This is a genomic window from Nocardia sp. CWNU-33 (assembly GCF_046764895.1).
GTDB lineage: Bacteria > Actinomycetota > Actinomycetes > Mycobacteriales > Mycobacteriaceae > Nocardia.
Genome location: NZ_JBKOQN010000032.1, coordinates 1 through 55,600, shown reverse-complemented (window position 1 = coordinate 55,600; position 55,600 = coordinate 1). Strand labels below are relative to the sequence as shown.

Genomic DNA, 55,600 nt, shown 5'->3' with positions numbered 1-55,600 from the left:
AATCCGGACGCGGGGCCGTGGCTGTACTTCGTCACCGTCGACAAGCAGGGTACGACCGTGTTCACCGACGACTATCAGGAGCATCTGCGCCTGATCGCACGGGCGCAGCGCAGCGGCATTCTCGACAGTTCCAAGGACAATGGTGGCCGATAGTCGCAAGGCGGCGGTGCTCGGCAAGCCGATCGCACACTCGCGATCGCCACAGCTGCACCTGGCCGCGTATCGTGCGCTCGGGCTGAACTGGAGCTACGAGCGCATCGAATGTACGGCCGAGCAGCTGCCCGGGTTGGTCGACGGGCTCGGACCGGAATGGGTCGGGCTCTCGGTGACCATGCCGGGTAAGGAGGCCGCGCTCGCTTACGCCGCCGAGCGCACCGAGCGGGCGGTACTGGTCGGCTCGGCCAACACCCTTGTCCGCACCGACGCAGGCTGGCTGGCTGACTGCACCGACGTGGAAGGCGTGCTCGGCGCGCTACGCGGCGGTGGAGTCACCGATGTGGCCGAGGCGGTAGTGCTCGGTGCGGGTGGCACCGCGCGGCCCGCGTTGCTCGCGCTCGCCGAACTCGGCGCGAAGACGGTGACCGTCATCGCCAGGGACGCCGGGCGGGCAAGCGGCATGATCGATCTCGCCGAGCGGCTCGGCATCAACGCGGCGGTGACCAGTTTCGACTCCACCGCACTCGCCGGGCTGTGCGAGCGAGCCGGTGCTGTGGTCAGCACGATCCCGGCTGCGGCGGCCGTGGAGGTCGCAGACGCGGTTGCGCTGGCCCCGGTGGTCCTCGACGCGATCTATAACCCCTGGCCGACCCCCTTGGCCGAGGCGGTGGCGCGCGCAGGACACACGGTGGTCAGCGGTTTGCAGATGCTGCTCAACCAGGCATACGGACAGGTCGAGCTGTTCACCGGCCGTCCGGCACCGCGTGCGGACATGGCGGCGGCATTGGCGAGTGCCGGCTACGAAAACTGATACGGGTTCTAGTTTCACCCTGGTCGGGGTTATGGTGGTCGGCATGAATGCTTGGGTTTTGCGCGCCATCGCGCTCGGTGCGCTGGTTGTTTTCCTGCGTACGGTGCTCGGGTTCGCGATGGTGAATTGGCCGACCTGGGGGGTGTTGATGCGGCTGTTCTGCCTGATCGTTCTGGTGGCTGCCGTTCTGTACTGGGGTGTGCTGGACGGGCGAATGGGCCGGTCGGCCCAGCCCGATCCGGAACGCGGCACCGACCCGGCTCTGGTCTGGCTCGAGGCAGCGGCGGCGGCCGGGCTCGGCAGCGGCCTCGGCGCCTGGATGCTGGACCGGCTCCCCAAGTTCGATCTCGGCGACAACGGCCTGCTCTTCGAACTCACCGCAGCCGCATCGTTCATCGTCCTGCTGATCTTCATCCCCGCCCTCATCGGCGTCGGCGCTGGCCGAGCCCTCTCCGCCCGCGCCGCCAGCAACCAGTTCACGCCCGCTCCCGCTTGACCCGAGCTCGACGCCTGCACGCCAACGCCGTCCCTCCCGTGCAGCTGGAGCATGTTCGTGGGTAATCCGGTGATGCTCTTGTCACTGCCGAGACCTCCGGTATTATCTTGCTGTCCAACACATTTCAACGGGGGGTCGGTGTGGTGTTCATTCGAGTTGGGGTAGCCGCCGCGATGACGATCGCCGCGTCTGCGTTCGTGTTTGCCGGACAGGCTGCGGCACAGGGCGATGGCTGCGCATCAACGCAGCCGCGCTGGGGGTTCCAATGCGTGGGTTCGGCGTCGGGCGTCTCGCTGGCAAACTGTCTGAAGGGCGCGCCGCTCTGGAATGATCGGGCGCAGTGTGTTCCGCGTAATGACGGTAGTGATCGGTACGATCTCTGGGTTCCTTCCAACTGAGATGTCCGTGCGAACCCGATAACCACCTGTCAGTTCGAAAGGGTCAGCCGGGCAGTCAGTGAACTGGTCGACCCTTTGCAGACTCGAGGCTATGGTGTTGACCATGAATGCTTGGGTGTTGCGAGCCACACTCCTCGGTGCGCTGGTTGTCGTGCTGCGTACCGTGCTGGGATTTGCGATGGTGTACTGGCCGACCCAAGGCGGGTGGATGCGGATGCTGGCGCTGGTCGTCCTGCTCGGCGTCATCGCGTTCTGGGGCGTGCTGGATGGTCGCAAGGACCGCGCCGCCCACCCTGACCCCGAGCGCGGCTCCGATCTGACCATCTTGTGGCTGAAGGCTGCGGTGGCCGGTGGCGTCGGCAGCGGCCTCGTCGCCTGGATCCTGGACTGGCTGCCCCGCTTCGACCTCGGTGACAACGGCTTGCTCTTCGAGCTGACCGCCTCGGCCTCGTTCATCGTCCTGCTGATCTTCGTGCCCGCGCTGCTCGGCGTCGCGATCGGCCGCGCGGTGGCGGGCCGCCGCAACGACAATCAATCCACGCCACCCACGGCGCGGCCGACCCCGGCCTGACCCGGGTATCGAGCGACGACAACGGCGCACCTCCTGTGGAGGTGCGCCGTTGTCGTTGTCGCCGGGCGTTTTCCGATTACAGCAGGATCGCGCCGCTACTCGGGCTGCCTTCCTTGGCGATCGCCGAGTACGCGGCGGCGAGCAATGTCGGATCCGGGCCTTCGAGGCGGCCCGGCTTGGCAAGGCCGTCGAGGACGACGAAACGCAGGACGCCGGAACGGGTCTTCTTGTCGGTCTGCATCGCGTCGAGGAGCTGCGGAAGCGCGTCGGCGTCGTAGCTGGTCGGCAGGCCGACGCTCTGCAGGATGGCGCGATGGCGATCGGCGGTGGCGTCGTCGAGACGTCCGGCGAGGCGACCGAGTTCGGCGGCGAAGACCAGGCCCACCGAGACGGCGGCGCCATGCCGCCAGCGGTAGCGCTCGCGGCGCTCGATCGCGTGACCGAGGGTATGGCCGTAGTTGAGGATTTCGCGCAGGCTGGCTTCCTTGAGGTCGGCGGCGACCACGTCCGCCTTCACCTGGATCGCGCGGCGAATCAGCTCGGGGAGCACCTCGCCCTTGGGGTCGAGCGCGGCCTCCGGGTCGGCCTCGACCAGCTCCAGGATCACCGGGTCGGCAATGAAACCGGCCTTGATGATCTCGGCCATGCCTGCGACGATCTCGTTGCGCGGCACTGTTTCCAACGTCACCAGGTCGACCAGTACCGCGGCGGGCTCGTGGAAGGAGCCCACCAGATTCTTGCCCGCCTCGGTGTTGATGCCGGTCTTGCCGCCGACGGCCGCATCGACCATCGCCAGCAGGGTGGTCGGCACATGCACGATATTCACTCCGCGCATCCAGGTGGCCGCGACGAACCCGGCGAGGTCGGTCGCCGCGCCGCCGCCAAGGCTCACCACGACGTCGTTGCGGGTCAGGCCGATGCGTCCGAGCACCTCCCAGCAGAAGCCCGCGACGGCCAGGTCCTTGCCCGACTCGGCGTCCGGGATCTCGATGCGATGCGCGTCGATGCCGGTGTCGGCGAGTGCCTTTCGCACGGCTTCGGCGGTTTCGGCCAGCGGCGGCTGATGGAAGATCGCGACCGTCCGCACGCCGGTGGTCGCGCCGGTGACCGCTTCGACCAGTTCACCGAGCAACCCGCGGCCGATGATCACGGGATAGGGGTCGGCGGTGCGGACCTGGAGACGAGTCGGCTCGGTCATGTGTGCTCCGATTCTGTTCGTGCCGTTTGTTTGATCGCTCGGGCGCGAGCGCGTCGTGCGCGAGCGCGCCGCGACCGGCTGCCCGGTGTCGGTGTGTCGCCGGACGTTTCCGTCGGCGCGGGTGCCGGCTCGGTGTTGTCCTGCTGCTGCGGTTCGCCCTGGGCGGCCCTGCGGCGCGCCGCGGCGCGCGCCCGTGCCGCCCGACGGGCGCGTGACCTGCTGTTGCCCTGCGGATTTCCGGTGCCCGGTGTTTTCTCGCCGCCCGGGGCCGTTTGCTGCGCGGTGCCCCGAGTGGTCGTGCTTTCTGTCCCGGTGGTTGCCGTCGCGTCGGGCTCCGCGTCTTGCGGCAGGACCGACTCCATGCCCAGCTTCGCCATGATCATGCGTACCACGCGTCCAGGGCTACGACCGTCGGTCCGCACCCGGACCGAGGCAACCTCCCGGTACAACGGCCGCCGCTTGCGCATCAGCTCCCGATACTTCGCGCCGGGATCGGCGCCGTTGAGCAGCGGTCGTCCCGTGCTCGCGCCGGTGCGGCGAAGTCCTTCGGCCACACTGATTTCCAGGTAGACCACGGTGCGGTTGCGCAGCAGCGCCCTGGTGTCCTTGGACAGCACGGCACCGCCGCCGAGCGAAACCACCCCGCGCTCGGCCAGGATGGCGCGGCGCACCACCCGTTCCTCGATCTTGCGGAATTCGGGTTCGCCGTCGGTGGCGAAGATCTCGGGGATGGTGCGCCCGGTCTCGCGCTCGATGCCGATGTCGGTGTCGTACAGCTCGACACCGAGTTCCCTCGCGAGCTTGCGGCCGATCGTGGATTTCCCCGCTCCTGGCGGTCCGACCAGCACCACGCGCGGTGCGCGCGGATCGGTCTGGACGATCATTGCGGCACGTGTGGGCGGGCGCTGATGCGCTTGATGTAGCTGGTGATGTTGTCGAGGGTCTCGGTCAGCGAATCGCCGCCGAACTTCTCCAGCGCGGCCTGTGCGACGACCAGCGCCACCATCGACTCGGCGACCACACCCGCGGCGGGCACCGCACACACGTCGGAGCGCTGGTGGATGGCGACGGCTTCCTCGCCGGTGGTCATGTCGACTGTGGCCAGCGCGCGCGGCACCGTCGAGATCGGCTTCATCGCGGCGCGGACCCGTAGCGCCTCGCCGTTGGTCATGCCGCCTTCCAGGCCGCCCGCCCGGTTGGTGGAGCGCAGCACGCCGTCGGGCCCCGGCTTCATCTCGTCGTGTGCCTGGCTGCCGCGTCGGCGTGCGGTCTCGAAACCATCGCCGACCTCGACGCCCTTGATCGCCTGAATGCCCATCAGTGCGGCGGCCAGTCGCGAGTCGAGCCGGTTCTCGCCGCTGATAAAGGAGCCCAACCCGACCGGTAGACCCTCCACGACGACCTCGACGACGCCACCGAGAGTGTCGCCGTCCTTCTTGGCGGCCTCGATCTCCGCGATCATCGCGGCCTCGGCGTCCTTGTCGAACGCGCGCACCGGGCTCTCGTCGATGGCGGCAAGATCTTTCGCGGTGGGCACCAGACCGGTGTTGTTCGCGGCGGCTCCGATGGAGATGACGTGCGAGACGACCTCGACACCGAAGGCTTGCCGCAGGAAGTTGCGGGCGAGCGTGCCCGCCGCGACGCGCGCTGCGGTCTCGCGGGCGCTGGCCCGCTCCAGCACGTTGCGGGCGTCGTCGAAGTTGTACTTGAGCATGCCCGAGTAGTCGGCATGTCCAGGCCGTGGCCGGGTGAGCGGCGCATTGCGTGCCAGATCCGACAGCTCGGTCTCGTCGACGGGGTCGGCGGACATGACAATCGTCCACTTCGGCCACTCGGAGTTGGCGATCTCGACCGCGATCGGTCCACCCATGGTGCGGCCGTGGCGCACACCGCCCACGATGGTGACCTTGTCGGCCTCGAACTTCATTCGCGCGCCGCGCCCGTACCCGAGCCGGCGGCGCGCGAGCTGCGCGGAGATCTCTTCGGATGTCACCTCGACACCGGCCACCATCCCCTCGAGGATGGTGACGAGGGCGGGACCATGGGATTCTCCGGCAGTTATCCAGCGCAACACGTCGTCCATCTTCCCATGTCGGCGCGGGTGCTCCGGCACGCGGCCCGGCGTGATCACGGGCACGCTCGCCCCGGCTGTGACATGGTCGTCGCACCACCTGCCGTCACCGGCCGGGTTGTCGCTGTGAGAGCGCCGCAGAGTCGAGTCCGGGCGGATCGATCCGGTGTGTCGGAGTGGCGTCAGTTGTCATGCGTCACCACCAGCGCCAGCATCGTCGCCAAGCACATCGCAGGCCCGTGCGGCACCGTGATTGCTGCGGTGCTGTCGGCATCGGCTCGCATTCGCCGGACCGTCAGCGCCACGATGCCGACCGCGGCGGTGAGTGCCGGTGCGACGAGCGCTGCCGACACCCAGGTCCGCGCGCCGCCGAGCGCGGCCACCGCACCCAGTCCGATCGCGAGTTTCACGTCGCCGGCGCCGAACGCCCCGGGCGACACCAGGTGCACCAGCAAGTAGGGGATCGTCAGCAGCGCAGCACCGAGCAACGCGGTTGTGAATTGTGTTGTGAACAGCGCGTATCCGAACACGATCAGCGCACCTGATCCGGTGAGCGTGTCGGGCAGTCTGCGGTGCCGGATATCGATGACGGTGAGCATCGCACACCAGGCCACGAGCAGGGTGAATGCGGCAAAGTCCATGGCTACCAGCCTTTGTCGGGCGCGGTCGCCGATCAAGCCTCTGGTCCGCAATGTTGATAGCCGATCGATATGTGAACAACCACTGGTCCGCTCGGTGTCGCGGTCGCCGACCGCCGGCTGCTCCGCAGTAATTGTGCGGGGGCAGAGCGGATTTCGGTTCAGCCGTATTGCGACGTTTGTCCGTTCACGGCGGTACCCGCCCGACCACGGCATCGCCCGCGGCGGATCCGCCCGTCGCCGGTGTACGTGTTGCGTGTCGCCGCGATGCGTGTCGGCGGTAGCTTTGACATATGTCTGCTGATCACGCGGGCCTCGAGCCCGACTACGCGGCGCGTCGCGGTGCGCTGCGGAGTCTGCTGGTGGAGAACGAGGTCGATGCGCTGTTGGTCACCGATCTGGTGAACATCAGGTACTTGACGGGATTCACCGGGTCCAACGCCGCGCTGCTCGTGCACTCCTGGGATATGCGCAATGCCGAGGAGCGCACGGTGATCGGCACCGATGGCCGATACCTCACCCAGGTCGCCGAGCAGGTGCCGGACCTGCGCGCCGAGATCGCACGGGCCACCGCCCGCAGGATCGTGGAGCTCGCGGGGGAGTGGCAACTGGGCCGGGTCGGCTACGAGAGTCACGTCGTCACCGTCGATCAGCACCGTGGTTTCGTCGAGCAGCACACCGGGCTGGAGTTCGTCGCCACACCCGGCCTCGTCGAACAGCTGCGCATGGTGAAAGACGCGTACGAGGTCGAGCAGCTGCGCGCTGCGTGCGCCGCGGGCGATGCCGGGCTCGCCACGCTGCTGGAGCGCGGTGGGCTGCGGCCCGGCCGCACGGAACGGCAAGTGGCAAGGGACCTCGAGTGGGCCATGTTCGAGCACGGCGCGGCGGCAGTGGCGTTCGAGACGATCGTGGCGGCGGGCGCGAATTCGGCTGTCCCGCATCATCGGCCGACCGACGCTGTGCTCGCTGTCGGCGACTTCGTCAAGCTCGATTTCGGCGCGGTGGTCGGCGGCTACCACTCGGATATGACCCGGACCTTCGTGCTCGGCTCGCCCACGGACTGGCACCGCGAGGTATATGCCCTGGTCCAGGAATCGCAGCGGGCCGGCCGCGAAGCATTGCAACCGGGTGCGCCGGTGGCCGACGTTGATGCGGCGGCGCGCGCGGTGATCGAGGCGGCCGGGCACGGGAAGCTGTTCGTGCACGGTCTCGGGCACGGGGTGGGACTGCAGATCCATGAAGCGCCGGGAATCGCCAAAACCGGAACCGGTACACTTCTCTCTGGCGTGGCGGTGACCGTCGAACCAGGTGTGTACTTCCCCGGCCGCGGCGGCGTCCGCATCGAGGACACGCTCGTGGTGCGCGAGGGGGGCCCGGAACTGCTCACCAACACCAGCAAAGACCTGACCGTCGTCGACTGACGCCGGTTGCCCGAGACGTGGACATTACGAACGAGGAGATCCGAGGACAGTGGCGGACACCAGCGACTTCAAGAACGGCCTTGTGCTGAAGATCGACGGTCAGCTCCAGCAGATCATCGAATTCCAGCACGTCAAGCCGGGCAAGGGGCCCGCATTCGTGCGGACCAAGCTGAAGAACGTGCTGTCCGGCAAGGTTGTCGACAAGACCTTCAACGCGGGCGTCAAGGTGGAGACCGCCACCGTCGACCGTCGCGATATGACCTACCTGTACCACGATGGTTCGGACTACGTCTTCATGGACGGCGACACCTTCGACCAGATCTCGATCTCCGAGTCGACCATCGGCCCCGGCGCGCGCTTCCTGCTGGAGAATATGACCGTGCAGGTCGCCACGCACGAGGGCGCCCCGCTCTACGTAGAGCTTCCGGTCACGGTCGAGCTCGAGGTGCAGCACACCGACATCGGCCTGCAGGGCGACCGCTCCACCGGCGGCACCAAGCCCGCGACCCTGGAGACCGGCGCCGAGGTGCAGGTCCCGCTGTTCATCAACACCGGTGACAAGCTGCGCATCGACTCGCGCGACGGCAGCTACCTCGGTCGGGTGAACTCCTGATCACCTACCACCATCAGGCCGCGGCAGTAGCGGCGGGCCTGGGCACGCTCGCGAAGCGTGACCACGAAGGGCCCCGCAGCTGCCGCGATCGGGTAAAGACGGGGATGATGTGACAGTGGCCGAACAGAAGCCCACGTACAAGAAGCTCGGTGCCAGGCACAAGGCCCGCCGCCGCGCGGTCGATCTGCTGTTCGAGGCGGAGGCCCGCGACGTCGACGCGGCCGACCTGGTCTCCGAGCGCGTCGAACTGTCCACCCAGGATCAGGCTGTCGCGCCGGTGCATGCCTACACCAAGACCCTGGTCGAAGGCGTCGCCGACGATCTCGACCGGGTGGACGGCACCATCGAGTCCTACCTCAAGGATTGGGAGCTGTCCCGGCTGCCCGCCGTGGACCGGGCAATCCTGCGGATCGCGGTGTGGGAGTTGTTCCACGCCAACGATGTTCCGCCGGTGGTCGCGGTCGACGAGGCGGTGGAGCTGGCCAAGGAGCTGTCCACCGACGACTCCCCGTCATTCGTGAACGGCGTCCTCGGCCAGGTCGTGCTCGTCGCACCGCAGGTCCGCGCCGCCGCCGCGGCGACGCTGGCCCCGCGCCCGGAGCCCGAGGCCTGAGATGGTGAACAAGTACCTGGTCATGGCGATGCGCAGGCCGAATTTCGACCCCGCCGTCGTCGAGCCGCACCGCGAGTTTCTCGCCGATCTGCTCGAACGCGGCCACCTGGTCGAGAGCGGCCGCTTTACCGACGGCACCGGCGGTGCCTACGTCATCCACGCCGACAACCTCGACGCCGCCCGCGAGATCGCCTTCACCGACCCGGTCCACACCACCGGGTCATCGGAACTGACCGTCTACGAGTGGGAGATCGCGGTCTCCGCCTGACCTGAACGTCCGCCACAGCCGCGCACCTGCAAGGTGTGCGGCTGTTGTCGTTCGGCGTTCCCGCTCACCGGATTTTTGTCGGCGCGCACCCTGCGCTCCCGCTGGTGGGTGTACGGGCCCAGCGGGAGCGAACCGCGAACTGTCGGCTGTGACGGGTTCGCGGACTCGGGTGCGGTCGACGGAATTCACCTGTGACTGGTCGACGCCGGCGCTCGCGCACGGAGTCGATCTTTATTTCTCAACTGCACTCGAGGTCAAGTCATGTGGTGCAGGCCACCCGAATCAGACGTCCGCCACGGTCAGTACGATCTTGCCGGTGGTCTTGCCCTGCGCGATCAGGCGGTGCGCGTCGGCGGCCTGCTCCAGCGGGAGCAGGGTGTCGATGTGGGCGGTCAGTTGCCCCTTGGCGACCAGGTCGGCCAGTGATTCCAGGTTTGCGCGGTCGGGCTCGACGAGGAAGGCGCTTGCACGTACGCCGAGTTCGGCGGCGCGCTCGTGCATCCCGGGTGTCCCATGCGGCCTGGGCGTTGATGAGAATGCCGTCTGGCCGTAGGGTTTCGAGCGTGCGCAGTGCCGACTCGCCGCCGAACATCTGGACGGCGATGTCGATATCGCGAACAGCGGCCGGAAACTCGGTGCTCGTGTAATCGATGGTTTCATCGGCGCCGAGGCCGGTCAGGAATTCGTGCTCGGCGGCGCGCGCGGTGCCGAGCACGTACGCACCGAATGACTTTGCGATCTGCACCGCGAGATGGCCGACACCACCCGCCGCGGCAGAGACGAGCACCCGCTGCCCCGGCCCTACCTGCCCCACATCGACGAGCATCTGCCATGCCGTCAGTGCGGCGAGTGGCAGGGCGGCAGCCTGGGTGAAGCTCACGCCTTCCGGTATGGCGGCGAAGTGTCGCGATGGTGCGGTGACGTACTCCGCGTAGGCGCTTGCCGGGCGCGGGAACCACGGCATGCCGAACACGCGATCGCCCGGCTCGAAGCGTGTGACGCCGTAGCCGACTTCCTCGACCACCCCGGCGACATCCCAGCCATTGACGAAGGGGAGAGGCAGCACAGTGTTGTACGCCTTGCCTTCTCGGGCGTAATGATCGACCGGGTTCATTGCTGCCGCAACCACTTTCACCAACACTTCGGTGTAGGCCGGCAGCGGCCGGTCCACCTCTACCAGCTGCATGGTCTCGGGTCCGCCCCATTGCTGTTGCTGAATCGCGCGCATGGTCTGTCCTCTCGTACTGCTCGAGAAAGTGGACGCTCGTCCGCTGTGTTCACCTGCCGACGAGCGTCGTGGGGTTGTCCTACCGCGAGCTTGTTGTGTGCGTCGATTCGAGTTCCTGATTCGACGGTTTTCGACAGGACTGGCGTCGCCTCGGGTGGACGTCGAGTCGATCCGCGGTCTCTGAGTGACGCCAGGCCTGGACGCGTGCACGACGCGGATGGTGGTCTCGTGCAGCCGCAGCCAATCTTGGCGCGCCGCGCCGAGGCCATCGCGCTCGGCGAAATCGCCCCCGACATCGATCCCGCCGATCTCGCCTTCGGAGTCGACTCGGTCGCACGCATGGCAGGTCAGGACGCACTGCTATTCAGCGACGGTGCCCCTTACGCCCGCGCTCGCCGCATCATCGCCACCGCTTGACCGTCGTCGCCACCGCCGCCCCCACTATCTCTGTCTAATTTCCTGAGTCGTCAATTCGCCCGACGACCGGTCCGATCATGCACCGGCCAGGTCACGGTCGAGGCTCTCGACCGCTTGCCGGAAAGCCTGCACAACCGGGCGGCTGTCGGATTGCCTGGTGACGACGGCGACCTCGACCGGTTTGGTGTCGAATGGCACGAATAGCACATCGGGTCGCGCGAAGTAGTGGCTCGCAGCTGCACCCTGCAGTCCCAATAGCCCGGTGGTGGCGACTGCGCTCGCAATCGCCGTCGGTGTCCTTACCGTCGGTGCATTCCGAGGCACCTGCAGGGCGGGGCCTGCCCACTCCTTGAATCGCGGGTGGGCACTCGACAACCCGACCCATCCGCAGTCGGCGACGTCGTCCCAGCTCAGCAGATCGGCGTCGGCCAGCAGGGATGATGCCGGGACGACCGCGACCGACGGCGTGGTGTACACCCGCTGGGACACCAATCCCTCGAGCTCGCCGAGGTCGTGCACGATGCCGACATCGACGTCGCCCTGGCGAACCGCCTCGTATTGTGAAAGCCAGTCGAGTTCTTCGTGCACGAGCTTCAGGTTCGGCATGGCCGCGGCCAAGGTGTCTCGCAGTTGCGGCCACCGCTCTGCTATCCCGAATCCGAGGACTCCGATCCGCAATAGGCCGGACCGACTCCCCAAGGTTGGATCGGTGCTCGCCCACAACTCGTCGAGCGCGCATAGCACAGTGCGGGCGTGCGTGACGATCCGAAGACCGGCCGGGGTCAACTCGACCCGGCGGCTGGTGCGATCGAATAGCCGGTCACCGAGCGCGTGTTCGAGTTTCTGCACCCGACGACCGAAGTACCCGGCTGAGACGAAATGACGCTGCGCGGCTTGCGCGAAATGTAGCTCGTCGGCCAAAGTGACGATATAGCGCAGCGACTCGATGTGCACCGTTAACTCCCATCGGTAGCGGAGCTGCGTGTCACGGGAAGCATAGAACGTTCCCACCGGTGATCTGACTTGTTGTCGACCCGCTCACGCGGAAACCGGCAATGGCAATGTGCCGCTCACGATCGGGTGGCGTGATCGTTGTTGGTTAGCCGGTGAGTAGGAGGGCGGCTACCGCTCCTGTGGTTGCGATTGTGGCCAGGGCCAGGCCGGTGAGGACGAAGCGGAGCATCGGGACGCGGACCCCATGGGTGCGGCAGAATTCGAGGCACAGCAGCGTGGCTAGGGATGCCCATGGGGTGACCAGTGGGGCGATATTCGTGCCGATGAGCAAGGCCAGCAGTTGGTTTCGGTTCGCGTCCGGTACGACGGTCTCGCCTGCGGTATAGGCGGGCAGGTTGTTGGCCACGTTGGACAGCGCAGCGCCCGCTCCTGCGGCGCGGTATGCGCCGAGGGCGTCGGGGTCGGTGCCGATCAGCCAGTGCATCACCTCGGACAGTCCGAATCTGCTCAGCGTGGGCACCACGAGGAACAACCCGACCACGAAAACCAGCAGCTGCCAGGGGATCAGTGACAGCCGCAGCGCGGAACGGTCGAAGATCGCGAAGGCCGCCACCGCGATGGCCGCGGCCAGCGTGGCGGCGATGCCGATGCGATCGCCGACGAACGGGATGGCCAGGACGAACAGCAGGCACGCGGTCGCCGTCGTGTACAGCAGCGCGCGCTGCCTCGCATTCTCCGGGCGGACCGGTTCCGGCGGCAGGTAACGGTCGGCATCGCGTCGGCCGCGCCGCCAGTACCAGACCCACAGGCAGATCATCGTCGCGACGATCGACACCAGTTGTGGCGCCCACATGTGCGCGGCGAAGTCGGTGGCGTGCAACGCAATCCGGTCCGCGGCCAGCAGATTGGTGAGATTGGAGACCGGCAGCAGCAGGCTCGCGGTATTGGCCAGCCACAGCGTGGTCATCGCCAGCGGCAGTGGCGGGATCCGGGCGGGCCTCGCCAGCGCGAGCATGACCGGTGTGAGCAGCACCGCGGTGGTGTCCAGGTTGAGCAGGATCGTGGTGGCGGATGCGAACAGCACGCACAGCCCGAACAGCGCCGGATAGTAGCCGCGACCCAGAATTGCGATGCGATGCGCGATGACATCGAAAACCTTGGCCTGCCTGGTGAGTTCGGCAAGCACGATCACACTGCCGAGGAACAGCAGCAGCGGACCGATCCGGCGCATATTGTCGACGGCCTGGTCCTGTGGCAGTAGTCCGGTCAGCACGCACAGCAGTCCGGCGAGCAACAGTCCGAGCCGGACCCAGTCCAGCGTGCTCGGCCGCCATCGCGGCGGTGGTGTGGTCGAAGGAGGGGTCCGCGCGGAGGAAAGCATCTGCTCGGGCACGTTCGCCATCATCTCAGCAGCGGGCATGGTGGGAGCTGTTCAGTGCTGGGACGACTGGGTCGCGCGCCGGGCTTTGCCGAGTGCGGCGTCGCTCGCTGTCCTCGAATATCTCGAGCACTGTTCTCCTGCAAGGCCTTTCGGAACGACTCGGGGTGCATGCAAGCACTCCAAAAACCACGGCCCGCTATTGACGGTGCCACTAACCAACGGTACGTTATGTGGGTCACGATTGGTGGTGTCGATAGCAAACGGACATACGGTCCTCCTGTGGAGGCCCGTCGCGCCGATCATCGCTGGGTTCGTGATGGCGTTTGCTCCTCCCGAACCAAAGGACGTGTCTCGTCATGGTCGCCATTAGCCTTGGGCTCGTATTTCTTTTCATCCTGGTGTCCGGTGGGCTGCGGTCCATCGAGGTCGGGTGTCAGAACACGCAGAAGATCTATGTGCAGAACGTGTGGTTGTGCGCGGTGTTCTCGTATGCCGTTGCGCTGGCCGGATTCTTGATCTTCCTGGCGGTGTCGAGGGTGGTCGCGCCTTCGGCGTGGCCGTCCCTCGACGACGTGCGAAACATGCCGTGGTGGGCGCCGTTCGGTGGCCTGATCGGCGGTGTCGCGGTGGTCGGCATGATCACCGTCGCCAAATATGTCGGCGTGGCAACGTTCAACGCGGTCGTCATCGTGAGCGAAATGCTGGTCGCGCTGGTGATGGACGACCTGGGGCTCATGGGGTTCGCCACCAGGGAGTTGACCGCACCCCGTGTGGTCGGCGCCGTATTGATCACGGTGGCGGTCTATCTGATGGCCAGCGACTCGGCGAAACAAGAAACCACCCCGCTCACCACCGCGGCTGTTGAAGGGACTGTCCGATGACTACTACCACCGAACCCGAGGTCCAGACGCGCACCGCGCTGCCTCGCTCGGCATTTGCCCTGGTCTTCGTATTCCTGCTGATCGGCGGCGCATTGCGGTCCATCGAGGCGGGCTGTCAGAACACGCTGAAGTTGGCGCTGAAGAATGTGTGGCTGTGCGGGGTGGTTTCCTATGCGGTGGCCCTCACCGGCGTCGGGATCATTCTTGTTGTCGCGCTGCTGGTTTCGTCGAATCGACAGTTGCCGACCCGAGCCGATCTCGCGGCCATGCCCAAGTGGGCGCCGTTCGGCGGTCTGACCGGCGGTGCGGCGATCTTCGCGATGATCACCGTTGCCTCCAGCGTCGGAATCGGCACCTTCAACGCCTTGATCATCGGCGGTCAGATGTTTCTCGCGACCGCGATGGACCACTTCGGCGTGATGGGGTTCCCGCGCCGTCGCATCAATGTCCAACGAATCGCTGCGTGCGCCATGATTATCGCGGGCTCCTACCTGATGGCGAAATACTGAGCGACCTGAGAGATTGATAGTCTCCTTCTTGCAACGTTGCCGCAGGCAAGGAGACCGAAATGGCCGAGACGAGGACCGCAGCGCCGGGGACCGCCGAGTTGGCGGCGCTGCAGGCCGGCGGCTGCACGCCACAGCAGGCGTGGGAGCTCTTCGACCGCCTCCCCGGTGTGCCGACCGCGGAGATCACGACCGGACGTTGGCGCGGCGAGGAGCTGGACACTCGGCATCCGTTCGCCGGCGTGCTCGTCGCCTCGGGCTGGTATGGCAAGCAGTTCGACACCGCCGACGCCGTCCACCCGCTGCTGTTTGCGGACGAGACCGGAACCGTGTTCCCCGTCGATCCCCGCCGGGTCCCGCTCGGCCTCGCAGGCCGGGTGCCGCTCGTAGGCGTGCGGATGGCGCGTAAGTCGTTGCGGGTGATCGGTTCGGTGCTTCGAACCCGCACGCCCGCAGCACGTTTGCGCGATATCGAGTATCGCGGTGTGCTGAGCGCGGGCATGATCTATGACCACCTGCCGATCATCGATCACTTCCGGCGGGTCGACGAACGCACCCTGCTCGGCGTGATGGATCTGCGCGGCATGACCGAACCATATTTCTTTGTGCTGCGTCGAGAGACGGTCTGACCCGACCAGCGATGCGCCCTGTGCGCTCGGGGTGTGGCGCACCGCCCAACAGGTCGCTGACCGACCATGGGCAGCGGTCGATCCATCCCGAACCGCCCATGCGATAGCCGGCTTTCGAGTCGGCCGCGAGCTGATCATCATCGGCGTGGCAGCCGCCGGACCACCCGGGATTCCCGCTGTCGCCCGATCGCCTGCCGAGGCACTTCGGCAGGTTGTGGGGAGGCTCGGTCAGCCGATCGGCTCGGTCGGCGGATCTGCAACCCAGCCTGCGACGACGGCGAGCCCTGTCGGGCGATGCACCGCGATGAAGCCGAAGGGGTGGTCGAAGGCGACGGAGATGGTGGTGACGAGGCGTTCCGGCAGCAGAGCCGCGGCCCGCGCCATGGTGATGGCCGTGATGGCCGCGGCCTCGAACCCGGTTCGGGTGAAACGCGCGAGTACTTCCTGTGCGCCCTGGGCTACATACAGCGGGTCGGGGGAGATATCGGGGAAGTGGCCGTGTGTGCTGTCGGTCGCCGCTGTCAGGCCGAACAACTCCGGCTGTGCGCGAAGGTTGTGCGTCGATCGGATCTCGAAGGGCGGCAGGCGAACTTCGAGCAAATCGCGCCGCGACCGCCCGGTGTGGGTGCGTACCACAAGACCGGGTCCGGTGGTCCCGGCAGGGAGGTCGGTGCGGATCGGTACCGCACCGGTCACCGCGCCCAGACCGGTCGCAATAACGTCGCCGGGGGTCGCCGCACCGAGCAGCAGGTGCACATCCACATCGGCGGTCCCGGTCACGATTACCCGAGTGACCGGTTGTGATCCTTCGAGGATCGCGGCATCGGTGAGGCGGTTGGTGACGCGGTGGAGGCCAGGTCCGCGCCGCCCTTGCCACGGGCCGGTTTCGGGCGCCAGCTCGGTTGCGGTGAACGGCGCGTCCCAGGTGGTCCTCGCGGCGAGGGCCGTGGCGAGGACGAGCACGGTGTCGCGCTCGGTACGTAGCGGGAACTTCTCGATGAGGCCGCCGGTGTGCCGCCGAGCCCATTCGTCGAGGACTTGTTGTTCGCCGAGTCGGTCGATGGTGCCCGCAGGCAGTCGGCGCGTCCAATTCTCGTGCAGCGGTAGGTCATCACGAACCCAGAGGCCGAGCGCGGCGGACACGTCCTCGGCGTCGGCCAGTGTGTGCAATAGATCCAATGCCGCGGTGGTCGCCACCTCGGCAGACACCCCGATTGCCGTTTCCAGTTCGGATCGCGCGGCCCCCTCCGCGGCGGCGGCGAGCAGTGCCAACAGAGGCCACACACCGGCGCCGGACAAGACGAAGTCGGCTGCGCCTGCCGCGGCGCACCATCGTGCGGTCAGCTCATTGGTCGCGACGACATGCGGCGCCACAGATGTCTGCACCGCTCCCACGATATTCGCCGATCGGTCCGAGCGTCGGTCGGTGCTGTCCGCGGTGTTTCGTGGTCGGCCGCCGCCGGGCCGCGGCCGACCACGGGCTCACGCCTCGATCGACTCGGGGCGCAGGATGATCTTGCCGATCGGGGAGCGATCGTCGACGAGCCGGTGGGCCCGGCTCGCTTCGCTCAGCGGAAGGATGGCGTCCACCAATGCATCGAGATTCCCGGCGGCCGCACGCTCCAGCGTCGCGGTGCGGGCCTCGGCGACCCGGGCCAGCCACGCCGGGCCCGCGCAGCCGATGAGGGTCAGGCCGCTGGTGAGCAGGTCGGCGACGCCGACCTGTGCCGGTGCGCCGGACAGCCAGCCGTAGCTGAGCATTCGTCCGCGCAGCGGTGTCATGGCGGCCAGCACCTCGACGGCGGTCGCGCCACCGATCGAATCGAAGACGACGTCGACGGTGGCGTCACCGAGTACTTCGCGCAGCTGGGTCGGCCACTGCGGGTTGTTGTGATCGAGCACCTCGTCCGCGCCGAGGTTCCGTGCCCTTGCGGCCTTTTCGGGACCACCCGCGGTCGCGATGATGCGCGCCGCGCCGTATTCCTTGGCGAGTTGCGTGAGCGCACTCCCGATGCCGGTTGCCGCCGCCTCGATCAGCACCGTCTCGGTACCGGTGAGGGCCGCGGTCTCCAGCAGTGGGAGCGCCACCGATCCACTCATCAGCACCGATGCCGCCTCGACCGCCGAAACGCCGTCCGGAATCCGGACCGCGGAACCCGCCGGCGCGCACACCAGTTCGGCGTATGCCCCGAAGCCCATGGTCTCTACGGCGACTCGCTGTCCGATCAGCTCGACATCGACGCCGGGCCCGACCTCGACCACCACGCCTGCCGCCTGGAAGCCGAACACCAGCGGTGTTTCGACGGGCATCGGGAACTGCCCCGAGCGCAGCATGGTCTCGGGGAACAGGACGGGAATCGCCTCGGCACGGATCACCAGTTCGCCCGTCCCCGGCTGCGGCGCGGGAACCTCTCGGGCGACCAGTACTTCGGGTCCGCCGATGCCCGTCATTACGATTGCCTTCATCGATAACTCCATAACTTGACTGTCGGTCCAGATGTTGCCAAACAATATGGACCGCCGGTCAACTTGTCAATGAAGGAGGTGGAATGGCCGACGAACGTCCCAAGGAGCGAGCGGATGCGGCGCGTAACCGGCGGGCGATCCTCGAAGCGACCGCCGCGCTGCTCGCCGAACACGGCGCTGATGCCCTGACCATGGATCGGGTCGCGGCGGCCGCGGGCGTGGGCAAAGGCACGATTTTCCATCGCTTCGGCAACCGCGCCGGCCTGCTGCACGAGATGATCGCCGAGAGCACCTTCGCGCTGATGGATGCCGTCCGCACCGGTCCGCCACCGCTCGGGCCCGGTGCTCCCGCCGGGGGCAGGTTGGTGGCCTTCTTCGATGCGTTCGTGCGATTGATGACCGACAACATCGAGGTGACGGTCGCCTACATCCAGGGCCCGCCACATCCGCAAGCCGCCGAAATCCACAACTTCTGGGATGCGCACATCACCGCACTGCTGCGTGAGGCACGCCCGGACCTGGACGCCGAGGTGGTCGGCAGGCTGCTCTTCGGGTCGCTGGGAGGGGCGCTGGTGCCGCAGATGGCCCGTGCGGGTGAGACGGATCGGCTGCTGGGTGCGGTTCGGGAACTGGTAGAGGCGGTGCTTCGGACGCCGTGAACGTCGGCGCGACCGGCGTCGAGATCGACTTCAGCAGTTACGTTTCGGGTCCGAACCACGCCTGCTCGCCGGGTTGGATCTCGGGTCGGTCGTGCGCGAGGATCGCGTCGAAGCGTTCGTCGGCGCGGTCGAGCTGGTCGAGAATATGGCGCTTGACGTGCGCGGCGAGCGGGGTGTCCGCGCGGGTGACCAGGTCGCGGTAGACATCGGTCAGCGGGCGGTATTTGGTGGCGAGCTTCTGCATATGAGGGCCGTCGGCGTACAGGATGCCGACGCCGTTATCGGTGAAGTCGGACAGCTTCACGACCCGGGCCCACGGCGCGCGATCGAGCTCGGCTGCGACGTGCGCGCGGTACTGGACGTGCCGATCGATCGACGGATCGGGCTCCGGATTCGTCACGGCGGCAACGATATCGGCCACCCGGGCGCCGAACCGTTCGGACAGTTCGGTGAGCGCGGCGCTGGTCGCCGGGCCGGGGCGGTCGCCGGCAAGCTCGGTCGCGTGATCCTCGACCGCGTCGTGCAGCAGGCCCGCGGCCACCAGATCGGCGTCGCGGACCTCGTAGTGGCTGATGATCCGAATCGCCACGCGCAGTAGATGATTGAGATACGGTTCCCGGCCGTAGCGATCGTCGCGGTGCAGCTCGTCGGCCAGGTCGAGGGCGGCGGTGAGCCGCTCGGCCTCGGGTAGTCCTGCGATCTCCAGTAGTAGTCGCTCGCGCAGTCCGGATTCGCCGTAGACGTCGCTGATCGTATGCAGCGGCATTACGGCCAAAACCCCCGCCCCAGGATTGCTCATAGGGTCAATCTATCGGTGCGGCCCTTGTCGGCGCTGTGCTCTGTGCCACTCTGCCTGCGTTGCCGGAGCATGCCCCGCCGGAAAATCCGTTGCCGGTGCCCGCGGCTCGTGGTGTCCTGGTAGGCACGCGAGGCAGGAACTGGAGGTGACCGTGGCCGCGCACGACAAACGGCCGCGACGAGGTTCGGCCACCGATGAAATGATGAAATTGCACCGGCGCACCATGGTGCTCGACAGCCGGGTCTATACGGTGATCAGCCTGCGTCCCGGCAGCGATTTCCGCTTCTCCACCAATCGTTTTCACGACACATGGCATGTGCTGTCGGACTGGCGCGGTTCGCGGGTGCTTGCCCGACTGCTGTGGGGTCTCGCCTATCAGCGGCGGCCGGGCACCGTGGTGGTGATCGATCCCGAACACCTGGACCCGAACCCGTTCGACGCCGCACCCGCGGATCCGATCGTTGTGGTGCCCTCGGACCTGACCGTATTCACGCGCGCCGCCGCCGTCGCACTGCGCCGGCAGCTGCCGTTCCGGCGGCGCTCCGAAGGCGCCGTGCGTTGGCAGACCTTCGGCTTGCAGCAGGCGGTGGACGAACTGCGGGAATGGAGATCACAAGGCCCCGGCGAGCGGATCTGGCGCCACCGTGACCGGCGGACCGGATCGGCCTGGGTCGATCGTATCGGCGGCCTCATCACCCTGTTCGGCGAACCCGGTCAATTGCGCAGCTGGGCAACCGATCTCGCGACGCTGGGCACCTACGCCCAGGACGGGATGGATTACACCTACCTGGACGAAGCCGATTACAACGGTGAGGTCCAGATCTTCCGTCAGTATCGGCGGAAGGTGAACATCGCAAGCCAGGCGCGCGCCGAGGTACTCGCGCGAGGGGGTGGGGAAGCGGGCGATCTGGACCGCGCCATCTGGGCGCATGCTGCGACAGTTCGCCGCCGCCGCTTCCCTGCGATCGACGAGCCCTCGGTGGTCGACTGACCCCGGGCGCATCCGCAGACGGCGCCGCAACGATGAAATCCGTTGCGGCGCTGTGCTGTATGACCGTTGGCTCGCACACGTGTGCTACGCCGTGGGAGCGCAGGTTTCGTACAGCATCCGCCACGGTGTCTTCTCTCGCAGGTCGATGTCACGGCGGGCGATGAGCCGGTCGATCGCAGTGCACGCGTGCACAGGGTGGCCGAGTCCGGTGGTGTCGCCCGCTTCGTCCAGGCCGGGACCGCCGGAGGCGGTGTGGCAGGTGGACTACTCGCTGACACCGGCCGGGGCACCGTTGGTGCAGACACGTACGTGGTCCGGCACTCACCTCGACATGCTGTTTGCCGCACCGGCAGACCGTGAACACACGCCTATGTCGAGTCGTTCGATGCGCGTAACCCGTTGAGTACCAGGGTGATCAAGCGTTCTGCCTGATCGGGGCCGGCATACTCACGTGTCCAGGCGGCGGCATTGATGAGTGTGAACACATCGGCGGCGGTGGCATCGGGCCCGAGAGCCGCCGACCGGCAGGCGCGATCGACGAGTTCCTCTCCGATGCCGTTCATCCGCAGGCAGGATGCGTGCAGTTCGCTACCGTCGTCGTTCAGGCTCTCCACTAGCACCGCGGCCAGGCCCTGATACGTGGCGGCGTGTTGGACCACCGCGCGTACCCACTCGGCCACGATGTCTGCCGTGACCGGTCCGTCGAGCAACCGATCACCGCGCTCGAATAGGTCCTCGTTGCGCTCGGCCAGTAGCGCGGCGATCAGCGCCCGGCGAGTCGGGAAGTGTCCGTACAGCGTGCCGACACCCACACCGGCCCGCCGCGCCACATGCTCCAGCGGCGCGTCGGCACCGCCCGCGCCGAAGACCTCGTCGGCGGCGGCGAGCAGCCGCTCTCGATTGCGGCGGGCATCCGCGCGCGGACGGCGGACCCGGGATGCTGTTTCTTCCATCACAACCCTTCTAAGTCGATGGGCCCTCGAGATATATTTCGAAGGTGCCTCGATTTTAGAAGGAGTAGATGATGATCCTGGTCACGGGTGCTACCGGCTCGATCGGCCGCCATCTGGTGCGCCGGTTGCGACAGCAGGACAAACCGTTCCGGGCGCTCGTGCGCGACCCGGACCGCGCGCGAGAACTGGACTGCGACCTGGTGGTGGGCGATTTCGGCGATCCGGACTCGATCGCGGCCGCGCTGTCCGGCGTCGATCGGGTGTTTCTCTGTTCACCAGGGGCGCAACCGACCCCGGGGTCGCAGCCGATGGTCGCCCAGCAGACCACTGTGATCGATGCGGCGGTACGTGCGGGGGTACGGCGCATTGTGAAGGTCTCGGTCTGGGGTGCCCGGCCCGGTGGTCTGCTGGCCGAGGGTGCGCACGCCGAGATCGAGGCGCGGCTCGAGGCCTCGGGTCTGGACTGGTCGATCCTGCAGCCGAGCGGGTTCATGCAGAACTTCCTCACCGGCACAGGCGCATTCACCAGCGGCGGCGATCTCCTCGGCGCCTACGGACAGGGCCGCGTGTCCTACATCGACTGCGCCGACATCGCCGCCTGCGCCGCCGTCCTGCTGAGCAGCGACCTCGGCAATGGACGGCGGTTCGTGCTGACCGGTCCAGAAGCCCTCACCCACGCCGAGATCGCCGCCCGGCTGTCCGAGGCGCTCGGCCGGACGGTGTCCTACATCGACCAGCCCCTATCGGATTTCGCGGACAACCTCGTAGCCCAGGGGCTGCCCGCTCAGTTCGCCGCCGACGTGGCAACGCTGTATGCCGACGTCGCGGACGGATCTCTCGCCGAGACCACCTCGGCCGTCCACGATCTCACCCACCGACCGGCCACGACATTTGCCGAGTTCCTGTCCCGCGAGCGGGATCTTTTGCGGCAGTGGCCACCACAGCACTACGGGTGAGTCCGGTGCGTCGAGGCCCGATCCTCACTGAACTCCATGAGATCGGCGCGTACCACCGACGACCGCGACGGTGCCGCCAGCATGTTCCATGCGCGAGCGTTGTCTGCGCGCGAGTGTCGAGCGCAGGCGCTGTCTCGTGCCCTACGCAGGAGCTGAGCCGAACACGGGCGCTGCGCCGGACGAAAGTGCGGTGCCGAACATGGGTGCTGGGAGAACGCGAGCCTGTGTCGACGCAACCGCACTGAACGCGAGTGCTCGGCCGTCAGGCAGGCGAAACCGCGGACAGTCGTTCGAACTGCTCTTCGGACAACTGCACCTCGGCGGCGGTGAGGTTCTCTGCCAGATGGTCCAGCGAAGTGGTGCCAGGAATGTGCGGCACCACAGGTGATCTGCACAGCAATCACGCCAACGTGGTCTGCGCGGGAGTGGCACCACTTCCTCGATATTCGACAGCCGAGATGATCGAACCTCGCGTTCCGCGACGGTATTCCGCTGGTGGGACCGCCCTGCGCTATCCCGCCAGCGGAACCAGGGTGTTCTGCCTGGCCGCGGTCCACCACCGGCCTTCCTGCTTCACCAGCACGTACAGCGCGACCATCGCGGGGTCGGTGTCGATGAGCTCACCATCGGCGGTCGTCGCGCGCGCGACCTTGTGTGCGATCGCGACATCCGCACGCAGGAATACGATGTCGGTGACGTCGTAGCGCACATACTCGTCCTTCAGGAACCCGGCCAGCCCTTGGCGATTCGCGTCCAGCAGCGCCTCGGTGCCTGCGATCAGCATGCCGACGGCGTTCCCCGCGACCGCGTTGGCGGTGAAATGCGAAGTCATCAACTCGGCATCATTGGTGTTGTACGCAGTCTGGGTGTCGGTGATGATCTGCTCGATCGCCGCGATGTCCGCGGTGTGGTCGACGGTGGCGTCCTCGACGACCGGCGGCTGAAACGTTGCTGTATCCATGGGAATCAGCTTCGTACCTGAACTATGGTTGAGGTCAACTGCCCGGGACAGTCGTCTGGATCACAGCTCTGGTGGCATACGGAATGGCAATGCGCCCATGTTGTTTGCGGTGCGGAGGCTCGTGCATTCCATGGTGGGTAAACGACAGGATGGATGCTGTGTTGCGCCCGTGGCGGTCGGCGGATCGCCCCTCGACTCCATTGCCCGCTCATTGCGACATGGTCATCGAAATTGCTCGGCCGCCACTATCGTCCGGTGTCGGGTCAGCGTACGTTGCGGGGGCGGAACTGAATGCTGATCCGCGGTCCGGCCGGCTTGCGGGTCTTCGGTATCGCATGCTCCCAGGTGCGTTGGCAGGAGCCGCCCATGACGAGCAGGTCGCCGTGGCCCACCGTGTAGCGCAGACTGGCGCCGCCACCGCGCGGCCGCAGGAGTAATGCGCGCGGTGCGCCGACCGAGACGATCGCGACCATCGTGTCGTGGGTGGCGCCGCGGCCGGAAGTGTCGCCGTGCCAGGAGACACTGTCGCGGCCGTCGCGGTAGTAGCAGAGTCCTGCGGTCCGGAAAGGCTCATCGAGTTCGCGCTGGTAGTGCGTGCTCAACGCAGCGCGCGCGTCGTCGAGTATGGGATCCGGTAGCGGTTGGTCTTCCTCGTAGAAGTAGAGCAGTCGTGGCACATCCACGACCTGGTCGTACATCAGCCGCCGCTCGGCCTGCCACGGCACTTCGCCGACAAGGCGCTCGAACAATGTGTCTGCACCGCGCAGCCAGCCGGGCAGCACATCCACCCACGCGCCGCTGCTCAGCGGTGTCCGTCGCATTCGCTGCAGCGCCTCGAGGCGCACGTCATCGAACCCGTCGAGCAGCGAACCCTGGAATGGTGTCGACATGGATTCGAATCTACGTTGAATCGAACGTATGTGCTAGCAGCTTCCCGAAAATGTCGAGACGCCGGACGTTAGCCTCCGACTGCTTCGTGGCCGGGCTCACAGCGGCGTCGTGGCCCGGCTCACAGCCCGATATGCCTGGTGAAAGCGGTGCTCGGGGCGCTGCTAGGCTGCTTGCCGTAAGACATCCTTTAACGGACCGTCCGGTGAGGCGGGGAAGGAGGTCGGCATGGCCGTGCCCGAAGATCGGGCCGCCAAGTCCGGCGCTGGCGAGGCATCGCAGCGACACACACCCGAATGGGTGGAGGCGGGACGCGAACTGTTGTCGCCGTCGGATGTCGGCCGGACCGTTGCGCGTATCGCGCATCAGATCATCGAGAAGACCGCACTGGATTCGGGCGATCCCGACGCACCGCGCGTCGTGTTGATCGGAATCCCCACCCGCGGCACCACGCTCGCCGCCCGGCTCACCGAGAAGATCGAGGAATTCTCTGGTGTGCGCCCGGCGCTCGGCTCGCTCGACATCACCCTCTATCGCGACGATCTGCGCAGTCGCCCGCACCGGCCACTGGAACGCACCTCCGTGCCCGAAGGCGGCATCGAGGACGCGCTGGTGGTCCTCGTCGACGACGTGCTGTTCTCCGGCCGCACCGTGCGCTCCGCGCTCGACGGACTGCGCGACCTCGGCAGGCCGCGCAGTGTGCAGCTGGCGGTGCTCATCGACCGCGGCCACCGCGAACTGCCGATCCGCGCCGACTTCGTCGGCAAGAACGTGCCCACCTCGCGCAGCGAGGACATCTCCGTACTTTTCACCGAACACGACGGCCGCGACGGCGTGTATCTGCATCAGGAGGCGGAAGCGTGAGCGAGCGAGCCACGGCGGAGCCGAGCGTCAGCGAGGTGGCGTCGTGAGACATCTGCTGACGGTGACGGATTTGGATCGCGTCACCGCGACGGAGCTGCTGGACGAGGCCGAACGTTTCGAGCAGGCGCTGCTCGGGCGTGAGGTGCACAAGCTGCCGACGCTGCGCGGTCGGACCGTGATGACGGTGTTCTACGAGAACTCCACCCGGACTCGGGTGTCGTTCGAGGTGGCGGGCAAGTGGATGAGCGCCGATGTGATCAACGTCAGCGCGAGCAGCTCCTCGGTCTCCAAGGGCGAGTCGTTGCGCGACACCGCGCTGACGCTACACGCGGCGGGCGCCGATGCCCTCATCGTGCGACATCCTGCTTCCGGTGCCGCGCACCAGATCGCACGGTGGATGGATGCCTGGGCGGTAAAGTCGGGTCGCGGCTCGGGTCCGGCGATCATCAACGCAGGTGACGGCACCCACCAGCACCCGACTCAGGCACTGCTCGACGCGTTGACGCTGCGGCAGCGTCTCGGTGATATCGAGGGCAAGCGCGTGGTGATCGTCGGCGATATCCTGCACAGCAGGGTCGCCCGCTCGAATGTCTTCCTGCTGGCCACTCTCGGCGCCGAAGTCGTGCTCGTCGCTCCGCGTACTCTGCTGCCCGTCGGTGCGGAAAGCTGGCCCGCGCGGATCTCGTCCAGCCTGGACGCCGAATTGCCCGGCGCCGACGCGGTATTGATGCTGCGGGTGCAGGCGGAGCGCATGAACGGCGGCTTCTTCCCCTCGGCCCGCGAGTACTCGGTCAACTACGGGCTTTCGGAGCGCCGGATGGCGCTGCTGGAGGAGCACGCGGTGGTCCTGCATCCGGGCCCGATGCTGCGCGGCATGGAAATCGCCTCGCTCGTTGCGGACTCACCGAAGTCCGCGATCTTGCAACAGGTGACGAACGGAGTGCATATGCGGATGGCGGTGCTGTTCCGGCTGCTGGTCGGCACCCAGGAGGCGGTGGCGTGAGCGAGTTGCTGCTGCAAGGTGTTCGACCGTACGGCGAGGGGGAGCCGGTCGACGTGCTCGTCCGCGACGGTGTAATCGCCGCGATCGGTGCCGACCTCGACACCGCTGCCGACACCGAGGTGATCTCGGCGACGGGCCAGGTCCTGCTGCCCGGCTTCGTCGACCTGCACACCCACCTTCGTGAACCGGGGCGCGAGGACACCGAGACCATCGAGTCCGGTTCCGCCGCCGCGGCGCTCGGCGGGTACACCGCGGTGTTCGCGATGGCCAACACCAATCCGGTCGCCGACTCGGTGGTCGTCACCGACCACGTGTGGCGGCGCGGCCAGGAGGTCGGGCTGGTCGATGTGTTCCCGGTGGGTGCGGTCACGGTCGGTTTGGCGGGCAAGCAGCTCGCGGAAATGGGCACCATGGCCGCAGGCGTCGGCGCGGTGCGTATGTTCTCCGACGACGGTCACTGCGTGTACGACCCGCTGCTGATGCGCCGTGCGCTCGAATACTCGAACTCCCTCGGGGTCCTGATCGCGCAGCATGCCGAGGAGCCACGCCTCACCCAGGGGGCGGTCGCGCACGAGGGGCCGACCGCGGCCAGGCTCGGCCTTGCCGGCTGGCCGCGCGCCGCCGAGGAGTCGATCGTCGCCCGGGATGCACTGCTCGCCCGTGATGCCGGTGCGCGCGTGCACATCTGTCACGCCTCCACCGCGGGCACCGTGGAACTGGTCAAGTGGGCCAAGGCGCAAGGTATTTCGATCACCGCCGAGGTCACGCCACACCATCTGCTGCTCGACGATTCGCGGCTGGAAACCTACGATGCGGTCAACAAAGTGAACCCGCCGCTGCGCGAGGCCTCCGACGCAGCGGCGCTGCGCCGCGCACTGGCCGAGGGCATCCTCGACTGCGTCGCCACCGACCACGCCCCGCACGCCGAACAGGACAAGTGCTGCGAGTTCGCCGGCGCGCGTCCCGGCATGCTCGGCCTGGAGACCGCGCTGTCGATCATCGTGCAGACCATGGTCGAACCGGGCCTGCTCGACTGGCGCGGCGTCGCGCGCGTGATGAGTGAGCGTCCCGCCGAAATCGTCGGACTCGACGACCACGGCAGGCCCATCGAGGTCGGCGAACCGGCGAACCTCACGCTGGTCGACCCGGACGCGACCTGGACGGTGCGAGCCACCGAGCTCGCCAGTATCTCGAACAACACACCGTTCGAGGCGATGACGTTCCCGGCCCGAGTGACGACGACGTTGCTCCGTGGCGTGGTAACCGCCCGCGAGGGCAAGGCGGTGGGGAACCGTGCGGAGGCGTAGATGAGCGAACATTGCGCAGCCGCACGTCGAAGCCGACCGGGTGCGGGTGTCCCGCAGGACACAGGAGGTCCGTAAGTGGAAAGAACGCTGTGGGTGGTCGGACTGCTGGCGCTGTTCGCGCTGTGCGTCTGGCTGATGTACCGAGGCTGGCAGAACCGGGCAGCGCGCCAAGCGGCGAGCATCGGTGAGCTACCGGGGGTGCCCGCCGACTGCGGCGCGCAACTGCTGGAGCCGACCACCGGAATGTATCTCGGCAGCACCATCGCACCCAGCTGGCAGGACCGGATTGCGGTGGGCGACTTGGGCTTCCGGGCCACAGCGGAACTCACGAGGTTCGAACGCGGAATTCTGCTCGAGCGCGCGGGGGCGACGGTGATCTGGATTCCGCAGGAATCCATCACGGCGGTGCGCACCGAGCGCGGGCACGCGGGCAAGGTCATGACGGAAGATGGTGTGCTGGTAATTCGCTGGAAGCTGCCCACCGGAACCGAGGTAGACACCGGTTTCCGGGGCGACGACAAGACGGTGTACCCGGCTTGGCGAGCGGATCCGACCAGAGCGACGACGGGAGAAGACGAATGAATGCAGGATCGCGCAGCGATTCGACGGGGGGCGGTGGTCGGGCGACCGGAGGGCCGGCGCAAGCAGCAGCTCTGGTATTGGAAGACGGGCGGGTGTTCCGTGGCACGGCCTACGGCGCCGTGGGCGAGACGCTTGGCGAGGCGGTGTTCTGCACCGCGATGACCGGGTACCAGGAGACCCTCACCGACCCCAGCTATCACCGGCAGATCGTGGTGGCCACGGCCCCGCAGATCGGCAACACCGGCTGGAACGACGAGGACGACGAGTCCTCGAAGATCTGGGTCGCCGGCTACGCGATCCGTGACGCCTCACGCGTCGCGTCGAACTGGCGCTCCACTGGGACACTGCAGGACCAGTTGGGTCGCCAGGATGTGGTCGGCATCGCGGGAATCGACACCCGCGCGCTGGTGCGACACCTGCGTACCCGCGGTTCGATGAAGGCGGGCATCTTCTCGGGCGCCGCACTGGCAGGCACCGACGAGTTGCTCGGCAGGGTGAACGGCCAGCCTTCGATGCTGGGCGCGAATCTGGCTCGAGAGGTCAGCACCGATGCGCTCTACACCATCGAGCCGGTCGGTGATCCCCGCTTCACGGTCGTCGCGGTCGATCTCGGCATCAAGACCAACACCCCGCGGATGTTCGCCGAGCGCGGGATGCGGGTGCACGTGGTGCCCTCGACCACCTCGCTGGACCAGATTCTGGCGCTGAACCCGAACGGCGTGTTCCTGTCCAACGGTCCTGGTGACCCGGCCACTCAGGACGGTGCGGTCGCGATCACCCAGGGCGTGCTGGAAAAAGGTCTGCCGCTGTTCGGCATCTGCTTCGGCAATCAGATTCTCGGCCGCGCGTTCGGACGCAAGACCTACAAGATGAAGTTCGGCCACCGTGGCATCAACGTCCCGGTCGTCGAGCGGGAAACCGGTCGCATCTCCATCACCGCGCAGAACCACGGTTTCGCACTGGAGGGTGAGGCGGGGGAGCAGTTCGATACGCCCTTCGGCCGCGCCGAGGTCAGTCACGTCTGCGCGAATGACGGCACTGTCGAAGGTGTTCGCCTGGTCGACGGCCGCGCGTTCTCTGTGCAGTACCACCCCGAGGCCGCCGCCGGACCCCACGACGCCGCTTATCTCTTCGACCGTTTCGCCGGTCTCATGGAAGGAGCCTGATGCCTCGCCGCAAGGATCTCGAGCACATCCTGGTGATCGGCTCTGGCCCGATCGTTATCGGCCAGGCATGTGAATTCGACTATTCCGGCACCCAGGCGTGCCGGGTGCTGCGGGCCGAGGGCCTGCGGGTATCGCTGGTGAACTCCAACCCGGCGACCATCATGACCGACCCGGAGTTCGCCGATTCCACCTACGTGGAGCCGATCACGCCGGAGTTCGTCGAGAAGGTCATCGAAAAGGAGCGTCCCGACGCCATTCTCGCCACTCTCGGCGGGCAGACCGCGCTGAACACCGCGGTCGCCCTACACGAACGCGGTGTGCTGCAGAAGTACAATGTCGAGCTGATCGGCGCCGACTTCGACGCCATCCAGCGCGGTGAGGACCGGCAGAAGTTCAAGGACATCGTCGCCAAGGTCGGCGGCGAGAGCGCTCGCTCCGCGGTGTGCCACACCATGGACGAGGTGCGCGCCACTGTCGCCGAGCTCGGTTTCCCGGTGGTCGTTCGCCCCTCCTTCACGATGGGCGGCCTCGGCTCCGGCATGGCCTACAACGACGACGATCTCGACCGCATCGCGGGCGGTGGCCTGGCGGCCTCACCCACCGCGAACGTGCTCATCGAGGAATCCATTCTCGGCTGGAAGGAATTCGAGCTCGAGCTCATGCGCGACAGCCGCGACAACGTCGTGGTGGTCTGCTCGATCGAGAACGTGGACCCGATGGGCGTGCACACCGGTGACTCGGTCACCGTCGCACCGGCCATGACCCTCACCGACCGCGAATACCAGAAGCTGCGCGACCTCGGCATCGACATCCTGCGCGAAGTCGGCGTCGATACCGGCGGCTGCAATATCCAGTTCGCGGTGGACCCCGCCGACGGCCGCCTCATCGTCATCGAGATGAACCCGCGTGTCTCGCGTTCTTCGGCGCTCGCCTCCAAGGCCACGGGCTTCCCGATCGCCAAGATCGCCGCCAAGCTGGCCATCGGCTACACCTTGGACGAGATCGTCAACGACATCACCAAGGAAACTCCGGCCTGCTTCGAGCCGACGCTGGACTACGTGGTCGTCAAGGCGCCACGGTTCGCGTTCGAGAAGTTCCCCGGCGCCGACGCGACACTGACCACCACCATGAAGTCGGTGGGCGAGGCGATGTCGTTGGGCCGCAACTTCTCCGAGGCACTCGGCAAGGTGCTCCGCTCGCTGGAGACCAAGGCCGCAGGGTTCTGGACCCAAGAAGATGGCAAGTGGGCCCCCTCCGATGGCGGCGACCCGCAAGCGGTCGCCGCGGCCACCGAGTCCATCCTCGAAGATCTGCGGACTCCGACCGAGGGTCGCATCTACCAGGTGGAGCGCGCGCTGCGCCTGGGCGCGAGCATCGAGGAGGTCGCGAAGGCCTCCGGCATCGACCCGTGGTTCGTCGCCGAGGTCGCCGGACTCGTCGAATTGCGTCAGGAGATCATCGACGCACCGGTGCTCGACGAGACGCTGCTGCGTCGCGCCAAGCACCACGGCCTTTCCGACCGCCAGATCTCCGCGCTGCGTGCCGAACTCGCGGGCGAGACCGGCGTGCGTACCCTGCGGCACCGGCTCGGTGTCCGGCCGGTGTTCAAGACCGTCGACACCTGCGCCGCCGAATTCGAGGCCAAGACCCCGTACCACTACTCGACCTACGAGCTGGACCCCGCAGCCGAGTCCGAGGTCGCGCCGCAGCGCGAACGCGACAAGGTGATCATCCTCGGCTCGGGGCCGAACCGGATCGGCCAGGGCATCGAGTTCGACTACTCGTGTGTCCATGCGGCACAGACGCTGTCGCAGGCCGGGTACGAGACGGTGATGGTCAACTGCAACCCGGAGACCGTCTCCACCGACTACGACACCGCCGACCGGCTCTACTTCGAGCCCCTGACCTTCGAGGATGTGCTCGAGGTCTTCCACGCGGAGTCCGAATCCGGCACCGTCGCCGGCGTTATCGTGCAGCTTGGCGGGCAGACCCCGCTCGGGCTCGCGCAGCGGCTCACCGACGCGGGCGTCCCGGTGGTCGGCACCAGCGCCGCGGCCATCGACCTGGCCGAGGACCGTGGCGAGTTCGGTGACGTGCTGGTTGCGGCGGGCCTGCCCGCGCCGAAGTACGGCACCGCGACGACCTTCGCGCAGGCCAAAAAGATCGCCGCGAGCATCGGCTACCCGGTGCTGGTCCGACCGTCCTACGTGCTCGGCGGGCGCGGCATGGAGATCGTCTACGACGAGCAGTCCCTCGAGGGCTACATCTCCCGCGCCACCGAGCTCAGTCCCGAGCATCCGGTGCTGGTCGACCGCTTCCTGGAAGACGCGATCGAGATCGACGTCGACGCACTGTGCGACGGCGAAGAGGTCTACCTCGGCGGCGTGATGGAGCACATCGAAGAGGCGGGCATCCACTCCGGCGACTCCGCCTGTGCGCTGCCGCCGATCACCTTGGGCCGCAGCGATATCGAGGCTGTGCGCCGGTCCACCATCGCGCTGGCCAAGGGCATCGGCGTCAAGGGCCTGCTCAACGTGCAGTACGCGCTCAAGGACGACGTGCTCTACGTGCTGGAGGCCAATCCCCGTGCCAGCCGTACGGTTCCGTTCGTGTCCAAGGCTACGGCGGTGCCGCTGGCCAAGGCTGCGGCCCGGATCACCATGGGCGCCACCATCGCCGAACTCCGCAAGGAAGGCATGCTGCCCGCCGAGGGCGACGGTGGGCACGTCCCGCTGGACGCGCCGGTCGCAGTGAAGGAAGCGGTGCTGCCGTTCCATCGGTTCCGCAAGGCCGATGGCACCGGCGTGGATTCGCTGCTCTCCCCGGAGATGAAGTCCACCGGCGAGGTCATGGGCATCGACGCCGACTTCGGCACCGCGTTCGCCAAGAGTCAGGCCGCCGCTTACGGTTCGCTGCCCACCGAGGGCACCGTGTTCGTCTCGATCGCCAACCGCGACAAACGGGCCATGGTGTTCCCGGTGAAACGTCTGCACGACCTCGGCTTCCGGATCCTGGCCACCGAGGGCACGGCGGAAATGCTGCGCCGTAACGGAATTCCGTGCGAACAGGTGCGCAAGCACTCGGACCCGGAATCCGGTGGCGAGGTGCCGATCGCGTCGATCGTGGAGCAGATCCGCGACGGCGAGGTCGACATGGTGTTCAACACCCCCTACGGCAACTCGGGTCCGCGCGTGGACGGTTACGAAATCCGCACCGCCGCGGTGGGTGTGAACATTCCGTGCATCACCACGGTGCAGGGTGCGGCCGCGGCCGTGCAGGGCATCGAGGCGACCATCAACGGTGGCATCGGGGTGCGCTCCCTGCAGGAACTGCATTCGGCGCTTCGTGGCTGAGGAACGCGCGATCGAGGAAGGAGGCGGTGCGGTGAAGACGTTCGGCGCCCGGCTGCGGCACGCGATGCGGCACTTCGGGCCGCTGTGTGTCGGCATCGACCCGCATCCGCAACTGCTCGAGGCGTGGGGCCTGACCGACGACATCGACGGCCTCGAAGCCTTCGCCGAGACCTGCGTGGAGGCCTTCGACGGTCGTGTCGCGCTGGTCAAGCCGCAGGTGGCATTCTTCGAGGCCTACGGGTCGGGGGGCATCGCGGTGCTGGAGCGCACGATCAGCGTGCTGCGCGCTTCCGGAACATTGGTGCTCGCCGACGCCAAGCGTGGTGATATCGGCTCCACCATGGATGCCTATGCCCGTGCCTGGCTCGGCAACGGCCCGCTCGGCTCGGATGCGGTGACAGTGTCGCCCTATCTCGGATTCGGTTCGCTCGACCCGGCCTTTCGCCTGGCCGAGCAGAACCACCGCGGTGTCTTCGTGCTCGCCGCCACCTCGAATCCCGAGGGCGCGCAACTGCAGCGCATCACCGCAGCGGACGGCCGCACCATCGCCCAGACCATGGTCGATGCGGCGGCCGAACGCAACGCGGGCGCCGAATTCGGTTCTGTCGGAGTCGTTGTCGGTGCCACCCTCACCGAGGCCCCGGACCTGAGCAAGCTCAACGGGCCGATCCTCATGCCGGGGGTCGGGGCGCAGGGCGGGGGCGCGGATTCCATTCGCGCCCTGGTGTCCGACGCCGGTTTCGGCGCTGTCGTGCCGACCGCCTCGCGCGAAGTGCTCGCGGCAGGCCCGTCCGTCTCGGCGCTGTGCGCGAAGCTCGCGGAGCTACAGGAAGAGTTCGCCTTCCTACATGCCTGATCGGATACTCGCGGCCTCGCCGCAACGCTGAGGGCAGCCACGCGTAACACAACGGACCGGGCAGCCTAACGGACCGGTCGCCCGCCGCGGGCCGAGCTATACGGGACCGCGGCGGCTCGATGGCGCATCCATCGATCGGTTCCCACGCCGAGCGGCACGAGCCGATGACATCGTCGCGGCTGCCGCCTGCCCGTCATCTGCGAATTGCGGGCTTCGGTTCGATGAGGTAGTGGTGCCGGTTCGCCTCCGGAAACTACGCGGGCAACTTTTCGGCGATCGATCCGTTGCGCTGCGCTCGACCGTCGTCCGCCGGGCGCAGCACCACGATAGCGGCGAATGTCTTTGTGACGCTGCCGATTCGGAAGTGACTGTCCGCCCCGAGTTACCCACGGCGGGTGCGGCCGGTTGTGTTTGCCGACACACCTGTACGCCGTCGGCATCCGACACCCGTAATCCGACATCCGTCGCCGATGCGGCGGCGACCCGCGTTACGGCAGCGGCCACGCCATCATCCCGCGAAATCGCCACGACCTGCGCAGATGGCGATATCGTCGCCACGACTACCGCACCCGATACCGCCGCGATTCGAATCGGCTTCTTCTGCATGATGTTCGACGCTGGGCCCGGCCGCGCTCGACGACCATGCGGTTTTCCCTCGATGTCCTGCGAAAACACACTCCGCCGCTGTGGTCGGGACGGCCGAACCGGGTGGTTGGTTCTACTGTCCCGGCGGCGCAGTGCTCATGGCGTCGAAGACATGGAAACGACCATGGAATCGAAACGCAGCGAACTCGCAGGCATCGCAGGCTGCGCACCTCCGAGGGAGGTGAAATCCTCGAATCGTAAGCACGCTCGAGCCGAATCGCGGCTGAACCGGCGCACCGAACGCGCACGCGATGTGCTCACCCGGATGGCGGCAAACCCGCCGATCTGCAACGAGCTGTTCATCACCCGGAAAGCACATCAATGCCATTTTCACCGAGCTCCAGCTGCCGCCGGACGCGGCGCACCACTGGCGCGTGCGCACCATCCTCGAATATCTCGCCGCCGTCGCCGCGGCGATCTGATGGCAGGGACGCCGGGGCGGGGCCGTGTGGCCGGCTGGCCGCCCGTCTGCGGCGGTTTCGGGGTGAAACGGCACCAGGGGTGTGGCCGGGTGGATCGGCGGCTCTGGCATCGATTCGGCCGTTGACGGGCGGAGTCCGTGGCCGTCGTTCTTCGCGTTCCGCGTGCCCGACACGCGAAAGACAACGCGACACGCGGAAAAATCCGAGAAAGTTCCTGGTCGGGCGGTTGCCCAGTTGCTGGGGTGGTGTGCCGTGCCACCGCAATCCCCCCGCTAACCCTGTTTGCTGCTGAAAAAGCCCTGCATACGGGGCATTTCGGGGTTTCGGCGGTACGATCGGCGCAGCAGACAAAGGGGCGCGTCGATCCGGTCGGGTCTGCCCTACGGCACCGGCGAATCATGCGCTGACCTGGGGGGTGGGTTCGCAATCGGCGGACGTCGTGGGTACGGTCGCTGAGACTGCCGGGTTACCGGCAGGAGTTGATGCAATGAACGATGAGACGGAGGAACCGTGGCCCTTCCCCAGCTGACTGACGAGCAGCGCGCCGCTGCTTTGGAGAAGGCGGCGGCCGCTCGCCGCGCTCGGGCGGAGCTCAAGGAGCGCCTGAAGCGTGGTGGCACCGACCTGAAGCAGGTCCTCACCGACGCCGAGTCCGATGAGATTCTCGGCAAGATGAAGGTGTCGGCGCTGCTGGAAGCCCTGCCCAAGGTGGGCAAGGTCAAGGCGGCAGAGATCATGAGCGAGCTGGAGATCGCCCCCACCCGGCGTTTGCGCGGACTGGGTGACCGGCAGCGCAAGGCGCTGCTCGCCCGATTCGACTTCGCCTGACAACGAAGGTGATCGGACACACGCGGAAGGGTCGACTGGTTGTACTGGTCGGCCCCTCGGCCGTGGGTAAGTCCACTGTGGTGCGCTGCGTCCGTGAGCGGCTGCCCCACTTGGTCTTCAGTGTGTCGGCAACGACCCGGGCCCCAAGGCCCGGGGAGGTCGACGGCCGGGACTATCGGTTCGTCACTCGGGACGAGTTCGACGCCATGATCGAGGCGGGCGAACTGCTCGAGTGGGCGGACATCCACGGAGGATTACAACGTTCCGGTACCCCGGCGGGTCCGGTACGCGAGGCAATGGCCGCCGGACTTCCCGTGCTCGTCGAGGTCGATCTCGAGGGCGCGCGGTCGGTACGCAAGACCATGCCCGAGGCGCTGCTGGTGTTCCTCGCCCCGCCCAGCTGGGACGAATTGGTCACCAGGCTGCGGTCGCGCGGCACCGAATCGCCCGAAGTCATCGAGCGCAGGCTGGAAACCGCCAGGACCGAATTGGCGGCCTGTGACGAGTTCGACATCGTCATCGTGAACGACGAGGTGACCAGCGCGTGTGAGCAGTTGGTATCGTTGTTTGTTAGCACAAATTCGAGTTCGTGACCCCCACCCCCGCAGGAGCGCCCCTAGTGAGCAGTACGGACATCAAGCCCGCCCCGGCATACGACACTCCGATCGGCCTGACCAACCCGCCGATCGACGAGTTGCTGGAGCGCACCTCGTCCAAGTACGCCCTGGTCATCTACGCAGCCAAGCGGGCTCGTCAGATCAACGACTACTACAACCAGCTCGGCGACGGCATCCTCGAGTACGTCGGTCCACTGGTCGAGCCGGGTCTGCAGGAGAAGCCGCTGTCGGTCGCGATGCGTGAAATCCACTCCGATCTGCTCGAGCACGCCGAAGGCGAGTAGTTCGAGCGGACGCAGTGACCACATCTAGGCCGGAGGCGTAGTGACCACACGGATCGTCGTCGGCGTCGGCGGAGGGATCGCCGCCTACAAAGCCTGCTCGATTGTGCGCCGGTTCACCGAGACCGGGCACCAGGTTCGGGTGATCCCCACCGAGTCGGCGTTGCAATTCGTCGGCAAGGCCACCTTCGAGGCACTGTCCGGGAACCCGGTGCACACCGGCGTGTTCGCGGACGTGCCCGAGGTACCCCACGTACGGCTCGGCCAGGAGGCGGACCTCGTTGTCATCGCCCCGGCAACCGCCGATCTGATGGCGCGTGCCGCGAGCGGCCGCGCCGACGACCTGTTGACCGCCACACTGCTGACGGCCCGATGTCCGGTGGTTTTCGCGCCCGCGATGCACACCGAGATGTGGGAGCATCCGGCCACCATCGCCAATGTCGCGACGCTGCGTGCGCACGGTGCGATCGTCATGGAACCCGCGTCGGGCCGCCTCACCGGCACCGACACCGGACCAGGACGGTTGCCCGAGCCCGAGGAGATCTTCGGACTCGCTACGTTGCTGCTCGAGCGTGCCGACGCGATCCCGCGTGATCTGGAAGGCCGCCGCGTGGTTATCACCGCCGGTGGCACCAGAGAACCGCTGGACCCGGTGCGTTTCCTCGGCAACCGCAGCTCCGGCAAGCAAGGCTATGCGCTGGCACGGGTCGCTGCTCAGCGCGGCGCTCACGTCACGCTGATCGCGGGCAACACGATCGAGATGGCCGCCCCGGCTGCCGTCGACCTGGTACATGTGACGACGGCCGAACAGCTCAGGACTGCGGTGGACAAGCACGCGGTCGGCGCCGACGCGGTGATCATGGCAGCGGCGGTGGCCGATTTCCGGCCGACCAACGTGGCCGCGGCCAAGATCAAGAAGGGCGCGGGCGAGCCGGATGTGATCGCGCTGACCAAGACCGACGACATTCTCGCCGGTCTGGTGCAGTCGCGCCGCGACGGCCAGTTGCCTGGCACCGCGATCGTCGGCTTCGCCGCCGAGACCGGTGACGAGCAGGGCGACGTGCTCACCCACGCGCGGGCAAAGCTGGCCCGCAAGGGTTGCGATCTGCTGGTCGTGAACGCGGTCGGCGAGGGCAAGGCATTCGAGGTCGACACCAATGACGGCTGGCTGCTCGGTGCGGACGGCACCGAACAGGCGCTCGACCACGGGTCGAAGGCGCTGCTGGCGAGCCGGGTGCTCGACGCACTCGGCCCGTTGTTGCGCTGAGCCGTCGTGCGCCGATGCGTCGGTGCGAACTATTCGTTCAAGTCTTGTAGCGGCGCCGTGAGTATTGCGGTGTGGAGGTAATCACCACCATCAACCGGTCGGTCGCGGTGCAGATATTCAGGCGAGCAACGCAATGTCGGGATGAAGATCCGGCAATGTGCGTCGGTCGCCGAATAGTCTGAGACAGCGTTTGACCGCGGGCCACTGCGTCGGTGGTTTGGAATAGTCTGAGATGAAGGGTTGCGCGGTGGCGGCAGCACGTTACTGTCGCAAACCGACACGAGTAACCCGTTGAGGGAGAGGGAAGAACTGTGCGCACGTCCGGCAGCCGGCTATTCACCAGTGAGTCCGTGACCGAGGGTCATCCGGACAAGATCTGTGATGCCATCAGCGATTCCATTCTCGACGCGTTGCTCGCGGAAGACCCGCGCAGCCGGGTCGCGGTGGAAACTCTCGTCACGACCGGTCAGGTCCACGTCGCGGGTGAGGTCACCACGTCGGCCTACGCGGATATTCCGCGCATTGTCCGCGAGAAGGTCCTGGAAATCGGATACGACTCGTCCGCAAAGGGTTTCGACGGAAATTCCTGTGGCGTCAATATCGCCATCGGCGCGCAGTCGCCGGACATCGCGCAGGGTGTCGACACCTCGCACGAGGCGCGCACCGCGGGTTCCGACGACGAGATCGAGCGCCAGGGCGCGGGTGATCAGGGGCTGATGTTCGGCTACGCGAACACCGACACCCCCGAGCTCATGCCGCTGCCGATCGCGCTGGCCCATCGCCTCTCGCGCAGGCTCACCGAGGTCCGCAAGTCCGGCGTGCTGCCCTACCTGCGCCCGGACGGCAAGACCCAGGTCACCATCGAATACGAAGGCGACCGGCCGGTTCGCCTGGACACGGTCGTCATCTCCACCCAGCACGCCGCGGATATCGATCTGGACAACCTGCTCGCGCCCGATATCCGCGAGAAGGTCGTCGATGCGGTGGTCGCCGATCTGGACCTGCCGAGCCTGGACACCTCGAACATCCGGCTGCTGGTCAACCCCACCGGCAAGTTCGTGCTCGGGGGCCCGATGGGTGACGCGGGCCTGACCGGCCGCAAGATCATCGTCGACACCTATGGCGGCATGGCCCGCCACGGCGGCGGCGCGTTCTCCGGCAAGGACCCGTCGAAGGTCGACCGCTCGGCCGCGTACGCGATGCGCTGGGTCGCCAAGAACGTCGTCGCGGCCGGACTGGCCGACCGCGTCGAGGTTCAGGTCGCCTACGCCATCGGCAAGGCCGCTCCGGTCGGTCTGTTCGTGGAGACCTTCGGCACCGAGAAGGTCGACCCGACTCGCATCTCGAGTGCGATCACCGAGGTCTTCGACCTGCGCCCCGGCGCGATCATTCGCGACCTCGACCTGCTGCGCCCGATCTACGCACCGACCGCCGCGTACGGCCACTTCGGACGCACCGACATCGACCTGCCGTGGGAGCACACCGATCGCGCCGACAAGCTGCGCGCGGCAATCGGCCTGTAAGCCGACCCGGCCCGCGTGAACCAGCCCACGGCGGACCACCCCGCCACTCCCGCGGACGCCGCGTCCACGGGGGCACGGGCGGCACATGATTCGACAGCAGCGGGAGCACCCATCGCACGGGTGCTCCCGCTGCTGTCGCCCGCCCACCTGGACCGTGACTTCGACTACCTCGTCCCCCCGGAGTTGGACGCCATCGCCCAACCCGGCGTCCGAGTCCGCGTCCGTTTCGCGGGCCGGCTGGTCGACGGCTACCTCCTGGCCCGCCTCGCCCGCAGCGACCATTCCGGCAAGCTCGTCAAACTCGAACGTGTCGTCTCCCCGGAGCGAGTTCTCACTCCCGAAATCCTGAAGCTCGCCACCGCCGTCGCTGCCCGCTACGCAGGCACCCGAGCCGACGTACTGCGCCTGGCCATCCCGCCCCGTCACGCTCGCACCGAATCCGCCGGCTCGAAGAAGCCTGCCGAGTCGGCAGTGGCGCAAGAAGATTCGGTCGCCTCCGGCGATGTACAACCGGAGCATGCGCCGGGTGCTGATGCCGCCGGTCGACGTGGCGGCACCGCTTCCGCCGCGCCCGCTCCGAAGGCTGACCCTGCTGCGGCCGCTGGTGCCCACTTGGTTTCGGGCGATGATCGCGGTGGCCCCACGACGGCCGCAGCCTTCATGCGCTCGGCGTCGCCTCACGCAACGGCCTCCACGAAACCTGATGCAGCCGAATCTGGTTCAGGCGATGGCCCGAATTCGGTCGGTGGATCCGCGATGGCCGTCGCGTCCGCGCCGACCGTAGCGCCGGTAGTGGGGGACAGCACGCCGCCCGGCGCGGATTCGGCTGCCGTACGAACCAATTCCCCCGCGGACGCTGCAACGGAGAGCTCGGCCTCCGGATCTCGCCATGACCTCAACATCGATTCTGTTGCCTCCGTGTCGGATTCGCGTCCACCAGGTGCTCCGGCCGGCCCGAGCGATGAGACTGCCGGAGCCGACGGTGCGACGGAGCAGATATCCAGCCTCCGGTCGCCGCATCGTGACACACCTGACCCCGTTTCCATCGGGCTGGTCGAGGTGGATTCGGGTGTCGACGGCGCGTCGGCGTCCGGTGGTGGCGGTGATGCTGTCGGGAAATCGTCTATCTCTGGTGTTCCTGCGGCGTCTGCGCGGGTGCTGTCCATCGATCCGGCTGTGGCCGAGGTGGATTCGGGTGTCGATCGTGCGCCGGGATCTGCTCGTCACGGCGATCGCGTCGGGAAATCGTCGCCCACTGTGGCCGTGGACTTCAGCGCCGAGCGCACTGTCGATCCGACGCCGTGGGACCGGTACATCCATGGGACCGCGTTCCTGGACGCACTGGGGCAGGGGAGGGGGCCGCGGGCGGCGTGGCAGGCGTTGCCGGGGGAGGATTGGGCGCGGCGGTTGGCGGAGTTGGCTGCGGTGGTTGTCAGGCGGGGGCGCAGTGCGATTCTGATGGTGCCCGATCAGCGAGATCTCGATCGGGTGCTGGCGGAATGTGTTCGGCTGGTGGGGGATTCGGCGGTCGGATTGGCGGCTGGGCTGGGGCCCGCAGCCCGGTATCGGCGATGGCTTGCGGCGTTGCGCGGGACAGCACGGGTGGTGGTCGGAACACGGAGTGTGGTGTTCGCGCCGGCGACGGAGCTGGGCCTGATCGCGATCTGGGACGACGGCGACGACACCTATGCCGAGCAGCGAGCGCCGTATCCCCATGCGCGCGAAGTCGCGATGCTGCGCGCGCACGAGACAGGTGCGGCCTTCATCGCAGCGGGGTTCGCGCGGACAGCGGAGATACAGGCCGTTGTCGATTCGGGATGGGCGCACGATCTGGTCGCCGACCGCGGGGTGGTGCGGAAGTTCTCGCCGCGGATCAGCGCACCGGGGGACACCGACATGGCGTTGGAGCGCGACCCGATTGCGCGCGCTGTACGCATCCCCGGAGTGGGGTTCGCGGCCGCGCGGTCGGCGTTGAAAGAAGGTGCGGCGGTATTGGTGCAGGTGCCACGGCGCGGCTATGTGCCGTCGCTGGCCTGCGCGAAATGCCGGACGCCCGCGCGCTGTCGGCACTGCAATGGGCCACTTGCGCTGCCGGAGGTTCGCTCGCACCACGACGACGTCGCGCACAGTCCGAGCTGCCGCTGGTGCGGCATCGTCGAGGCGGCCTTCCGCTGTGCGAGCTGTGGGTCGCGGGCCTTACGTGCGGTCGTCATCGGGGCCTTACGCACCGCGGAAGAGCTCGGTCGCGCCTTTCCCGGTGTGCCGATTCGCGGTTCCAGCGGCGGCGCGATGCTGGACACCGTCGAACCGGGCCCGCAGGTCGTGGTCGCGACGGTTGGCGCCGAACCGGTGCTGCCCGGCGGTTACGGCGTCGCGCTGCTGCTGGACGGCTGGGCGCTGCTGAGCCGGGCGGACTTGCGCGCCGCCGAGGATACGCTTCGGCGATGGATGTCGGCGGCCACCTTGGTTCGCGCGCACGGTCAGGTCATCGTGATGGCCGATCCGTCGATTCCCACCGTGCAAGCGCTGTTGCGCTGGGATCCGGTCGGCCATGCGCACGCCGAGGTGGCCGGTCGCCTCGAGGTCGGCTTCCCGCCTGCGGTCCGCATGGCCGCCGTCGACGGCTCCGCTGATGCGGTCGCCGAATTGCTCGCTGCCGCAAACCTTCCCGAAGGCGTCGATGTCCTCGGCCCCGTCCCCCTCCCACCCGGCGCCCGCAAACCCTTTGCCGGTGACAGCCCCGTCGAAGTCGAACGCATGCTCCTGCGCGTCGATCGCACTGCCGGTGCTGCGCTGTCTCGAGCTCTTACCGCCGCCCAGGCAGTCCGCAGCACCCATCGATCCGACGCACCTCTTCGCGTCCAAATAGATCCGGTCGACATCGGCTGACCGTGGCCGACCAGGCGCGAGTCGGCTGTTGCGAACTGCATTCCGGCACCGCCGGAGTCTTCTGACCGCCGCCTGCCGCCTGCCGTCGGCATCTGCGCTGGCCCGCCGGCAGTCGTGCGCTGTGCCGCCCGGTCTGCCGGTCGCCGCTGTCGCCGCGTCTTACTGTTCCTCGTCGTAGTGGTGTAGCCGAAGTTTGCCGGAACTTGGGCAATGGATACGTGCCACGCGCCGAGGTCGACGCTGTGTTCCGCGAGGGCGCCGACCTGGTCCTCGTCGACCGAAACCGGTTGCGGCTGGCTCGTTTCGGTGCATCCGACCTCAGCCGCCGCGACATCGCGGCGGCCTTCCGCAAGCACGGCTATCCCTGGCTGGATCGCGACGATCCCTTCGGCGCGGAATTCTCCCGCTGGATCGATGGCATGCCCGGAGTCGGTGACGATGTCAGCGCCCTGCTGCGGGCCCGCAGACGCGCTGTCGCCGACAAGAAGCCGTTCGCGATCGAGGAAGTCGACGAGAAGTTGATCGCCCTTGCCGTCGATGTCCGGGATCGCAAGGGTGAGCAGTTTATTCGCACTGCCCTACGACCGAGTTGACAGCGTTCGCCCTCGAACGTTGTCAACAAGCCGGACTACTTGAACGCGACCATGTTTCGCCGAGCCCAGTCCGCGAAGCTGTGCGGTGCGCGCCCGAGCACCTTTGCGACGTCCGGGGACACCTGCTGCTCCGCCGAAGTGGGTGCGCCGATGATGGCCAGCGTGGTCTCGACGACCGGTTCCGGCATGAACTGCGCCATCTGTGCGCGCGCCTCCTCGCGGGTCTGCTCGACGAAACGGATCGGCTCGCCGAGTGCGGCACCGAGGTCATCGGCCCGCTGGCGCGGTGTGCTGAGGGCGGGACCGGTCAACGTATAGATCTGCCCGGTGTGGCCGTCCTCACGCAAAGCTGCCGCGGCAACTTCGGCAATGTCGGCCGGATCGATGACCGGCAGGCCGACATCGCCGAAAGGCGCCGCGACCGTGCGCTGGGTGCGGGCCGACTCGACCCAGGCGTACGCATTGGAGGCGAAGGCGCCGGGCCGCAGGATCGTCCACTCCAGCCCTGACTCCAGCACAGCTTCCTCGATCGATCGTCCCAACTGCCCGTGCGAAGGCGACTCCGGTCGGGTGGCGACGCCTTGCGAGGACAGCTGCACAACCCGCTGGATTCCGGCGGATTTCGCGAGTTCGAGAATGGCCCGCGGGTTCATCAGATGGGCGCTGGTCCCGGTGTCGTGCAGAAAGAGCGCCTTCGCGCCTGCGAACGCGGGGGCGAGGGTTTCGGGCTCGGTCACATCGGAGCGCTGGTGGCGTACGCCGTCGGGTAGTGCCGGCGGCGTGGTTCCGCGGGACACTGCGGTCACCTGTTCGCCCGCCGCGGCGAGGGTCTGTACGAGGGTGCGTCCGACATTGCCGGTTGCTCCGGTTACAACGATCACTTCGACTCTTTAGTTAGTTGACTGACTAACGGAAACGTAGCCTACAATCCGAAATCTGTCTATAGTCAGTTGAATAACTAACTCGGAGGAAGGCGGGCGCATGACAGGCAAGCGGGAGCGGCTGGCCGCTGCGGCGGCCGAGGTGTTCCATCGGCAGGGCGTCGAGAAGACGACGATCGCCGACATCGCCACCGCCGCGGAGGTGCCGGTCGGCAATGTGTACTACTACTTCAAAACGAAGGATCAGCTGGTCCAGGCAGCGCTCGGCGCGCACGCGCGGTCACTCCAGGATCTGATCGTCGTGCTGGAAGAACACGAGCAGCCGCGGGAGCGGTTACAGGCGCTGGTGCGGGGCTGGGTCGAGCAGCGCGAGGTGGCCGCTCAGTTCGGCTGTCCCACGGGAACATTGGCCACCGAGCTCGGCAAGCGCGCCGACGGCCTCGATCGGGAGTCGGCGGCGAATATGCGTGCGTTGATCGACTGGGTCGAGCGGCAATTCGCAGCGATGGGGCGCAGCGATGCGGGCGAGCTGGCGGTTGCCCTGGTCGCGTCGTATCAGGGAATATCGTTGCTCACCAACACCTTCCGCGACCCCGAGCTCATGCGCACCGAGGGGCTTCGCCTGGAGCGCTGGATCGATGGACTGCAGTCGTGATCTCGGTCCGGCCCACGGCTACGCCTGGATGATTCAGATGTGGTGGGGTCATTCGTCGGCGACGCGCGCGTGCTCGATGTCCGCGATGGCGCGCGCCCGCGACCGTGTCGCGCGATCGCGTTCGTCGCCCATGCCGACGAGCAGGTCGAGCATCGTTGCGTCGAGAGCGTGGGCGACGCTCGGTCCATCTGGCCCGAGATAGCCGGCGAGTTCGAGCATCACCATGCCATGGGTCAACCCCCAAACCCGGCCGGCTACGTCGGTCGCGGGACCGTCGCGAATCCGCTCGGCGGCGATGATTCGCTCGACCGTTCGAATCAGTCCGTCGAAACCGGTGTCGCCGACCGGCAGTGTGTCCCGGCCGGCCGAGACTGTCGGCTTCGGGCCCGGTTTCGGTGGCGTGGCCAGCCGGAACATCAGTCGATAGCGCTGCGGACTTGCCAGCGCGTATTGGCGATAGGCTTGGCTCATGCGGAAGAGGTCCGCCACCGGGTCGTCGCTGGCGGGCGCGGCCTCGAGTGCCGCGCTGAAGCGGGCGAGTGCTTCTGCGACGATGGCTTCCAGTAGCCGGTGCATACCGCCGAAATGGGTGTACACGGCCATGGTCGAGGCGCCGATTTCGGCGCCGATACGGCGGGCCTGTAGCGCCTCGGTGCCGCCTTCTTCCAGCAGCCGCAGGCTCGCTTCGATGATTTTTTGACGTGGGTCCGGATCTGCTGTACGCCGACTGCCGTCCATAGCTGCGTTAATCTACTGCGGATAACATTGTTATCAGGCCAAGGGGTCATATCCGGCTATCACGTCGTGTTCCGACGGGCTTCCGGGGGAGCTGACTGTTGGGCGGAGAGCGGTACGCCGCTCGTCTCAGGGCTGCGCATCGAATCGGTGTGCGGCCTCTTGTTTTATCCGTCCGGTTGGTTTGTGTCGGCCCTCACTCTTGTCGGCGATGCATTGTCGATATATCGTCGATAATATGAACCGAACGCGAAAGTCTGAGGAGGCAATCATGCAAAGCAGGGAACAACGAGATTTCGGACGGCGTGGCCGATGGAACCGGCCAGGGGTAGAAGAGTGTGGACCTGAGCGACATCAGCATCGTCGCGGTGGGCGGCACGGCTTCGGTCCCGAGTTCGGTCCGGGCTTCGGCCCCGGTTTCGGACCGCACTTCGGCCGTGGACGCGGCCGCGGTGGCCGAGGTCGGCGCGGTGACGTGCGTGCGGCCGTGCTGCTGCTGCTCACCGAGCGGCCGATGCACGGATACGAACTCATCCAGCAGATCAGGGAGCGCAGCGACGACGTCTGGCGGCCGAGCCCGGGGTCCATCTACCCCGCGCTTGCGCAGCTCGAGGACGAGGGTCTGGTGCTCATCGAGAAGGTGGCGGGTCGCAAGACTGCGAAGCTCACCGAAACCGGCACCGAGTACGTCACGGCGAATCGGGACGAGCTCGGCGACCCGTGGGCAGATATCAAGGAAGGCGTCGGCGCACAGGCCATCGATCTGCGCGGGCTGGTCGGCCAGTTGATGGGTGCTGTCGGGCAGGTCGCGGCGGCGGGCACTCCCGCGCAGGCGACCAAGGCGGCCGAGGTGCTCACCGAGGCGCGCAAGGCGCTATACCGCATCCTCGCCGAGGATGAAAGCCCTGAGAAGTCATAGCCGTCGCTAGCTAACAGAAGTGTGAAACACCTCTTCCCAGCGCGCATTCCCCACCCTTTCGGGTGGATCATTGTGAGATGGAACAGTTAGGTGGATTGTGGGGTTGGGGTTGTTCACAATTGTGTCGTGTCGCGCTCGTCAGCGCACTGGCCGGAGCCGTCATCGTCGGCTCCGGCGCGGCACCTACCACAGCAGGGGCTGAACCTGCGGGCTATCGGCCTGCGGACGTGCCCACCGAACCCGCTCCGCCGCAACCGGATCACCTGGCCGCCGCGACGTATCTGAAGACGCACCCGAACGCGGTTCCCGCAGGCACCAACGATTTCGGCTGCGCTCCGACCGCCGCCCACCCACGGCCGGTGGTGCTCGCGCACGGCACCGATTCCACCGCGTACTCCGACTGGTCGGCCATCGCGCCGCAGCTCACTGCGGCAGGCTTCTGCGTTTTCGCGCTCAACTACGGCGGCAAGCCGGGTGCGGAAAGCTATGGAACCGAGGATCTGTGGTTGGGCGCGCACCAGATCGGTGCGTTCGTCGACGACGTGCTCGCCGCCACCGGAGCGACGCAGGTCGATCTCGTCGGGTTCTCCCAGGGCGCCAACGTGACTCGCCTCTACATCAACAAGCTCGGCGGCGCACCCAAGGTCGTCCAGTGGGTCGGCATCGCGTCCCCGAGCTATGGCGGGGTGATGTACGGACTGGTGCCGGTCGCGCAGGCGATTCCCGGCGCGCTGCAGGCATTTCAGCTGGTGACTTCGCTGGCGGCGGTGCAGCAGGCGCAGGGTTCGCCGCTCATGATCGAACTCAATGCCGGCGGTGACACGGTCCCCGGGGTGCAGTACACCACCATCGGCAGTCGGGTCGACGAGATGATCCAGCCCTTCGAGAACATTGCGCTGCACGGTCCCGGCGCGCGCAATATCGCCCTACAGGATCTGTGTCCCGCGGACCTGACCGGTCATTTCCATATGGTCTACGACCCGTTCGTGCAGCAACTGCTGCTCACCGTGCTGGATCCGGCACACGCAGCTGCGCCGACCTGCGTAGCCGTAGCCCTCGGCACCGGCATCCCCGAAGTGATCATCGCCGGAAACTCCTGATCGCAGCGCACGAATGGCGCCCCGTCGGGCCGGGCGAGGGTCCGCGGGGTCGGCAGACGGATATTGGGCCGGGTGGAGCGGCTGGGCACATGCTCAGCGGGTCGGCCAGTAGCCATGGGGCGCCGTGTCGTCCGCTGTCTCGCCGAATTCGCCCACATTGGTGACGCCGAGGTGGAGGAGAAGTCCCATTGCCACGATGCTGACGATGGTGATCAGTGGGGTCAGCAGCTGCATTGCTCCGGCGCCCGAGGGCGGGGGCAGGTGCATCGCATGGTGTGCGCGCATGGCGGCCATGCCGGTGTAGTGCATACCGCACACCGCCACCCCCATGATCAGGGCCGCGCCGCCGGTGGCGAACAAACCGCGCACGTGCAGGGTGAACCACAGCGCCGCGGTCGCCGCGACCACCGCGATGACGATCGACAGCGCCACTATTCGCATGTCGTAGTCGATGATTGCGTCGGAATTCATCGCGTACATGCCCGAGTAGTGCATAGTCCCCACACCTAGGCCGGTAACCGTGCCACCGCCCAACAGTGCGGACGCCCTTTTGGGCCGCCGGTTCACGATCGACAGCCCGATCCACACCACCGCCATCGCGATGATCGCACTGAGCAATGTGATCGGCACGTTGTACCGGATCGACGCTCCGTTGATCGAGAAGCCGAGCATCGCGATGAAATGCATGACCCAGATCCCGGTGCCGCCGAGCGCGACCGCCGCGGCAACAAGCCAGCCCGGGTGTCCGGCGCCGATCCGGGACCGGGCCACGCATCGCAGGCCCAGCAGTGAACCGACGACCGACATGACGTAAGCGAGGACGGGCGTGACCAATCCATAGCTGAAGTGATGAATTTCCAGCACACGAACTCCAATGCCAGCAGAGTGCTTCGATAGCGGCAGCTGCAACTGGGAGGCTACCCCCGGGAGCAAATAAAAAGGAAGTAGTTCCTCCGAAAGGAAAGTAAAGTTCAGAGCCCGGCCTGGTCAGGACGAGGCGCGGCCAGCGACTCGGTAGCTGATCACGCCCATGGCGTGGGCAAACCGTGCGCTTCCATGTTCAAGGCGCGCTGCCACCTGTGGCTCGACGAAGATCGGCCTCTTGGCGGAGATGGTTATCGGTCGGCCTGTCATCGGCGTGGGTTGGTCGCCTGCTGGCATCACCAGCTTCGGGGTCGGCTCAGCCGGACGGTCGACCCGGCTTGGGCCGTGAATCTGCGTCCACAACTGTCAGCACATCGTGGGATTCGGCGAGCAACTCCAGCAGCTCAGCGTCTGTTGTACGGGTGAACGCTCGGTCTATAGCTTGGCGGGTTCCCTTGCTGTTGAGCCACCGGACAACCTCGCTGTGCGGGTTGCCGGTGGGGTCCCAGAAGGCATTGGTCGGTACCAGTGCGCCGTGCCGAAGAGCGACGTCGTCGATGAGGAAGTCACGCAGGTGATGAATGGCTGCGGAAGTCTCCAGCCGCGACCAGCTCGTCAGATATGGGGCGACGCTGTCGGCTGCTCTTCCCAACGCGCACAACAACGCTGCGGGATCCTCGAATGCCGGGTATTCGGTGAGAACATCGTCCCACAGTGCGTCCATCAGTTCGGTTATGACGCCCGCCTCCGGCCATGATTTCCAGTCGGCGCGACGCAGGTGGTCGTACACGATCTCGATATCGGGCCAATTCAGTGCGCCGGTGTGGCACAGCTCCAGAATGCGCGGCGTGAAGTACCGCAGGTCCGCGGCCGACCCCATCGTCGTCATCGAACTGGTCGCGTAGTGCTGGAGATCGTCAGCGCCCAGCATCCTTCGTGGTTTGCTCAGCAGGACGGCGACTTCTTCGGCCGTGGTGCAGCAGGGACAGGCGTCGATGCGTGTCGGTCGCTTCGCCTGCGCGAACGCCGCATCCAGTTCAGCGAGTACTTCTCGGAACGGACGGAAGTCACCGCTGCCTGGCATGGCGGAACGCTAACAAAGCGGCGGAGGTTTCGTCGCTATGACTGGCTGCGCGCGGGGTTCGCAGGGACAGATCAGCGAATCGAAACCGGCGCGGGCTGGTCGACGACCTCGAGTACGACGAATCGGCGTTCGCCGGATTTGCGCCCGATGTGTTGCAGCATCAGCATTTCGCGCGCCGAATACGAACCCGAGCCCGGCTCGGTAGAGCCGGATCGGCGCGCGCACCGGTTCGACGAGCGCCAGCACCACTGCCGCGCTGGCCTCGGGGCGCCGGTCGAGAATTGCTCGCGAAACCATCCGGTCATCGCGGCACGCACTTGGGTGACCCAACTCGATTCGCAGCCGCTCGTGGCGGGTGGCGGCCAACATCATCTCGCTCATCGCTCCGTCGCCGGGGCGGATGCGGTGTAGGAACCGATCGCGTGAGTAACTGTGTCATCGCGGCCGGTCCGGACACCGTGAGCACCCGGCCAGCACGTCGGAATGGCATCGAATCGCAGGATGTTTGTGCGTCGGTCGGCCGCCCTTCGCTCCACGTAAGATAACCGGTACAGGTCCACTCCTCGAGGAGGCTGGCGATGACCGACAGCCCACGATCGATCGCAGAAATCGACAAAGCGCTCCCATCGGGTGAGGATCAGGAGCGATTTTCCGGCTACGGGTTGATGGGGATGCCATTCACCAGCGGCCACTACTTGGCGATGCGGCATTTCCCTGCCAGCTCGCTCGGTGCCGGGTACGACTCGGTGTGGCATCGAGACCCGGCCGGTGAATGGGTGATCTACAGCAGTCTTTCCCCGGAGGCCAGCTGCGCCCGCTATTTCGGCTCGGCACTCGAAGACGCACGGGTTGAACACATCTCGATAACCTGGACGGGTCCGTCCGCGTTCACCGTGGAGGTGCCCGACAGGCTCATGTGGGATCTCGAGCTGGGACGATCGGCGGCGACGGCGGCAATGACGGGTCTCGGTCGCATGCTGCCTGCAGCTTTGTGGCGAAGCCCTGCCGTCCTGTCGCTGATGTCGCGGGTTGCGGGTCCGGCGCTGGGCGTCGGGCGGGTGCGGCTCAGTGGCACTTCCCCGAACGGTCAATGGTTCCGGGCCAATCCGCGGATGCTGTGGACCGTCGAGAGCAGTAGGGCACGGATCGATGGCATCGATATCGGTCCTCCGGGGCCGCTGGCCGAGCAGGCGAGGTTGGGCGACTTCTGGCTGCCGCAACGCGGAATGTTCGTCGTCGGCGAGGCATATTTCGAGCAGTACGATGCGGCACGCCATCAGGCGGCCCGCCCCGGCTCATAATGGCCGCGCTCGCTTCGGGCGGCGTCGGCCTCGGGGCGCCGTAGCATTCGCCGAAAATCGGGCTGGGTCTCAATCTCACGGCCACACGAACGGTTTTGCCAAACCGCCCGTGGGCGTGGCCGTGTCCGGACGGGGAAATGACCACCACGTTCTGCACCGGCGAGTATCGCTGTCAATACCCGTTGGGAACGTTCGGGCAGTTCGGGATGAGCCGAGATTCCCCGCTGACCCTGGCCCTGTCGATCTGCAACCTTCATGACAAGTGACTGGCTTTCCCGGTTCGCGTGCGTAAGGTCGACTGATCTTGTTCGAACACGGGCGTTGGAGATTATGTCGAGATTCGCGAAGTTGCTGCTGATCGCTGCCGGGGTTGTCGGCATGTCGTCGGTCGCGTTCCCGGTGCAGGCTCAGGAGGGGAGCCGGCGTATGCCCCGACGATGCTGGTGTTGGACGGGTCGGGGTCGATGAAAGCGGCGGATCCCGGTGGTGGGTCGAAGATGGACGCGGCCAAGACGGCGGTGCGGACCTTCGTGGGTGTGGCGCCGGCCGAGTCGAAGGTCGGTTTGACCGTGTATGGGACGTTCGTCGGATGCGGAGAAGGCGACCGGGTGTCGGGACGTGCGGTTCCTACGGGGTGCCGAGACCATCGACAGGGGTGCGTTGACATCCGCGGTGGACGGGATCGAGGCGAGTGGCTATACACCCATCGGCGCCGCACTGCGCAAGACCGCAGAGGCGTTGCCACAGTCGGGTCCGCGGTCGATCGTATTGGTCTCCGATGGTGAAGACACTTGTGCGCCACCGGATCCGTGTGAGGTGGCGCGCGAGTTGAATCAACAAGGGGTCAAGGTCGTGATCCACGCGATCGGGTTCGGGGTGGATGCGAAGTCCCGCGCACAAGTGGGATCTCCACCACCGGCTCGGCGATGATCATCGTGGGCGGGGTCGCCGTGCTGGGCCTGGTCTTCGGCGGCCTGATGCTCTGGCGGCGCCGGACCACCCCACCGGGACGATAGCCGGACGGTTATCGATCGCGCGGCTGGCGCGGGGCAGCGAAGACGAAAGGGGCGGAGTCTTCGGTGGTGAGCGACATCGAAGACTCCGTCGAGCAGTTCGCGGCCGCGATGATGCCGCCGGGATGCCCCGGTCGTTTCGCTCTCGTTCCGGCTTTGCCCACGCCATCGCCTGGTGATGAGGAGGCCGGCTCGCGGCGGGAGCGGCAGCCGGGCTGGGATACGGCCGGAGCGTTGTTCTGGCGAGCGCGCAACGGAGCATGCGACGATCTGGTGGGCACAACCATGGGAGATGTGATGACCACACTGGCACAGGCGGCGGAGCTCGCGCGTGATGAGAACGGGCTCGCCGTCGTCTCGACCCTCCGATCCGACGACACCATCCAGTCCACGGTGGTCAATGTCGGGCTGCTTGTTCATCCGGTGTCGGGCGAGCCGGTCCTGGGCTTCGTTACCTACGGCAAGGTGAAACTCGCCAATCTCCGTGTCCGACCGCAGGTAACCACTACCTTTCGGCGAGGCTGGGCATGGGCAACGGTCGAGGGCAGCGCCCAGATCGTCGGTCCCGACGATCCTGAGCCATGGATCGACGCCGAGGGGGTGCGCCTGCTTCTGCGCGATGTGTTCACGGCCGCCGGTGGTGAGCACGACGACTGGGACGAGTACGACCGGGTGATGGCAGCGGAACGTCGCGCCGTAGTTCTTGTCGAACCGAGTCGGGTCTACAGCAACGGCAGCTAGCACTTCTCGGCGAAAAGGATTGGGCCATGCGGATATTGAGGACGCCCGACGAGCGGTTCGCAGGGCTACCCGGCTTCCCGTTCGAACCGCACTACGTCGAGGTGGCGGCCGGTGACGGGACCATGCTGCGGGTGCACTACCTGGACGAAGGCCCGCCCGATGGGGAGGTCGTGCTGCTGCTGCACGGCGAACCGTCCTGGTCGTACCTGTACCGGCGGATGATCCCGGTCCTGGTGGCGGCCGGCCTGCGCGCGATCGCGATCGACCTGGTCGGTTTCGGCCGCAGCGACAAGCCGGCCGACCGTGACGCCTACACCTACCAGGCTCACGTCGAGTGGACCTGGGCTGCGGTCGAGGCGATCGGCCTCGACGGGATCACCCTGGTGTGCCAGGACTGGGGTGGATTGATCGGTCTGCGTCTGGTCGGTGAATATTCCGAACGTTTCGCAAGGGTCGTCGCCGCGAACACGTTTCTGCCGACAGGTGACCGCCATCCCGGCGATGCGTTCCTGGCTTGGCGTCGCTTCAGTCAGGAGACGCCCAACTTTCAAGCCGGGAAGATCGTCAACGGTGCCTGCCTGACCGACCTCACCCCCGAGGTGATCGCCGCATACGATGCTCCGTTCCCTGACGACACTTACAAGCAGGGCGCCCGCCAGTTCCCGCTACTGGTTCCGGTCAGTCCGGAGGATCCTGCTGCGCCCGCCAACCGGGCCGCGTGGGCTGCCTTGGAGACCTTCGAGCGTCCGTTCCTGTGTGCTTTCTCGGACTCTGATCCGATCACCCGCGGCGGAGATAAGGTGTTGTGCTCGAAAATCCCTGGTGCCGCCGGACATCCACCGGTCACCATCACCTCCGCAGCGCACTTCCTCCAAGAGGACAAGGGCGAAGAACTCGCCGCAGTTGTTGTCGACTTTGTCCGCGCGACTGCGCGATAGGTTCGGTGGCTCCGTTGCCGTGAGCTCCAGTAGCTCAGCACCGAACCGGTGTAGATCAAACCGTCGAAAATCGCTGTTTCCAGGGACCTCTGCGCGACCCTTCTAGGACGGGCTCGACGTTGTTCTCCCGCAAGATCGTCGGCTGGTCCATCGATTCCTCGCAGCGGTCTTCCCCGGTCGTGAACGCATGTCCGCGAAAGCGCGCAATGAGATCGGCGAGGGTGCGGCAGCGTTCTTGTGCTGGTCCGATTGCGGCCTGCCGGTTTCGCGGAGCCGCTACGCCCACCCCACCGCCGTCGGCGGATGACGTGATGACCAGGTTCGCGTGCTCGAATTCCGGGTGCCTGTACGCGTGGCATTACGTCCCAACGTGCCCGTACCGCGTCCCGGTGGCGCGCCCGGTCACCCGGGGTGTCCCAATCAACTCTCGATGTCTACGGCGATCTTTACGCCCGCCTCACGAAGTTCGTCCAGGGCCCGATCGATGCTGGCGGGGGAGACGCCGGCGGACAGGCCCAGGAGCACCCGGGTGTCGAACCCGGCGACGCGGGCATCCAAGGCGGTGGCGCGAACGCAGTGGTCGGTGGCGATGCCGCAGACATCCACAGTGTCGATTCCCTTGTTGCGTAACCAGTCCGCGAGGCCCGTGCCGTCTTTGGTGGCGCCTTCGAACCCGGAATAGGCGGCGGCGTAGGCGCCTTTGAAGAAGACCTCGTCGATCGGCGCGGTGTTCAGGTTCGGGTGGAAGTCGGCACCGGGGGTGGCGGCTCGGCAGTGTGGCGGCCACGTGTCGACGAAGTTCGGGTTGTCGGAGAAGTGCGCACCGGGGTCGATGTGGTAGTCGCGGGTGGCGGTGATCGCGGCGTAGTCGCTGACGCGCAGATACTCGCTGATCCGTTCGGCCAACACGGCCCCGCCTGCGACGGCCACCGAACCGCCCTCGCAGAAGTCGTTCTGTACGTCGACGATGATGAGAGCTCTGCTCATGGTGCCTCCTGAAATCGGTCCCGCAACGATTTTCGGCCCGCACCGAGTGTAAGGGTAATCACCAGTGCACATCGCCGAATACGCTGGCGTCCGGCTCACGACCACCGATCGTGAGCCCTCGAGCGGGGTGGGCCGACGCCTCGCGCCGTGCAAGGGGGATAACCTGAATCCGCTGTACGGGAGCCGCACACCGCCCGGTCTGCTGCATGATCAGGCTTGGGGCACGATGGTGGATTGCGGCCCTTGATCACTTGTTCTGTGATTCGACGGCAACCGATGTGCGACAAGGTATGTGGGACGACTGGAGGGTTGGATGGCGCAGGGGGGAGCGGGCGGCTTCGGGGGCAGGCTGAGTCGGCGTGCTGTCCTTGCCTCGGCCCTGGCCGCGACCTGGCTGGTAGGGGACACTTCCTCGAACAGCGTTGGGCGGGACGTTCAGCGGAACACGGTGGACGCGGCGCGGGATCCGGCTCATACCGACGTGTTGTTCGTCGGTGCACATCCGGACGATGAATCGAGCAACCTGTCCACCTTCGGACAGTGGCACGAAGACTTGGGCTGGAGCATCGGCGTCGTCACCGTCACGCGTGGCGAGGGTGGCGGCAATGCCGTCGGACTGGAGGAAGGGCCGGAGTTGGGTCTGATCCGGGAGATGGAGGAACGCAAGGCGACCGCCTTGGCCGGGGTCGAGAACATCTACTACCTCGACAAGCCGGACTTCTGGTACACCCTCTCCGCGCCGCTGACCGCGCGCATTTGGAGCGAGCAGGACACCATGGCCAGACTGGTGCGGCTGGTGCGGCTGACCACGCCGCACACGATCGTGGTGATGGACCCCCGGCCGTTCAACCAGCATGGCGGCCACCAACTCTCGGCACGTCTCGGCATCGAGGCGTTCCGACTGGCAGGGGATCCACTGGCGTATCCCGAGCAGATCACCGATGAAGGGCTGACGCCGTGGCATCCCAGCAGGCTTCTTGCCCAGAACTACGAGTTCGATTCGTTGCTCGGGCCAGACGCACCCAAACAGCGACGCACCGATCCCGACACCGGTTTGCCGGTCATCGGCGTGTGGTCCGGCACTCGCTCGCACGAACACAACACGACTTGGGCGCAGGTCGAGCGCGACGCGACTCGGCTTTATCTGACACAGGGTTTCGCCGCGAAGCCTGCGCAAGTGTCGTCGGACCCAGGGCAGCTCGGTTCCGATTGGTTCACCGTGCTGGCCGCGGACGGTCGGTTCGTCCAGGCGGCCGTGCACCGGCAAACCGGACTGAAGCCGCTGTACGCCGAGTTCCGTGACTGGGCGGACCGCGTCGGGTTGCCGTGGTTGGCCAACCGGGTCCAGCCGAACTATCCACCGAATCCGAGCACCACGATCCCGGCCGTTGCGGCTGCGCCTGTCCTCAACGGCGTCGAGGGACCCGGGGAGTATCCGGGGCCGGAACTGCCGCTCGCCGTCTGGGAGGGTGGCGGCGGATGCGCGGCGACAGCGAAGCTGGTCAGGCACGACGACGACCTGTACGTGCTGGTCAACGTCACCGACGACCGAAAGGGCGCCGAACTGGCGGCCGACGACATCAAGCGGCATTGGCGCACCGACTCGATCGAGATCGCCCTCGACCCACGCGGCGACTCCGACGACACCTCGACCACCCTCAAGACCGGCATCCTGCCGTACACGGCAGGCCGAGGTGGCCCAGCTGCCGAGCGCGACGCCGACAATCATCAGGGTGTGGCGGGCGAGGCGGTGCCGGGGATGCAGGTGGCCGCGATGGTCACCGAGCCGTACCGGGGGTACTCGATCGAGGTGAAGATCCCGCTCAACGGGCTTCCCGCAGCGGTCGATCCCACCAAGTTCGCGATGAACATCCTCGTCTACGACTCCGACACCGACGACAAGACCGGCCAGATCCGCCTGGCCTGGTCGCCATTTGGCAGCGCGCAGGCAGACCCCTACGTGTGGGGCACCGCAACACTCGTCGGCTACCGACCGCCAGCGGACCCCTCGACGCCCGAGGTGCCGCCCGCCATTCCGCAGACCGCCGCGCGTAGCGCCGACTCGTCTGCGTCGCTGGCCCAGACCAGACGTACCGGAGTGCCGATCGCGGGCGGCCCGCGGCCCAGACTCGCACGCTAGGTTCTGTCTCGAAGTGAGTGAATGGGGTGGCTCCGCGCAGCGGTGCCACCCCATCAGCGTGCTCGATGGAAGCTGTTGCCCGCGTTGGCATATGGGTGAGGTCTCCGGTATTTCGGATTAGCG

55 protein-coding genes and 5 pseudogenes (1 of these 60 cut by a window edge) are annotated in these 55,600 nt (G+C 66.9%); 38 read left to right on the top strand and 22 right to left on the bottom strand.

What is annotated here, in order from left to right; translation table 11 throughout:
* From ACLMAL_RS31275 to ACLMAL_RS31260, 4 genes are all read left to right on the top strand, one after another.
* Positions 1-153: the final stretch of an endolytic transglycosylase MltG gene (locus ACLMAL_RS31275; RefSeq protein WP_412002346.1), read on the top strand. Its footprint begins 1,350 nt before the window's first position; only the last 153 of its 1,503 coding nucleotides appear in the window; the start codon falls outside the window, past its left edge; it ends in the stop codon at positions 151-153.
* A complete protein-coding gene (locus ACLMAL_RS31270) occupies positions 140-967 on the top strand; it encodes a shikimate dehydrogenase (protein ID WP_412002345.1) in 828 nt (275 codons plus the stop codon). Before ACLMAL_RS31275 ends, ACLMAL_RS31270 begins: the two co-directional genes overlap by 14 nt.
* Before the next feature lie 43 nt (positions 968-1,010).
* The gene (locus tag ACLMAL_RS31265) at positions 1,011-1,463 is read left to right on the top strand and encodes a B-4DMT family transporter (protein WP_412002344.1); all 453 of its coding nucleotides are present in this window, start codon (positions 1,011-1,013) and stop codon (positions 1,461-1,463) included.
* A 501-nt stretch (positions 1,464-1,964) separates the two neighbouring features.
* Entirely contained in the window at positions 1,965-2,432 is a 468-nt protein-coding gene (locus ACLMAL_RS31260) for a B-4DMT family transporter (RefSeq protein ID WP_412002343.1), read from the top strand.
* 76 nt (positions 2,433-2,508) lie between these two features.
* Here the strand turns inward: ACLMAL_RS31260 and aroB are convergent, their stop codons facing one another.
* The 4 genes and pseudogenes from aroB to ACLMAL_RS31240 form a co-directional block, all read right to left on the bottom strand.
* Positions 2,509-3,630, bottom strand: a complete 1,122-nt coding sequence (aroB, locus tag ACLMAL_RS31255) for a 3-dehydroquinate synthase (protein ID WP_406231098.1) — start codon at positions 3,628-3,630, stop codon at positions 2,509-2,511.
* A gap of 365 nt (positions 3,631-3,995) precedes the next feature.
* Positions 3,996-4,514: pseudogene (locus ACLMAL_RS31250) on the bottom strand (shikimate kinase); the annotation flags it as partial.
* Positions 4,511-5,704 carry a chorismate synthase gene (gene aroC, locus ACLMAL_RS31245; RefSeq protein ID WP_412002366.1) on the bottom strand — a complete coding sequence of 398 codons (1,194 nt, stop codon included), beginning with the start codon at positions 5,702-5,704 and terminating at the stop codon, positions 4,511-4,513. The pseudogene ACLMAL_RS31250 and the gene aroC, both read right to left, overlap by 4 nt.
* A gap of 179 nt (positions 5,705-5,883) precedes the next feature.
* Positions 5,884-6,342, bottom strand: coding sequence for a prepilin peptidase (locus tag ACLMAL_RS31240; protein ID WP_412002342.1), 459 nt, complete (start codon positions 6,340-6,342; stop codon positions 5,884-5,886).
* A 290-nt stretch (positions 6,343-6,632) separates the two neighbouring features.
* On the opposite strand from ACLMAL_RS31240, the gene ACLMAL_RS31235 reads away from it, so the two are divergent.
* From ACLMAL_RS31235 to ACLMAL_RS31220, 4 genes are all read left to right on the top strand, one after another.
* Positions 6,633-7,760 carry a Xaa-Pro peptidase family protein gene (locus ACLMAL_RS31235; protein ID WP_328403117.1) on the top strand — a complete coding sequence of 376 codons (1,128 nt, stop codon included), beginning with the start codon at positions 6,633-6,635 and terminating at the stop codon, positions 7,758-7,760.
* Positions 7,761-7,809: 49 nt separating this feature from the next.
* A complete protein-coding gene (efp, locus tag ACLMAL_RS31230; RefSeq protein ID WP_406231095.1) occupies positions 7,810-8,373 on the top strand; it encodes an elongation factor P in 564 nt (187 codons plus the stop codon).
* A gap of 115 nt (positions 8,374-8,488) precedes the next feature.
* Positions 8,489-8,986, top strand: a complete 498-nt coding sequence (nusB, locus tag ACLMAL_RS31225; protein ID WP_328403113.1) for a transcription antitermination factor NusB — start codon at positions 8,489-8,491, stop codon at positions 8,984-8,986.
* 1 nt (position 8,987) lies between these two features.
* Positions 8,988-9,254, top strand: a complete 267-nt coding sequence (locus ACLMAL_RS31220) for a YciI family protein (RefSeq protein WP_328403111.1) — start codon at positions 8,988-8,990, stop codon at positions 9,252-9,254.
* 282 nt (positions 9,255-9,536) lie between these two features.
* Here ACLMAL_RS31220 and ACLMAL_RS31215 read toward each other — a convergent pair whose 3' ends face one another.
* Entirely contained in the window at positions 9,537-9,914 is a 378-nt protein-coding gene (locus ACLMAL_RS31215; RefSeq protein ID WP_412002365.1) for a zinc-binding dehydrogenase, read from the bottom strand.
* Positions 9,844-10,368 (bottom strand): annotated as a pseudogene (locus ACLMAL_RS31210) (NADP-dependent oxidoreductase); the annotation flags it as partial. The gene ACLMAL_RS31215 and the pseudogene ACLMAL_RS31210, both read right to left, overlap by 71 nt.
* On the opposite strand from ACLMAL_RS31210, the gene ACLMAL_RS31205 reads away from it, so the two are divergent.
* Positions 10,351-10,899 carry a TetR family transcriptional regulator C-terminal domain-containing protein gene (locus ACLMAL_RS31205; protein ID WP_412002341.1) on the top strand — a complete coding sequence of 183 codons (549 nt, stop codon included), beginning with the start codon at positions 10,351-10,353 and terminating at the stop codon, positions 10,897-10,899. The pseudogene ACLMAL_RS31210 and the gene ACLMAL_RS31205 sit on opposite strands and share 18 nt — an antisense overlap.
* A gap of 75 nt (positions 10,900-10,974) precedes the next feature.
* On the opposite strand, the gene ACLMAL_RS31200 is transcribed toward ACLMAL_RS31205, so the two are convergent.
* Both ACLMAL_RS31200 and ACLMAL_RS31195 read right to left on the bottom strand, forming a co-directional pair.
* Positions 10,975-11,853 (bottom strand): LysR family transcriptional regulator, encoded by an 879-nt coding sequence (locus ACLMAL_RS31200; protein WP_412002340.1) that lies wholly within the window; start codon positions 11,851-11,853, stop codon positions 10,975-10,977.
* A 145-nt stretch (positions 11,854-11,998) separates the two neighbouring features.
* Positions 11,999-13,273 (bottom strand): SLC13 family permease, encoded by a 1,275-nt coding sequence (locus tag ACLMAL_RS31195; protein ID WP_412002339.1) that lies wholly within the window; start codon positions 13,271-13,273, stop codon positions 11,999-12,001.
* Positions 13,274-13,590: 317 nt separating this feature from the next.
* Between ACLMAL_RS31195 and ACLMAL_RS31190 the strand changes: the two genes are divergently transcribed.
* From ACLMAL_RS31190 to ACLMAL_RS31180, 3 genes are read left to right on the top strand one after another with little or no spacing between them, the layout of a single operon-like run.
* Positions 13,591-14,115 carry a DMT family transporter gene (locus tag ACLMAL_RS31190; RefSeq protein WP_412002338.1) on the top strand — a complete coding sequence of 175 codons (525 nt, stop codon included), beginning with the start codon at positions 13,591-13,593 and terminating at the stop codon, positions 14,113-14,115.
* The gene (locus tag ACLMAL_RS31185; RefSeq protein ID WP_412002337.1) at positions 14,112-14,624 is read left to right on the top strand and encodes a DMT family transporter; all 513 of its coding nucleotides are present in this window, start codon (positions 14,112-14,114) and stop codon (positions 14,622-14,624) included. The genes ACLMAL_RS31190 and ACLMAL_RS31185 overlap by 4 nt, the downstream gene beginning before the upstream one ends.
* Positions 14,625-14,683: 59 nt before the next feature.
* Positions 14,684-15,250: a DUF4334 domain-containing protein gene (locus tag ACLMAL_RS31180; RefSeq protein ID WP_412002336.1), complete on the top strand. Its 567-nt coding sequence runs from the start codon at positions 14,684-14,686 to the stop codon at positions 15,248-15,250.
* Positions 15,251-15,478: 228 nt separating this feature from the next.
* Here ACLMAL_RS31180 and ACLMAL_RS31175 read toward each other — a convergent pair whose 3' ends face one another.
* On the bottom strand, positions 15,479-16,636 hold the full coding sequence (locus ACLMAL_RS31175; RefSeq protein ID WP_412002335.1) for a serpin family protein: 1,158 nt from the start codon (positions 16,634-16,636) through the stop codon (positions 15,479-15,481).
* Positions 16,637-16,732: 96 nt separating this feature from the next.
* On the bottom strand, positions 16,733-17,716 hold the full coding sequence (locus tag ACLMAL_RS31170) for a quinone oxidoreductase family protein (protein WP_412002334.1): 984 nt from the start codon (positions 17,714-17,716) through the stop codon (positions 16,733-16,735).
* An 83-nt stretch (positions 17,717-17,799) separates the two neighbouring features.
* Between ACLMAL_RS31170 and ACLMAL_RS31165 the strand changes: the two genes are divergently transcribed.
* The gene (locus ACLMAL_RS31165) at positions 17,800-18,375 is read left to right on the top strand and encodes a helix-turn-helix domain-containing protein (protein ID WP_328403095.1); all 576 of its coding nucleotides are present in this window, start codon (positions 17,800-17,802) and stop codon (positions 18,373-18,375) included.
* 37 nt (positions 18,376-18,412) lie between these two features.
* Here the strand turns inward: ACLMAL_RS31165 and ACLMAL_RS31160 are convergent, their stop codons facing one another.
* Positions 18,413-19,174, bottom strand: coding sequence for an HD domain-containing protein (locus ACLMAL_RS31160; RefSeq protein ID WP_412002333.1), 762 nt, complete (start codon positions 19,172-19,174; stop codon positions 18,413-18,415).
* 145 nt (positions 19,175-19,319) lie between these two features.
* Here ACLMAL_RS31160 and ACLMAL_RS31155 point away from each other — a divergent pair, with 145 nt between their 5' ends.
* Positions 19,320-20,165, top strand: a complete 846-nt coding sequence (locus ACLMAL_RS31155; protein ID WP_412002332.1) for a hypothetical protein — start codon at positions 19,320-19,322, stop codon at positions 20,163-20,165.
* Between the two features lie 368 nt (positions 20,166-20,533).
* Here the strand turns inward: ACLMAL_RS31155 and ACLMAL_RS31150 are convergent, their stop codons facing one another.
* The gene (locus tag ACLMAL_RS31150; protein ID WP_412002331.1) at positions 20,534-21,118 is read right to left on the bottom strand and encodes a TetR/AcrR family transcriptional regulator; all 585 of its coding nucleotides are present in this window, start codon (positions 21,116-21,118) and stop codon (positions 20,534-20,536) included.
* Positions 21,119-21,189: 71 nt separating this feature from the next.
* Between ACLMAL_RS31150 and ACLMAL_RS31145 the strand changes: the two genes are divergently transcribed.
* Positions 21,190-22,074, top strand: a complete 885-nt coding sequence (locus ACLMAL_RS31145) for an SDR family oxidoreductase (protein WP_412002330.1) — start codon at positions 21,190-21,192, stop codon at positions 22,072-22,074.
* Between the two features lie 262 nt (positions 22,075-22,336).
* Here ACLMAL_RS31145 and ACLMAL_RS31140 read toward each other — a convergent pair whose 3' ends face one another.
* The 3 genes from ACLMAL_RS31140 to ACLMAL_RS31130 all read right to left on the bottom strand — a co-directional run bounded on the left by ACLMAL_RS31140 (position 22,337) and on the right by ACLMAL_RS31130 (position 23,925).
* Entirely contained in the window at positions 22,337-22,453 is a 117-nt protein-coding gene (locus ACLMAL_RS31140) for a hypothetical protein (protein ID WP_412002329.1), read from the bottom strand.
* 132 nt (positions 22,454-22,585) lie between these two features.
* Positions 22,586-23,035: an SgcJ/EcaC family oxidoreductase gene (locus tag ACLMAL_RS31135; protein ID WP_412002328.1), complete on the bottom strand. Its 450-nt coding sequence runs from the start codon at positions 23,033-23,035 to the stop codon at positions 22,586-22,588.
* A gap of 263 nt (positions 23,036-23,298) precedes the next feature.
* Positions 23,299-23,925, bottom strand: coding sequence for an alpha-ketoglutarate-dependent dioxygenase AlkB (locus tag ACLMAL_RS31130; protein WP_412002327.1), 627 nt, complete (start codon positions 23,923-23,925; stop codon positions 23,299-23,301).
* 226 nt (positions 23,926-24,151) lie between these two features.
* Here ACLMAL_RS31130 and pyrR point away from each other — a divergent pair, with 226 nt between their 5' ends.
* From pyrR to pyrF, 7 genes are all read left to right on the top strand, one after another.
* Positions 24,152-24,787: a bifunctional pyr operon transcriptional regulator/uracil phosphoribosyltransferase PyrR gene (gene pyrR, locus ACLMAL_RS31125; protein ID WP_328403083.1), complete on the top strand. Its 636-nt coding sequence runs from the start codon at positions 24,152-24,154 to the stop codon at positions 24,785-24,787.
* 43 nt (positions 24,788-24,830) lie between these two features.
* On the top strand, positions 24,831-25,790 hold the full coding sequence (locus ACLMAL_RS31120) for an aspartate carbamoyltransferase catalytic subunit (RefSeq protein WP_412002326.1): 960 nt from the start codon (positions 24,831-24,833) through the stop codon (positions 25,788-25,790).
* Positions 25,787-27,097, top strand: a complete 1,311-nt coding sequence (locus ACLMAL_RS31115) for a dihydroorotase (protein ID WP_412002325.1) — start codon at positions 25,787-25,789, stop codon at positions 27,095-27,097. Before ACLMAL_RS31120 ends, ACLMAL_RS31115 begins: the two co-directional genes overlap by 4 nt.
* Before the next feature lie 75 nt (positions 27,098-27,172).
* A complete protein-coding gene (locus tag ACLMAL_RS31110; protein WP_412002324.1) occupies positions 27,173-27,679 on the top strand; it encodes a transporter in 507 nt (168 codons plus the stop codon).
* Positions 27,676-28,845, top strand: coding sequence for a glutamine-hydrolyzing carbamoyl-phosphate synthase small subunit (gene carA / locus ACLMAL_RS31105; RefSeq protein ID WP_412002323.1), 1,170 nt, complete (start codon positions 27,676-27,678; stop codon positions 28,843-28,845). The genes ACLMAL_RS31110 and carA overlap by 4 nt, the downstream gene beginning before the upstream one ends.
* A complete protein-coding gene (gene carB / locus ACLMAL_RS31100) occupies positions 28,845-32,198 on the top strand; it encodes a carbamoyl-phosphate synthase large subunit (RefSeq protein WP_412002322.1) in 3,354 nt (1,117 codons plus the stop codon). Before carA ends, carB begins: the two co-directional genes overlap by 1 nt.
* A gap of 31 nt (positions 32,199-32,229) precedes the next feature.
* Positions 32,230-33,054: an orotidine-5'-phosphate decarboxylase gene (pyrF, locus tag ACLMAL_RS31095; protein WP_412002321.1), complete on the top strand. Its 825-nt coding sequence runs from the start codon at positions 32,230-32,232 to the stop codon at positions 33,052-33,054.
* 253 nt (positions 33,055-33,307) lie between these two features.
* Here the strand turns inward: pyrF and ACLMAL_RS31090 are convergent.
* Positions 33,308-33,418 (bottom strand): annotated as a pseudogene (locus tag ACLMAL_RS31090) (alkaline D-peptidase); the annotation flags it as partial.
* A 1,213-nt stretch (positions 33,419-34,631) separates the two neighbouring features.
* On the opposite strand from ACLMAL_RS31090, the gene mihF reads away from it, so the two are divergent.
* The 7 genes from mihF (at position 34,632) to ACLMAL_RS31055 (ending at position 42,119) form a co-directional block, all read left to right on the top strand.
* Positions 34,632-34,949 carry an integration host factor, actinobacterial type gene (gene mihF / locus ACLMAL_RS31085; protein ID WP_040692163.1) on the top strand — a complete coding sequence of 106 codons (318 nt, stop codon included), beginning with the start codon at positions 34,632-34,634 and terminating at the stop codon, positions 34,947-34,949.
* Positions 34,950-34,957: 8 nt separating this feature from the next.
* Positions 34,958-35,542 (top strand): guanylate kinase, encoded by a 585-nt coding sequence (gene gmk / locus ACLMAL_RS31080; protein ID WP_328403069.1) that lies wholly within the window; start codon positions 34,958-34,960, stop codon positions 35,540-35,542.
* A 26-nt stretch (positions 35,543-35,568) separates the two neighbouring features.
* Positions 35,569-35,850, top strand: a complete 282-nt coding sequence (gene rpoZ / locus ACLMAL_RS31075) for a DNA-directed RNA polymerase subunit omega (protein ID WP_328403067.1) — start codon at positions 35,569-35,571, stop codon at positions 35,848-35,850.
* Between the two features lie 40 nt (positions 35,851-35,890).
* Positions 35,891-37,114, top strand: coding sequence for a bifunctional phosphopantothenoylcysteine decarboxylase/phosphopantothenate--cysteine ligase CoaBC (coaBC, locus tag ACLMAL_RS31070; protein ID WP_412002320.1), 1,224 nt, complete (start codon positions 35,891-35,893; stop codon positions 37,112-37,114).
* A 311-nt stretch (positions 37,115-37,425) separates the two neighbouring features.
* Entirely contained in the window at positions 37,426-38,637 is a 1,212-nt protein-coding gene (metK, locus tag ACLMAL_RS31065; protein ID WP_328403063.1) for a methionine adenosyltransferase, read from the top strand.
* A gap of 120 nt (positions 38,638-38,757) precedes the next feature.
* Entirely contained in the window at positions 38,758-41,526 is a 2,769-nt protein-coding gene (locus ACLMAL_RS31060) for a primosomal protein N' (RefSeq protein WP_412002364.1), read from the top strand.
* Positions 41,527-41,744: 218 nt separating this feature from the next.
* The gene (locus tag ACLMAL_RS31055; protein ID WP_412002319.1) at positions 41,745-42,119 is read left to right on the top strand and encodes a hypothetical protein; all 375 of its coding nucleotides are present in this window, start codon (positions 41,745-41,747) and stop codon (positions 42,117-42,119) included.
* Between the two features lie 35 nt (positions 42,120-42,154).
* Here the strand turns inward: ACLMAL_RS31055 and ACLMAL_RS31050 are convergent, their stop codons facing one another.
* A complete protein-coding gene (locus ACLMAL_RS31050; protein ID WP_412002318.1) occupies positions 42,155-43,000 on the bottom strand; it encodes an NAD(P)H-binding protein in 846 nt (281 codons plus the stop codon).
* A gap of 100 nt (positions 43,001-43,100) precedes the next feature.
* On the opposite strand from ACLMAL_RS31050, the gene ACLMAL_RS31045 reads away from it, so the two are divergent.
* Positions 43,101-43,655 carry a TetR/AcrR family transcriptional regulator gene (locus tag ACLMAL_RS31045; RefSeq protein ID WP_328403059.1) on the top strand — a complete coding sequence of 185 codons (555 nt, stop codon included), beginning with the start codon at positions 43,101-43,103 and terminating at the stop codon, positions 43,653-43,655.
* A 48-nt stretch (positions 43,656-43,703) separates the two neighbouring features.
* Here ACLMAL_RS31045 and ACLMAL_RS31040 read toward each other — a convergent pair whose 3' ends face one another.
* Entirely contained in the window at positions 43,704-44,393 is a 690-nt protein-coding gene (locus ACLMAL_RS31040; protein WP_412002317.1) for a TetR/AcrR family transcriptional regulator, read from the bottom strand.
* A 268-nt stretch (positions 44,394-44,661) separates the two neighbouring features.
* On the opposite strand from ACLMAL_RS31040, the gene ACLMAL_RS31035 reads away from it, so the two are divergent.
* Entirely contained in the window at positions 44,662-45,309 is a 648-nt protein-coding gene (locus tag ACLMAL_RS31035) for a PadR family transcriptional regulator (RefSeq protein WP_412002316.1), read from the top strand.
* Between the two features lie 77 nt (positions 45,310-45,386).
* The gene (locus tag ACLMAL_RS31030) at positions 45,387-46,409 is read left to right on the top strand and encodes an esterase/lipase family protein (RefSeq protein WP_412002315.1); all 1,023 of its coding nucleotides are present in this window, start codon (positions 45,387-45,389) and stop codon (positions 46,407-46,409) included.
* 93 nt (positions 46,410-46,502) lie between these two features.
* Here ACLMAL_RS31030 and ACLMAL_RS31025 read toward each other — a convergent pair whose 3' ends face one another.
* From ACLMAL_RS31025 to ACLMAL_RS31015, 3 genes and pseudogenes are all read right to left on the bottom strand, one after another.
* Entirely contained in the window at positions 46,503-47,273 is a 771-nt protein-coding gene (locus ACLMAL_RS31025; protein WP_412002314.1) for an MHYT domain-containing protein, read from the bottom strand.
* Positions 47,274-47,589: 316 nt separating this feature from the next.
* Positions 47,590-48,357, bottom strand: coding sequence for a hypothetical protein (locus tag ACLMAL_RS31020; RefSeq protein WP_412002313.1), 768 nt, complete (start codon positions 48,355-48,357; stop codon positions 47,590-47,592).
* 86 nt (positions 48,358-48,443) lie between these two features.
* Positions 48,444-48,582, bottom strand: a pseudogene (locus ACLMAL_RS31015) (nitroreductase family deazaflavin-dependent oxidoreductase); the annotation flags it as partial.
* A 353-nt stretch (positions 48,583-48,935) separates the two neighbouring features.
* Here ACLMAL_RS31015 and ACLMAL_RS31010 point away from each other — a divergent pair.
* From ACLMAL_RS31010 to ACLMAL_RS30990, 5 genes and pseudogenes are all read left to right on the top strand, one after another.
* Positions 48,936-49,658: a hypothetical protein gene (locus tag ACLMAL_RS31010; protein WP_412002312.1), complete on the top strand. Its 723-nt coding sequence runs from the start codon at positions 48,936-48,938 to the stop codon at positions 49,656-49,658.
* 437 nt (positions 49,659-50,095) lie between these two features.
* Positions 50,096-50,179 (top strand): annotated as a pseudogene (locus tag ACLMAL_RS31005) (hypothetical protein); the annotation flags it as partial.
* Between the two features lie 52 nt (positions 50,180-50,231).
* Complete coding sequence (locus tag ACLMAL_RS31000) at positions 50,232-50,588, top strand: vWA domain-containing protein (RefSeq protein ID WP_412002311.1); 357 nt, start codon at positions 50,232-50,234, stop codon at positions 50,586-50,588.
* 380 nt (positions 50,589-50,968) lie between these two features.
* Positions 50,969-51,412 carry a TIGR03618 family F420-dependent PPOX class oxidoreductase gene (locus ACLMAL_RS30995; protein WP_412002363.1) on the top strand — a complete coding sequence of 148 codons (444 nt, stop codon included), beginning with the start codon at positions 50,969-50,971 and terminating at the stop codon, positions 51,410-51,412.
* A 26-nt stretch (positions 51,413-51,438) separates the two neighbouring features.
* The gene (locus ACLMAL_RS30990; RefSeq protein ID WP_412002310.1) at positions 51,439-52,350 is read left to right on the top strand and encodes a haloalkane dehalogenase; all 912 of its coding nucleotides are present in this window, start codon (positions 51,439-51,441) and stop codon (positions 52,348-52,350) included.
* A 420-nt stretch (positions 52,351-52,770) separates the two neighbouring features.
* On the opposite strand, the gene ACLMAL_RS30985 is transcribed toward ACLMAL_RS30990, so the two are convergent.
* On the bottom strand, positions 52,771-53,337 hold the full coding sequence (locus tag ACLMAL_RS30985; protein ID WP_328403039.1) for a nicotinamidase: 567 nt from the start codon (positions 53,335-53,337) through the stop codon (positions 52,771-52,773).
* Positions 53,338-53,650: 313 nt separating this feature from the next.
* On the opposite strand from ACLMAL_RS30985, the gene ACLMAL_RS30980 reads away from it, so the two are divergent.
* A complete protein-coding gene (locus ACLMAL_RS30980) occupies positions 53,651-55,477 on the top strand; it encodes a sugar-binding protein (RefSeq protein WP_412002309.1) in 1,827 nt (608 codons plus the stop codon).
* Positions 55,478-55,600: the final 123 nt, after the last annotated feature.

Bases quoted from the DNA above. Each gene is read 5' to 3' on its own strand.
- ACLMAL_RS31270 (WP_412002345.1), top strand. From the start codon at position 140: ATGGTGGCCGATAGTCGCAAGGCGGCGGTGCTCGGCAAGCCGATCGCA.
- ACLMAL_RS31265 (WP_412002344.1), top strand. From the start codon at position 1,011: ATGAATGCTTGGGTTTTGCGCGCCATCGCGCTCGGTGCGCTGGTTGTT.
- ACLMAL_RS31260 (WP_412002343.1), top strand. From the start codon at position 1,965: ATGAATGCTTGGGTGTTGCGAGCCACACTCCTCGGTGCGCTGGTTGTC.
- aroB (WP_406231098.1), bottom strand. From the start codon at position 3,630: ATGACCGAGCCGACTCGTCTCCAGGTCCGCACCGCCGACCCCTATCCC.
- ACLMAL_RS31240 (WP_412002342.1), bottom strand. From the start codon at position 6,342: ATGGACTTTGCCGCATTCACCCTGCTCGTGGCCTGGTGTGCGATGCTC.
- ACLMAL_RS31235 (WP_328403117.1), top strand. From the start codon at position 6,633: ATGTCTGCTGATCACGCGGGCCTCGAGCCCGACTACGCGGCGCGTCGC.
- ACLMAL_RS31220 (WP_328403111.1), top strand. From the start codon at position 8,988: ATGGTGAACAAGTACCTGGTCATGGCGATGCGCAGGCCGAATTTCGAC.
- ACLMAL_RS31215 (WP_412002365.1), bottom strand. From the start codon at position 9,914: ATGAAACCATCGATTACACGAGCACCGAGTTTCCGGCCGCTGTTCGCG.
- ACLMAL_RS31205 (WP_412002341.1), top strand. From the start codon at position 10,351: ATGATCGACCGGGTTCATTGCTGCCGCAACCACTTTCACCAACACTTC.
- ACLMAL_RS31195 (WP_412002339.1), bottom strand. From the start codon at position 13,273: ATGCCCGCTGCTGAGATGATGGCGAACGTGCCCGAGCAGATGCTTTCC.
- ACLMAL_RS31190 (WP_412002338.1), top strand. From the start codon at position 13,591: ATGGTCGCCATTAGCCTTGGGCTCGTATTTCTTTTCATCCTGGTGTCC.
- ACLMAL_RS31185 (WP_412002337.1), top strand. From the start codon at position 14,112: ATGACTACTACCACCGAACCCGAGGTCCAGACGCGCACCGCGCTGCCT.
- ACLMAL_RS31180 (WP_412002336.1), top strand. From the start codon at position 14,684: ATGGCCGAGACGAGGACCGCAGCGCCGGGGACCGCCGAGTTGGCGGCG.
- ACLMAL_RS31170 (WP_412002334.1), bottom strand. From the start codon at position 17,716: ATGAAGGCAATCGTAATGACGGGCATCGGCGGACCCGAAGTACTGGTC.
- ACLMAL_RS31165 (WP_328403095.1), top strand. From the start codon at position 17,800: ATGGCCGACGAACGTCCCAAGGAGCGAGCGGATGCGGCGCGTAACCGG.
- ACLMAL_RS31160 (WP_412002333.1), bottom strand. From the start codon at position 19,174: ATGAGCAATCCTGGGGCGGGGGTTTTGGCCGTAATGCCGCTGCATACG.
- ACLMAL_RS31150 (WP_412002331.1), bottom strand. From the start codon at position 21,118: ATGGAAGAAACAGCATCCCGGGTCCGCCGTCCGCGCGCGGATGCCCGC.
- ACLMAL_RS31145 (WP_412002330.1), top strand. From the start codon at position 21,190: ATGATCCTGGTCACGGGTGCTACCGGCTCGATCGGCCGCCATCTGGTG.
- ACLMAL_RS31135 (WP_412002328.1), bottom strand. From the start codon at position 23,035: ATGGATACAGCAACGTTTCAGCCGCCGGTCGTCGAGGACGCCACCGTC.
- ACLMAL_RS31130 (WP_412002327.1), bottom strand. From the start codon at position 23,925: ATGTCGACACCATTCCAGGGTTCGCTGCTCGACGGGTTCGATGACGTG.
- pyrR (WP_328403083.1), top strand. From the start codon at position 24,152: ATGGCCGTGCCCGAAGATCGGGCCGCCAAGTCCGGCGCTGGCGAGGCA.
- carA (WP_412002323.1), top strand. From the start codon at position 27,676: ATGAATGCAGGATCGCGCAGCGATTCGACGGGGGGCGGTGGTCGGGCG.
- carB (WP_412002322.1), top strand. From the start codon at position 28,845: ATGCCTCGCCGCAAGGATCTCGAGCACATCCTGGTGATCGGCTCTGGC.
- ACLMAL_RS31045 (WP_328403059.1), top strand. From the start codon at position 43,101: ATGACAGGCAAGCGGGAGCGGCTGGCCGCTGCGGCGGCCGAGGTGTTC.
- ACLMAL_RS31040 (WP_412002317.1), bottom strand. From the start codon at position 44,393: ATGGACGGCAGTCGGCGTACAGCAGATCCGGACCCACGTCAAAAAATC.
- ACLMAL_RS31035 (WP_412002316.1), top strand. From the start codon at position 44,662: ATGCAAAGCAGGGAACAACGAGATTTCGGACGGCGTGGCCGATGGAAC.
- ACLMAL_RS31030 (WP_412002315.1), top strand. From the start codon at position 45,387: ATGGAACAGTTAGGTGGATTGTGGGGTTGGGGTTGTTCACAATTGTGT.
- ACLMAL_RS31020 (WP_412002313.1), bottom strand. From the start codon at position 48,357: ATGCCAGGCAGCGGTGACTTCCGTCCGTTCCGAGAAGTACTCGCTGAA.
- ACLMAL_RS31010 (WP_412002312.1), top strand. From the start codon at position 48,936: ATGACCGACAGCCCACGATCGATCGCAGAAATCGACAAAGCGCTCCCA.
- ACLMAL_RS31000 (WP_412002311.1), top strand. From the start codon at position 50,232: ATGGGACGTTCGTCGGATGCGGAGAAGGCGACCGGGTGTCGGGACGTG.
- ACLMAL_RS30995 (WP_412002363.1), top strand. From the start codon at position 50,969: ATGACCACACTGGCACAGGCGGCGGAGCTCGCGCGTGATGAGAACGGG.
- ACLMAL_RS30990 (WP_412002310.1), top strand. From the start codon at position 51,439: ATGCGGATATTGAGGACGCCCGACGAGCGGTTCGCAGGGCTACCCGGC.
- ACLMAL_RS30985 (WP_328403039.1), bottom strand. From the start codon at position 53,337: ATGAGCAGAGCTCTCATCATCGTCGACGTACAGAACGACTTCTGCGAG.
- ACLMAL_RS30980 (WP_412002309.1), top strand. From the start codon at position 53,651: ATGGCGCAGGGGGGAGCGGGCGGCTTCGGGGGCAGGCTGAGTCGGCGT.